Raw genomic sequence first — 57671 nt, 5'->3', positions numbered from 1 at the left:
CAAGGTCTTAATCAACTCAGCCAATGGTTATGCAGAAAGCGCCTGGCTAAACCAGCAATTGCCAGCCCACGCACACATTGCCACCAGCAGCCGCTCACGCGCCTTCCTGCCCAGACCATTTTTCCCGTGGGAGTATCTGGTTTTCACATCGTTGGAAAAACCTTCCGAAGTGCAGGCGCTTCGCAAAAAGTTGGCTGAGTATCAAATAGATCACATCGTTTTGCCAGAAAACGGAACGGCACCATTGCGGGCTGCAGCCCATGCCGCATTCACAACGGCATCAAAAACACTCCCACTAGCCACCAGAAACCCGCTTAACCGAACCAATTATCAGATCTCTATCTTCAAAATCGACACACTCACCATGCCGAAATAACGTACCGGCCGAGCTATCCAAGACATCCATTTTTTAATTAACTAATATTTTAGTTTTTAAACGTATAACTTAGTTCTATATTTGGAAGTTGATATACTTTCAATTTCAAAAGCAGAACGCCATGATAAAGAATTACTTCAAAATCGCCATACGGGTTTTACTGAAACAACGCCTTTACACATTTCTGAACATTGGCGGACTTGCCTTGGGACTGACGACATCCCTCCTCATTCTGCTTTGGGCAAAAGATGAACTTAGTTTTAACACATTTCATCCTCACTATGAACACATTGCCAGGGTTATGCTTAACATATCGTCTGACTCGCAACAAACGCAGACTTACGACTTGGTTGCGCCACCCATCGCAGCGGCGGTGAAGCGGGAAATTCCCGGTGTTGTGGATGCCACTTGTTCCTGGGAAAATAAAGCGTTGTTCACATATGGCGAAAAATCAAATGAGGAAACCGGCCTTATGGCGGATCGCTCTTTTTTAAAAGTATTTCATTTCCCTGTTTTAAAAGGCAATGCTGAAACCGCTTTGAGCAAGCCAAACACGATCTTAGTCACAAAAAAATTCGCCGAAAAATACTTTGGTAAGACAGATCCAGTCGGGAAAGTGATCCGTATTGGCCAGGCAGACAATTGCTATATCGAAGGCGTTCTGGAAAATGTCCCTGCAAATTCATCGCTTCAATTTGATTTTATTAGGTCAATGCCTGATTCGATGAGCACAGCTTCGTGGGTGGAAGTGAAGGCGAATGTTTTTGCGCTCCTGGCTCCGGGCGTTGACATTGAAAAGCTTCGCAACCAGATGGAACCGATCGCTAAAAGGCACATGCCAGATTTTATCAGCGGGTGGAGTTATTTTCCCTATCGCCTGGAAGACTGGCACCTGCGAAGTCACTTTGAAAACGGAAGATATGCAGGCGGCGGACGTATTGGTTATGTTCGTTTGTTTGTTGTAGTTGCCATTTTTGTGCTTATCATTTCCGCGATCAATTTTACAAACCTGTCGGTCGCACGTGCGGCGGGACGGTCGAAGGAGGTGGGCATCCGCAAGGCAATAGGCGCTAAAAAGTCGTCACTGGTTGCACAATTTCTGGGTGAATCCTTTATCCTGACATTTCTTGCCGGATTAATCAGCATAGGCCTGATTTACGTCCTAATGCCGTTTTTTAACAATTTTTTTGACAAAAAAATCAGCATTGACTGGACAAAACCGGTTTATCCATTTGGCTTTCTTGCTGTGCTCGTACTGACAAGTTTACTGGCCGGCTTTTACCCTTCGTTCGTACTGTCTGCATTTAAGCCGGTGTTGGTACTAAAAGGTGCCGGTTTGGGAAATTCAGGGCGGTCGGCCTGGCAACGAAAGGTGCTTATTATCGTTCAATTTACCAGCACCAGCATATTAATGGTGGGCACCGGCGTAGTTTACCAGCAAATTGAATTTATCAAAAACCGCAATCCAGGTTATGACCAAAAGAATCTGGTACGAATCGAGGCAAAGGATTTATCAGATGTAACCCATTACCGCCAAGCCAAAACAACATTATCCGGCGTGCCCGGTGTTGAAGCATTGTCAAGCGCAACCGCAACTTTTCAGGGAACATTCGGGCGTAACTACGTAGAATGGATGAACGGGCAGCAATCGGAAAAAAATATGTTTGCCGTTATCAGCGGCGATCACGAACTCACCTCAACGCTGAAAATAAAAATCCACGCAGGCAGGGAATTTTCACCATTACTTGCCTCCGACAGCGCGGGTGTGATCATTAACCAGGAAGCTGTGCGACGCATGAACCTGGATAAGCCCGTTGGCAGGCGAATCCGCGTGAATGGAATGGAAATGACCATTTTAGGCGTTGTCGAGAATTTCCATATTGCCTCAGTTCACCAGCTGATCGAGCCAACGGTAATCTTGTTCCGGCCCTATAACACGCGGTTTTTCTTTGCAAGAATCAATCAAACAGGCAGGGCGGTAACATTGGAACGACTCAAAGAAAAATACGAATCACTGCTGCCCGGATCTATTTTTAGCTATCAGTTTGTGGATCAGGAATATGAACGTATGTATAAAAGCGAGATTCAGGTTGGAATATTGGCCAATTGGTTTTCTGGAGTCGCCATTCTCATTTCCTGCCTCGGGCTTTTTGGGCTGGCGTCTTTTTCGGCGGAGCGCCGGACCAAGGAAATTGGGATCCGGAAAGTTTCGGGTGCCTCCGTCAGTGAAATTTTTATCCTGATGAATAAAGATTTTGTGCGACTTGTGTTGCTATCATTGCTGCTGGCCGCGTATCCGGCATGGTACATGATGAATCGCTGGCTCGAAAAATTCGCCTATCACACGAGCATTGATAAATGGATTTTCGTCATTAGCGCAATTGCCACGATCAGCATTGCCGTCGTTACCGTGAGTTATCAAAGTATGAAAGCTGCTCTGGCCGATCCTGTGAAAAGTCTGCGACACGAATGATCCGTACTGTTGCTCCCTTCAATGTTGCTCTTTTTAGTTTGCGGGTGCTGGCAAACATTCCTTTTGCATATATTGAAGATTATTTCCTAAATCCTCTATGAACGGCAGTACGCTCCCCAATGTACGTTTTATTGCGATTGACGATAATCCGCTGGATTTACTTTTTATTTCAGAATTCGCAAAGGCATTTCCATTCCTGCAAAACTGCGGCACATTTGCCAATGCGCTGGAAGGTTATGAAGCACAGCAATATATCAAGCCAGACCTTGTTTTTCTGGACATTGAAATGCCGGGTTTCTCAGGTCTGGAGCTTTTGAGAAAAATCAGGAATGAGGTTGATATCGCGGTTTTCATTACTTCACATCACGAGTTTGCGATTGATGGTTACGAGCTTTCTGCATTGGATTATATTCTGAAACCACTAACCGAAGAGCGGTTTCAGGAAACTGCACGGAGAATTCGTGAATATGCGCTTATGAAACATCGTGCAGAAGCCTATGAAGTGTTTTTTGGCAATGATACATTAACCATTAAAGAAGGTTATAATCAAGTAAAGCTGTCGCAAAAGGACATTATTTATCTGGAAGCAATGCAGGATTATACCAAGATCATTACGCCACAGAAGAATTACATGACATTATCCACGCTGACATGTTTTATGGAGCAGCTTCCTCCTGACCGTTTTATGCGTGTACATCGCAGCTACGCAGTTTCGTTGAATCAAATCAAGGAATTACGTCACTCGGAAGTGGTTTGCAGCAATGCAATTATCCCTGTCGGCAAGACCTATCGATCAGCAATAGCAAAGCTCAGACTTTGAACATGAAGCAAATTTTACTCATTATATTTTTTATAAACCTCTCTTTCACAAACCTTTGCGCGCAGGCCATTCCCGATTTATCCAGTTACAAAACCAACAAGGATAAACTGGAAGCGCTGGCAGACCTGTGCGACTCGCTGGCAGCGCAGGAAGATGTGGAGCGCGAAAAAGTGGTGTCGAAATACGCATTGAAAATTGCGCCCGCCAACGATTGGTATTACCGCTCTATCTTTTACTATAACCTTGGATTTACATTCGAGAGCTCTGATCCTGACAGCTCTATCTATTTTCATGAAAAATCCCTTGCCGACGCACGCAAGGGCAAATTATCTGTCCGCATCCTCATCTCATTACAGCGACTTTTATATTCCTATTACAACACTGCCGGACACACGCATAAAAGCGAGAGCGCCCTCAGGGAAATGCTGGCCAGCATTGACACCACCAAAAATGAAAACGCCAAGGCGTCCCTGTATGCGACAATCGGGAATTATTATTCTGTGAAAGGTCAATACAACACGCAGATCAACTATTTACTGAAAGGCATTGCGATCAAAAAGAAACTGATCCAGCAGGGCGTGATCAAAGACAGGGAGGATGTTGCAGTGGACCTGCTGAGCTTATCCGAGCTTTTCATTGATATGGCACAGGGTGAAAAAGGGCTTTATTACGGTAAAGAGGCCAGAAATTACATCGTTGCATATAAGCCTTATCTCAATCATTATTACAAAGATATGGCCGACGTTTACATATTGTTGAAGCAACCTGAGAAAGCAAAGATTTATTACGACAGTCTGGCCGGAATGATTACGCCCGACAACCAGAATGCAGGCCGACGCACTAACAAAATCGCATCGGACCTCACTTTTGCTGATTTCTACTTGTCTGCAAATAAACTTGATAGCGCCGAAATTTTCATCAAACGGGCTAACGACCTAGCCCCGAAATGGGCAAGTGATTTTTTGATGTCGCAGGTCGATTTCATGACCGGAACATTATATATGGCGCAAAAGCAATTTGCAAAAGCGCTTCCCATATTGAAGGCCGCAGAACCGAACAGCGCTGCATTAGGTCTGGAAATTCACGCTGCACTTTTGCAATCACTTGCCAAGTGTTATGCAGCAAACGGTCAGTGGAAACAAGCGTATGCTTATTACGACAAGTATGCTCCTATCCGGGATTCGCTCTATCTGGAATCGTCCCGAAAAAGCATTGCGGACGCCGAAGCGCAATATCAGAATAAAGATAAACAGCAACAGATCGAGGTAAAGAACATTCAGATCGACAAAGCGGAAAAGCAGCTTATCTGGCTTATTTCCGGCTTGTTACTTCTTGCACTATCACTGATTTTGCTGGGTGTAATTTACAGGAACAAGAGAAAAAATGCGGAAATCCTGGATCAGAAAAACAAGGAACTCGCCAAATTGATCACCGAACTGGAAGAAGCAAACAGCACCAAAGCCAAGCTTTTCAGCATTATCAGCCACGATCTCCGATCACCGATCAGCCAGGTTTATCAATTCCTGAAATTGCAGCAGCTTAACCCGAGGCTGCTTTCCGAAGTTCAAAAAGCCGAGCTAAGTGAGAAGATCCAGACCGCCACTGGCTCTCTCCTTGAAACGATGGAAGACTTGCTACTGTGGTCAAAAACCCAAATGAACCAGTTTAAAGCCGACATTCAGCCTGTGGATGTTTCCCTTGTCGCGTCACAAAGCTTGAAATTACTGCAATTGAACATTGACGCGAAAAACCTGCGTATCGAAAACAATGTTCCCGCCGGCACCATTGTAAAGGCCGACCCTTATTATTTGCAGGCAATTTTCCGTAACCTGCTCCAAAATGCGGTTAAGGCTTCTGAGGACAACGGCTTGGTCACAATGGGGATTTTACACGAGGGCAATCATTTTACCCTATGCATAGAAAACGAGGGAAAAGCCTTCGGCCAGGCTGATTACCTGGAAATTCTCTCTCAAAAAGACGCTGAAAAAGGGCTCTCCGGCCTGGGTTTAAGGCTCGTCGACGAGTTATCAGGAAAAACCGGGCTATTGATCAAATTCGAGAATCCGAAGGAAACACTAACCCGGACGCTGGTTGTTTTTCAATAGAATTATTTCAAACGGGACGCCGTTACATCCCTCCGGGATTTACATTTGATGCTGCAAATATCTTGCTATCCATATTGCATCGCTCCGCGATTTGAAGGATATGTCTGCAATAAACCGCAAAATGTAACTTTTTGCATACTTATAGAACGCTTCGGCCGTTGAAAGGCAAAGCCTTACTCCGTGTTCACAAAACTGCTTCTGATCTTTGTACTCAGCGCATCGTTGGTTGCGGCGCAGCCAAATTATACCCGCATACGCGGTGCATTTGGCGTCGAGATTTTCGGGATTGCTCCGAAGGGCGCTTTTACTGCCGAGGCTGCATTCGGTTATGGAAAGAAATCGTTCTGGAATGTACAGGCCGGCGTTGGTGCGGTTAGTGAGCCGGATTTCCGCAGCCCGTCTTTTTCTGCTGCATTAACGCATTGCTTCATTTTAAATCCTTATAGACGCAAAACCTGCATTCCACAGCCCGGTCACCGCAATATTGAAACCTATTTTGAAGCAGGACTGGGATCCTTTTTCATCGACCGCTACGACCGCGGCCTGCATTCAGGAGCGAACGGCCAGCAACTGGTCACGCCCGCTGGAATGGCAGGCTTACGCTTGGACCTGGTGACCGAACGATGGATTTACATCTTGAAACTAAGATATACCCCGCCTTTGATCGCGAATCCGCTGGCTTCCCTGGCAGGGTTTGGAATCGCAATGGGCTGGCGCTAAAAATCTGCCCGGATCTCATGTTAAGTTTTACTTTCTGGCAACAAACGGTTACAAAAAAAATAATAGATTTGGACAACGTTTAGCTAACTCTATTTATGAAATTACTATTACTTGGTTTTACCCTGCTTTTAACTTCACAATGCTTTGCGCAAATTAGTTTTCTGGACTCGGCAACGACCTGGGAACAGCTTTCCAGGCAAGCAAAAAAAGAGAAAAAACTGATTTTCATCCATATCGAAGGCCGCGGCTGTGACCAGTGCAATGATGTTGCCACCCAGGGTTTCAGCTCACCGGTGTTGAAAGAGCGATTTCAAAAAGACTTTATATCCACAAGGGTCCGCATTGAATCTAAAAACGGGACACAACTGGCTGGAAAATTCGGCCTAACTCATCCTTTGGTTTCCCTGTTTGTGAATGCTGATGGCAATGTCCTCAACCGCTTCAATGGCTCGTCGAGCAGCGGCGAAGTTTACCTGCAACAGGCAGACATTGCGATCGGAAGGCTTAAAAGCAAGCCGCTGGAAGCGTTTGAAAAGGAATATAACGCTGGCGAGCGATCATCTCAATTTATGCGGGCTTATATTACCCGGCAGCTGGAACTGGGAAAGCCCGCGGACAAACTGCTTGATGAATACGCGGGCACACTGAACCTCGATTCTTTGCAAAACTTTCAGATTATCAAATTTATATATCAATCCGGCCCTACCCTGGACAGCCGTATCTATAAGGTGATCCAGGCGGCAACGCCCCGAAAGGTAATTGACAGTTTGTATAAAACCGTCCCCTATCCTGAGGCGGTAGCGATCAATAATGCTATTATCGGAAATTCATTTCACAAGGCGGTACAGACTAAAAACCAGGAGCTCGCATACCAGACAGCAGTTTTTACCCAGGGCACATTTAAGCCCAACTATACACTGGGTAACATAGCATTTCAAAGGAGTATGCTGAGATATTCTCTTGCAGTAAGGGACACTATGTCGTATATGCAGCAAGTGTCGCAATTTTTGAACTTTACACATATGCTGATGTCCGTTGATTCGCTGAAACGAATGGATGCGGACCATGTCAGGCGATTCACCATTGCCAATGATTCGGTTCGTAAAAGCATGATGCTTAAAACGATGCAGTTTGCACCTCCATCCCAGTATTTCCATATGGAGATGAATGAGCACGCATGGCATTTTTACGAAATGTCCGACAAGAAGGGCGAACTGGAAAAGGCCCTGATGTGGTCCAAACGTTCATTGGAATGGTTCGATGAGTTAACAAAGGGAACAAACCACCCGATGGCACTGGGAAATCCCGCCTACCTGGACACCTATGCACACCTGCTTTACAAGCTGGGACAAAAGGAAGAAGCGATCAAATGGCAGACAAAAGCCGTTGAAGCGGGCAAAGTTGCCAAACAACGCTCCCCCAATATCGAGGAAGCGCTGGTCAAAATGAAAGCCCGGACATTATAGAAATTGCTGCTAAAAACTCGCAGCCTTTCCTCTGAACTTGGCAGCGGCGGTCCTTGATTGAATATCGCCGCTAAGGAGCGGTGCTAGGAGTTCATTGTCCCTTTCGCCCTCGTAATATTTCACGGTCAGCTGAGTTTGCACGTAAGGCTCAAGTTACCGGCATTTTGTTTTGTTTTTTCAAATTTATGGGCAGATTGCAGCGGCAGGAATGGGCAACCATCACCAATTACGGCATTTATGTAACAAATTGCAGGAAGCAGTTAATGGATTGGAAAAAACATTAGGATGCTGATAAGTAATTATTTAGGGTTCCTTATTTTTGAATTTATCTTGCAAAACCCTTCTTTACATTATCGTGAGGCCGCATTTTTTTACAAAATACGAATGGTGGTATCACCTGGCTATGATGCCGGTGTTTTGTGCTGTCGGTAATTACTATTTCATAGGCACTGCCTATTTTCAGGATCTTTCGGTTTTTGTTACCGCTACGCTGCTTGTTTTAGCGCTTTACTGGTTTTCTATCGTTGCGCTTACCATGGTGATCCGGTGGATCATCGGTCGCTTCCCGAATGTAGACCAGACCTCGCCGAGATTGGTGGCAATGTTGCTGGCCGTCGGGTTGCTTACCATGTTGCTTGCCGCTTTCGATGTCTGGGCTTACAGCATTACCCCGGGATTGGAAGTAGAATTTATTTGGGGAAACATTTGGCCTATCATGATCCTGGGCGGATTCTTCGATGTGTTCCTTTGCGCCATGCTTGGACTTTTTTATTCGTTGGAACAATGGAAAAAGAACCAGGCAGAAAGTGAAAGGCTGGAACGTGAATCACTGCAACATCAGTTTGACGCGCTCAAAGGGCAGGTTAACCCTCACTTTTTGTTCAACAGCCTGAACACCCTTTCCGCACTGATCAGCGACGATCAGGACAAGGCGGAGGAATTTGTTGAAGATCTTGCCAAAATCTACCGCTACATCTTACAGGCTTCCAAAACAGAACTCGTTCCCGTTCAGGCAGAGTTCACCTTCCTGCACACATACGCGCGACTGTTGGGTGCGCGCTACGGCGAAAGCCTGCACATTATTGAGCCTGAACCCTATTCAGGCGAACTGCTTGTTCCCCCATTGGTTTTGCAGGTCTTGATAGATAACGCGATTAAATTCAATACAATGACCAAAGCTAAACCATTGATTGTCAAAATTGAAATTGCTTTCAGTCAGCGGATCATGGTTCAAAACAACATTCAGAGCAAAGTAAGGGCGATGGGGACCGATCAGGGTGGCCTGGGTGGAATAAGGGCTAAATATCATGCGCTGAGCAACCGGGAACTTCGCGTGAAGGAAACGGCGGAACATTTTACGGTCACGGTTCCATTATTGTCTGCCCGGGTAAGGGCTTAATTTGATATGCCGGAATCTGTACAATTCAAACATTTATTCATTCAATTGATACAACTAGCATTCCTGCTTTTCGCCGTGCTGTTATACTTTTGAATTCATCAATAAACTGAGACCGCGGCCAACAGGACGAGCCGACACACCATGACGAAAGGAAAATTGATAGCAGGAATGTCAGGCGCGATAAGCCCGAAAAGCCGCTGGTCGTACGCGCTGACTATGCCGGTTTTCCTGATGTTTTTCAATTACCTGATGGTTGGCCCTGGTTTCATAAGCAACTGGAAAACCTTCACAGGAAGCACATTACTGAATGGATGTTTACTGACCATCACATTTTTAATCCAATCCAGGATCAATAATAACATTGCCCAGCGCTATCCCAAACTAGACCAGACATTAAGGCGCATATTTGTTTCCATAGCCGCACATGCAGCGCTTTCCGGTGTTTTTTTGCTTTTAATTGCCTGGTTTTACATTGGCTTCGGACTGTTCGGTTCAACGCTCACAATCCCGCGCATCCTGACGATTTACCTGGTTAATATGGGCGCGATCATGCTGGTTATGGGTATTCAGGAGACGATCAACGCGATTGGCCGATGGAAACATCACGAAGTAAACCGCGAAAGATTGATGAAAGAAAATGTCAACGGCCAACTGGAAAGTCTGAAAGCGCAGGTAAGCCCCCATTTTTTGTTCAATACATTAAATTCCCTGTCCACATTGATCGCAGAAGATCCGCAGAAAGCAGAGCAATTTGTGGATGAAATGGCGCGGGTTTACCGCTATTTGCTGCAAACCAATCACGCCTCGCTGGGCGACAGCGATTTGAGCCAGCTGACGACTTTGCAAAAGGAACTTTCTTTTATCGAGTCTTACGGACATTTACTAAAAACACGATATGGAGACGGAATGAAGCTTTACGTGCATGTCGAAAAACACTTGATGAACCGCAGGATCCCGCCCTTAACATTGCAGTTATTAGTCGAAAATGCGGTTAAGCACAATGTAATCCGGGCCAGCCGGCCACTCACGATTTTCATATTGAGCACGCAGGAAGGGAATCTCATGGTGCGCAATAATTTGCAGAAGAAAACATTGACCGCCGGCGCCGAAAACCTGGAATCCACAGGCGTGGGGCTGGTTAACATTATCACTAAATACAAGCTCCTCAACGAACAGCAAAAAGACGTTTTGCAGCCTGTTGTCGAGAGTAACCATGAATTTTTTACGGTAATCCTGCCATTAATAGCCTGAAATTTAGAATTATGGACGCACTGATTGTGGAAGACGAAGACCTGTCTGTCAGAAGATTAAGAAAATTATTGAATGAAACGGCGCCCGCCCTGCTCATCAGCGGCGTAACGGACAGCATTGAGGAAACGGTGGAATGGCTCAAAAGCAACCAAAAAGCTGGTAACGCAGACCCTAACCTGATTTTCCTGGACATTGAATTGTCGGATGGGCAGAGTTTTGAAATATTTAACCGTGTGCAGGTGACCAGCACCATCATTTTTACGACTTCCTACGACGAATATGCGTTACAGGCTTTCAAGCTGAATAGCATCGATTATCTGCTGAAACCGGTGCATCGCGACGATTTGCAGCGAAGCCTCCAAAAATATGAAAACATGCGCGCCCTGCCCGCCGAAGATTCACTGGAAGGAATCAAAAAATTGTTAGAGGGATTTCAAAAAACAAGCAAAAAAGAGTACAGACAGCGATTTTTGGTAAAACAAGGACAAAAAATGCTGTCCATAGAAGTCAGCGAAATCGCCTATTTCTTTACAGAGGAACGTTACAGCTTTTTTGTTACGGATACGAATCAAAAACTCCTGGTGGATTACACCCTCGACGAGCTGGCCGATGTTCTTGATCCCGCCAAATTTTTCCGCATTAACCGCGGCATGATGGTCACGCATAAATCCGTAGATAAAATTGATCCTTATTTCGGGAGCCGTCTCGCGTTGAGCCTGCGCCCCCCGCATAGCAAAGAAGCATTGGTAAGCCGCGAAAAAGTGGGTGATTTCAAGCATTGGATGGGAAAATAAGGAATAAGAATTTTTAACGATAATTTGTTATATTTCCAGTAAACTCTTGTTTTCTGCTTATGACAAACCTATCCCTACGTTTACGGCGAATGTCGCGCCTCATTAAAAACACCGCGCAAATTCCCGCTTTTTTGCTGATCGCAGCATTTACAATTCAGGACAATCCGCCCAAACCGGATGAAAGCCGTTTCACACCTATCGTGGTTGCCGAGAATCTGGATGAACCCATGGTTTTTGAAGTGCTTCCTGATGGTTCTGCCTACATTATTGAAAGGAAAGGCGCACTTAAAAAATACAATGCGTCCACCCAGTCCACGGACCTGATCGCAATGATCCCGGTGAACACAAAGTATGTGAGCGCGGAAGGTGTTTCCAGGGAAGCCGAGGAAGGATTAATGGGCTTCACAATGGATCCGAATTTTGAAAAAAATCATTGGATCTATCTTTACTATGCGCATCCGACCGAGAAAAAACACATTCTTTCCCGCTACGAATTGCGCGATGACCAACTGGTTGAAAGCTCCAAAAAGGACGTGATCGAAGTAGTGACACAGCGCGAAGTTTGCTGCCATACAGGTGGCGGAATGACCTGGGACAAGGCCGGTAACCTGTATTTGACGGTCGGGAATAACACCGGAAACCAGAAAGCCGCGCAGACCGACGAACGGGAAGGCCGTGCCAGTTGGGACGATCAGGGACATGCGGGTAACACGAATGATCTGAGGGGAAAAATTTTGAAAATCCACCCTGAACCGGACGGTTCCTACACCATCCCGGAAGGCAACCTTTATCCGAAAGGAACCGCAAAAACACGGCCTGAAATCTATTCCATGGGCCACAGGAACCCGTGGCGCATTTCGGTCGACAGCAAAACCGGTTATTTGTATTGGGGTGAAGTGGGGCCGGATGCGAGTGAGGATTCGGAGATCGGGCCGAGAGGTTATGATGAAATGAACCAGGCGAGAAAGCCGGGTAACTTTGGCTGGCCGTGGTTTGTCGGAGACGACCAGGCTTTTCCGGTTTATGATTATGCTGCTAATAAGCCTTTGGCCAAAAAAGATCCAAAAAATCTGGTCAATAACTCGCCGAATAACACAGGTTTGAAAGAGCTGATGCCAACGGCTCCTAGTTTCATTTACTATCCTTACGGCATTTCGGAAAAATTTCCGGCGGTTGGATCGGGTTCAAGAAGCGCTACGGGCGGGCCGGTTTACCATCGTTCCGATTTCAAAGCGCCGAAAAGGCCCTGGCCAGCCTATTACGAAAACAAATGGATCGCGGCTGACTTCTCTCGTGGCTGGATCATGGCGATTTCCATGAACGAAAATGGGGATTATCAATCGATGGAGCGCGTGCTGCCTGCCTACCATCCGGTGCAACCGATTGACATTAAGTTCGGGCCCTCAGGGGATTTGTATGTGCTCGAATATGGCAGCAACTGGTTTAGGAAGAGCGAAAATTCGAGGTTAGTACGCATTGAGTATAATGGCGGCAACCGCAAACCTATTGTTCAGGTTTCCACGGACAAAAAAGGTGGAACAGTTCCGTTCCAGGCTAAATTATCGTCAGCAGGAACAAAGGATTTTGACGGGGACAAACTCAAATACAGCTGGAAAATCACGGGCAACGGCGGCGCAGCCAAGACATTCGCCACGGCCGATCCAATGGTAACATTTGACAAGCCAGGCGTTTACACCGCAAGCCTGACTGTGACTGATGCCAAAGGCGCTTCCAACTCACAATCACTGAAAATCATCGCAGGTAACGAGCCGCCGAAAGTTTCGGTAAATCTGGAAGGGAATAAAACCTTCTTCTTCCCCGGAAAACCCATTCCCTATTCCATCGACGTAACGGATAAGGAGGATGGAAGTTTGCTGGAAGGGAAGATCAAGCCCGAGGAAATTGCAGTCAGCATTGATTACGCTTCCGAAGGTTTTGATTATGCCGAAGTAATTCAGAGTCAGCGCAGTGTGGATGCCAGCACGCAGTTTGCGGTTGCGCAGGTTTTGATCGGGAAAAGCGATTGTAAAGTGTGCCATCAGGTGGATGCAAAATCCGTAGGACCTTCATTTGCAGACATTTCCAATAAATACAAGGGAAAGCCCGGCGTAACAGAAGCATTGGTGCAGAAGATCCTGAAAGGCGGATCGGGCGTTTGGGGCGAGGTTGCTATGGCTGCTCACCCGGCGTTGCCCGTTGCGGATGCCGAAACCATTGTTAAATACATTCTCAACAGCACGGATAAAACGCTGAGCACATTGCCGGTGAAAGGCGAGTACACGCCCAAGATTCCTGCTCAGGATAATGGAAAAGGCTCTGTTTTGATCAGGGCGGCATTTACCGACAGATCTATGAGTGGAAACAAGGCCATTCCTGCACAGACTACCGAGGAAATGATCGTACTCAGAAGCCCTGAGTTGAATGCTGCCGAAGCTCCGATCGTGCAGGGTGCGGACATGAAAGCATTGGGGACGGCCGGCCTAGGATTCAGCGTAGTGGCTTTTGCAAACAGTTTTCTTGCATTTAAAGAAACGGACCTGACTGACATTAAAGCACTTGAACTCAATGCTGCTGCTCAGAAACGCGAAGGTGCAATGGGCGGCAAAATCGAGATCCGGCTCGATTCACCGACCGGAACGCTGGTAGGAGAGCAAAATGTTGAGATCGCTCCGGAAGTGGACATGGCGAAGCTGATGGCGGAAATGGAAAGCCAGAAAAAACCTGGCGAAACCGTAAAACCACCACGCCGCCCGACGCGTGCCCCCGTTTTAGTGAACATTAAGCCAACCACCGGCAAGCACGACATTTATATATTGTTCAAAAACGAGACCGCAAAGCCCATCGAGCCATTGATGACGCTTTCCAAAGTTACCTTTAAGCAGTAAGATTTTAAGTTTCCAAAATAAAGCGGTCGGCCAGGATAGCATTCATTCCTGGTTCGACCCTTTTTTCATGTGGAAGGGTGTAAAATTCGCTGGTGATACGGATGCCTTTTCCGGCCCTTTCGAGGGAAACCTTCAAAAATCCGTGTTTGTTATCACAGTAATTTTCAAGCGTGACATGATTGAAAGCTGCATTGTTTCCCGTAAAACGACTATCTGAAATAGAGGCCACAGGATGCAATTCATCGTAACCACCACCGCCTGCAACAATAAATGGAACCGTTTTTCCATCAAAATAGCGCTTCGAAAAACGCTGGTAATTATGGACGTGGCCACTGAAAACAATGTCGGGCCGCACGCCGGTCTGTTCGAAAACGCCATCAAAAAACTGGATCATTGGCAGGCTGGATCCGTGATTCACATCGGCAGAATACGGCGCATGGTGAACGCAAAGGATGATTGCTTTGTCGGGACGTTCGGCATCAGCATTCCGTAGCTCCTCTATTAACCACTTCCGCTGGTCTGGCGTGATCACACCAAACTTCGTCACATTGCCGTACATGCCAATAATGCGCGCAACAGGTGTGATAAGCGACCAGAAAACATTGGGTTGTGTCATGCTTTTCCGTTCCGCACCCCCGCTGAAAGCCACTGTCTGCGGCTGCTTATCACAAAACACAGCCCGGAACGGATCCAGACTTTTATAGGAAACCCGGCTATCGGGGTTCACATCGCTGTCATGGTTTCCGGGAATCGCAAATATGGGTCCCGGATATTTTTGGTAAGGTTCAAAAAATTGCCTTTTATACTGACTGGCTTCACCGAAGTTGTAAACAATGTCGCCCAAATGATACAAAAACATAGGTTCCTTCCCTGTTCCATCCGTTTGCTGATATTGTTTGATCATTTCGGCCACCACGAGCTTTTGAAAATCGGGATTGCGAATACTACCGGTGTCTCCCAGCATGTGAAATGCCAGCTTGTCCCGATCATTTAATGTTTGAATTGATTCTAAATCAAGGTGATAGGGATATTTTCCCGTTGGAGAAGGCAGTGGCTGAAATTTATAGGAGTCGTCCGGCTGGTTTTTCTTAATTACCGGTTTGTCGTATTTCTTATTAAGGATTGAATTCATTAAGGTGCGAATAACTGAACGTTCAAAATGTGCATTGCGATGAAGCAAATACACATTTTTACAACGGGCCTCCGCATTTTTTGGTTCTAATTTGTTTCAATCATTTCCATGCGGAAACCTACAATTTCATCGCCTTCAAACGCAGGCTGTTCCCCACAACCGACACAGAACTTAGTGCCATAGCAGCGCCCGCAAGCATGGGATCGAGCAGAAATCCATTCACGGAATACAGCACACCCGCAGCGACCGGAATGCCGATCAGGTTATAGATAAACGCCCAGAAAAGGTTTTGTCTGATCGTTTTAACGGTTTTCGAAGAAAGTTTTAACGCTTTCGGGATCATGTTCAGATCGGAGGTGATCAATGTCATTTTGGCAACATCCATAGCAATGTCCGATCCTTTTCCCATCGCAATGCTCACGTCGGCCTGGGCGAGTGCGTGGCTATCATTAATCCCGTCACCAACCATCGCTACAATTTTGCCTTCTGCTTGCAATTGTTTTACAAAGGCTGCTTTTTCGGACGGCATTACCTCGGCTTTGTAATGATGCAAGCCAATTTGGCCTGCCACCGCTGCGGCTGTCTGCTTGTTGTCGCCCGTTAGCATATAGACTTCGATACCCATATCCTGTAATTTTGCAATGGCCTGCCTGGAAGTTTCTTTAACTTTATCTGCGATGGCAATGATGGCGAGCACATTCCGGTTGTCGGCAAAATAGACAACCGTCTGCGCGTCCTGCTGCCATTTTTCCGCGAGTGCGATGAGTTCTTCACTGATCACCACGGCAGCTGCCGAAATCAGATTCTTGTTCCCCACAAAATAAGTAATCCCATTGCTCACCGCCCGCACACCCTGGCCGGTAATGCTGTCAAATGATTGCAAAGGAGCTTTTTGGATCTGCTCTTTTTTCAAACGGTTGACAACAGCTTCGGCCAGCGGGTGTTCCGAGCGCGATTCCATGGCTAATAAAACTTGCCCGGCAATTGATTGATCCGGAATTCCTTTTTCCCAAATTATCTGCGTAACCGCCGGTTTTCCTTCCGTAATCGTCCCGGTTTTATCGAGGATGATCGCATTCACCTTATGCGCAAGTTCCAGACTTTCAGCATCTTTGATCAAAATATTATTTTCGGCACCCTTCCCTACTCCAACCATTATCGCAGTTGGCGTTGCCAGGCCGAGCGCACATGGACATGCGATTACAAGAACGGTAACGGACGTCAGTAATGCGTGCGTAAATGCGTTCTCACCCCCCAGAAGCATCCAGGCAACGAATGTGAGGATCGCGATAACAATGACCACAGGGACGAAGATGCCGGCAATTTTATCGACCAGCTTTTGCACGGGCGCTTTACTTCCTTGGGCCTGTTGCACCATTTTGATGATTTGCGCCAAAATGGTGTCCCCACCCACTTTTTTGGCTTCAAAAACGAAGCTTCCCTTTTGGTTGATGGTTCCTGCAAACACTTTCTCTCCTTTGGTTTTCTCCACCGCAACCGGCTCGCCGCTGATCATGCTTTCATCCACAAATGAGTTTCCGTTTGTCGTAACGCCGTCGACAGGAATTTTTTCGCCGGGTTTGATGACAATAATGTGGCCTACCTTCACCTCTGCGACAGGAATTTCGGTTTCAATGCCGTCCTGAATAATGGTCACCGTTTTGGGCTGCAACCCCATTAATTTTTTAAGTGCCGACGAAGTGTTTGACTTCGCTTTTTCTTCCATTAGTTTACCCAGCGAAATGAATGCGATCACCACCGCAGCGGCTTCAAAATACACATGCGCATGCAGCCCGCGTGCATGCCAGAACTCTGGGTAAATTGTGTTGAAAGCACTAAAAATGAACGCTATACCCGTACTAAGAGCAACCAGCGTGTCCATATTCGCCCTGCCGTGCCTGGCTTGTTTGAATGCATTCGTAAAGAAACTTCTACCTAAAATAAAAACAACAGGTGCCGCCAGTGCCATCATGATCCAGTTTCCGTAAGGCAGCGCGCGCGCCGAACCTTCCATAAAAAACATTCCGATAATGACGATCGGCAAAGAAAGTACAGAAGCCCAGATCGTCCTGTTTTTCAATTCATTATAATGTGCCAATTGCGCTTCTTGCTGCACTTGCTGCGGATCTTCAACGTCCACAACCAGATCATAACCTATCGCGCGCACTGCATTTTGCAGTTCTGTGGTGGTTACCGAATCATCATAATCGGCCCAGGCGGTCTGGTTTGCATAATTTACGCCCGCATCGTGGACGCCTTTCACAGATTTCAGCATGCTTTCAACGCTCACCGCACAAGCGGCACACGTCATGCCTAGTACGGGAAAGGTCTGTTTTATATGGTTTTCAATTGTCGTTTCCATTGCTCTTTTCATTTTTACAAATGTATTATCGAGCGATCCGGAAAGTTTTACACAATTCGGGCGGTGGTTTGTATAATTATTGGTGTGGAGTTTATTTTGCCGAGATCCTTAGCAATGCTTTGTCAGGATGATTTTTCACAACGCATTCATGATCAAAGAGCATTACCGCGCCGTTTTCGGGATTATAGGCTGGCCAGCTTGGTAATGTCGTGTGATTGGGATTTCCGGTATAGGCAAAATGCACCCAGGCCTGGCTTATTTTTTGAGCGAGAATATGGGCCTGTTCTCCTCCTCCGGTCATTTGTTCACATAGGGCAATGTTGTCAAAAACAAAAGGCAGATCCATACAATGCACCGCCCTGAGCGATTTGTCCAAAACCGGCGATTGCCAAGTGAAAAGATAGGTGTAAACCGGGGCACCGCCATCCGCGAACTTTTTATTAGCCTGGTCAATGACCAAAGGCCGGAAAAGAAAATCTATGTCAATAAGCTCAGAAGGCTCTTTTACTCCCGGATATGCAATTTTCAAAGCATTGATATAGGCATCTGTCTGGTCCGCGTATTTTTCCAGCAATATGGCTTGCGCATCTTTGTTCGCAACCTTTCGCAGATCCATTTCAAAAGGCACGAATTCATTTTTAACCGAGCCCACCAGCAGCGGAATGTCCGCAGAAAGCGCTGCGGCTACGGAGCTGCCTATTTGATAAGGCAAAAATTCATCATCCAGGACCGGGTTCCATTCAAGACCGAGAACCGGAACTTCTTGCGGACTCATCGCTGCCTGCACTTTTGCCAGTGCCGCAGTTCCTGCATGTGCCAACTGTTCGTAAGGCATCGTTTCCAGTGCCTCCACATTTTTGGGATCTATTTTTAATTCTTCGAGTAAGGCAGCAGCGACTTTTCGGGAAACGTTCTTATCCGTAAAATGATTGGGATAACTGCCGCTCTGCACAATTGCTTTTTGAAACAAACCTTTTGCCGATGGCGCATTCATCAGGCACATTACCTTTGAACCGCCGCCAGACTGTCCAAAAATGGTAACATTACCTGGATCTCCGCCAAAATTCGCAATATTTTCATGAACCCACTGCAGCGCTAAAACTATGTCCATCATGCCTGCATTGCATGAATGTTTGTACTTTTCTGCATAAGCAGACAAATCCAAGAATCCGAGAACATTCATCCTGTGATTGAGGCTAACCAGCACAACGTCGCCATTCCGTGCCAGATTTTCGCCATCCTGTGAAGGAAATTCAATCGCCGAACCATTTGCAAAACCGCCGCCATGCAGCCAAACCATCACCGGTTTTTTCGCATTGCTGTCCGTGCTCTTACTCCAAATATTCAATGTAAGACATTGTTCATCAACATGATATCCTCGATTGGGCTGAAAAGCAAATTCAAGCTCTTCTGTAAAATCGGGCGCCTGGGTTGTGGGGCAGGTCGGGCCATAAGCCAGGCAACTGCGTACATTTTCCCAGGATGCGGGCTTAACAGCAGACATGAACCGTTTTGCCTCGCCATATGGAATTCCCTTGAAGGTGAAAATGCCCTTTCTAATGTAACCGCTTACTTTTCCGCAACGGGTTTGTACAACAGCCGAAGCAGCGTCGGCCACAATGACCGGATCATTATGAAGATTCGTAGCAGGATATGCAGGCATAGCAACATCAGGGAAAGCACTGGAATGATTTTTCATGGTCTTTATATGCATCAAAACTAGATATCGCTGACTACAATCGTACTGTGCAAAGAAGACAATCATAAGGGCCGTTCACGCCATAAGTTATTATATATTTCAAAAACAGATGAACCTGATTCAATAGATTTGCCCGATTTGAGCCTTGTGTTAATGCAATTAAACTGGCCATGTCAAATACTTTTGAAACGGATCTCATCAAGGCTTGTCTGAACAAGATAGAAGGAATGCTCGCTTGGGGCGACAGCAAGGATTGGTCTAACTACGATTTTGAAAAACTGAGTGAGGCGATCTTCGAAAAAACAAAAGTCCGGCTTAGTACAACCACATTAAAAAGGGTTTGGGGACGCATAAAATATGATCATGCGCCTAATACAGCCACGCTTAACACACTGGCCCGTTTCGCTGACTACGACGATTGGCGAGATTTTGCAAAACAAAGCACCGCGCCTCCACCGGCAGAAATCGCACCCGAAAAAAACGAACCCAGTGAGCCGCAGCCAGTAATTACGAAAAGACCGAAAGCACTTACCTGGATGGTTGCAGCGGTTTTATTTATCATTATCGGTGGTTATTTTATTTATCAAAATGTCCTGGGATCCGGGGCTGTCGATCCGGCGCATTTTGCATTCAAAGCGGACAAAGTACTAACGAAGGGAGTTCCGAATTCAGTTGTTTTCACTTATGACGCTTCCCGCGCCAAAACCGATTCTGTATACATTGTTCAAACCTGGGACATTAAACGGAAAACGCTGGTCCCGAAGACGCAAACCAAGCATTCGGCCATTTACTATTATCCCGGTTATTTCAATGCAAGGCTTATTGTCGATGGACAAGTCGTCAAAAGGCACGTGGTGCAGATCGGAACCGATGGCTGGCTTGGGCTGGTTGAACTTGAAGACAAACCATTTTATTTTAAACAAAAAGACATCACAAAATCTGACCGGATCGAGATCAATGAAGCTTTGCTGAAAGCGAACAATTTCAATTTAAAACCAAATACTCCTAAAATCCGGCTATTCAACCAGCGGGATATGGGCATGTTAAAAAACGACAACTTTGAATTTGAAACGACATTAAGAAATGATTACAAAGAAGGCAGCAACTCGTGCCAATCCGTAGAAGTACTGATCCAATGCAAAGACGACATTGTTTTCATTTCGCTGGCCAACCCGGCTTGCATCGGAGACCTGAAAATGTACGTCGCAGGAAAAATGTTCGACAGCAAGTTCGCCGACCTCTCGGGCTTTGGAGCAAACCTGAGCGAGTGGACAAAACTGCGTGTCACGTGCAAAGACAAGAATATGCGGATTTTGGTCAATAATAAAGAGGCATTGAAGTTCACCTTTCCTAATAGTCCGACAGGGATCGTAGGCCTGCAATATCGGTTCCATGGCATAGCAGCCGTGAAAGATACCTGGTTTAAGGATGGGGACGGTCGGCGGATTGAGATGGACCCCGGGAAACTTACACCTCCTTGATCATCCGGTCGAAAACAGCGCGCTGCTCCATCATGGACTTCACTTTATCTTCGGGATTGGTGTGGCATTCGAGCAGCACCCAACCTTTGTAATTCATTTTGCCCAGGTTACCAAGCAGTTCTTTGTAGGGATAATCGGTTCGATCCAATTCCCGTACGTGAATAGTGTCACCAAACCACCTTTTGACCAGATCAAAATTGTGCTGGAAACCGTCGCCTATCAAATCTTCTTTGTTACAATTCCAGCAGATCTTCGCGTTCGGATTGTTGGCAAATTCCATAATCTGCTTGATATTAGGCAGTTCCTGCGTTTTTTCTCCATGCACCTCCAACCTGATCTGCTGACCGAAATCTTTTGCATAGGCGGCCAGCTCGCTCAGTGCAGCTCCTATTTGGGCCAATGTCTTTTCAACAGGCACATCCGCATGAAGCGCATTAGGCTTGACCTTCACGCCTGAACCGCCAACGTCAGCGCTTAACCTTATAAATTCTTTCGTACGCTCGATGGAAGCATTCAATTTGGCCTGGTCCGGATAATCGTACTGCTGGTTGGTGCCGAGACCGATCAGTTCTACGGGACTATCTGCAAATTTCTTTTTTACTTCAATGCGTTCTGCTTTCGTCAGTTCCGGCATTACTTTATGGGCGTGCTCCACGCGTAATTCAACACCATTGATTTTCGTATCCGAGCAGTTTTTGATCAATGTTGGCAAGTCCCAGTCTTTTCCCCACAGATAAGTCACAAATCCGAGTTTGAAATTCGCCTTTTTCCAGGAAGGATCAGCTGCGCCCGCCTGTCCGTAAACGATAGAAGCGCCTGCCAGCAGGGATAATTCTTTCAGAAACGTCTTTCTGTCCATATAATTCATGGGATCTGATTTTGGTTTGACAAAAGGATAAAGAAATTCGCAGAGCAGATCTACCTCAAAGTCCGGTTACCGGTAAGCCGCTGGGAACGCTTTCCGGGACGGACTTATCAAAATTGTCATCATTCAATGCATTCAAAAATTCAACGATCCTGGAAATATCCCTAAAATTGACGTCCATGTTTGTGGCTAATGTGTCGATTTGAGCAGGTTTGATATTAGGATTTGGAATTTTCCCTCCTGCAATGTCTTCGTAAAACTGTAACACTTGTTCGAGCGTCGTAAATTTTCCGCTATGCATGTAAGGCCCCGTATAGCGCAGGTTACGCAGCGAAGGCGTCCTGAAAGCGTAATCATTATTGGCACCGGCATCCGTCTCCTCCCGGTTCTGAGAGTCGGGCACGCCGAGTGTATGAAGTTTGTAGTCTGACAACATGGGACCCGAATGACATTTGGCACAGCCTGTTTTCAGGAAGAGGTTCAATCCTTCTTTTTCTCCGGTTGTCAGGGCGCTGCTGTCGCCACGCATATATTGGTCAAAGCGCGAGTTGTTGGCAATGAGCGTACGCTCGTAGGACGCAATGGCTTTGGACAAATTCACAACATTAACCGGGTCCTTATCATCCGTAAAGGCTTCACGGAACAAGCTTTCATAAGCCGGGATTTTCCTGATGCGCGCAACGATTTCGTCGATCACCTTATCTTCCGGATATGTATGTCCGCGCATCTCCTCCAAAGTCCGCACCGGAACGAGCGCCTGCTCTTCCAGGCCTTTGGCGCGCAGATCCCAGAACATGGGCGCCGATTCGGCATGGTAACTTTCACCATTTTTAATGCCATTGAATGCTGTATTGAGAATGCTCTGCGAGTTTCTTTTTACAAAGGGAATGTCATTCTGCTCGGAAAATTGCCGTTTACTGCCAGTTCCACGCCCGTTCACACCAATGGACGTTTCCAGAAATTCTGCATAATTGAATTCGGGCTGATGGCAGGTTGCGCAGGAAACGTCCTTATTCCCCGACAAGATAGGATCAAAAAATAGCAGCTTACCCAGCCTGACTTTCTCAGGGGTCGATTTATTTCCTGGCGGATCTGTTACAAACCTGGGCAGCGCGCCGAGCACTTCGATTGTTTCGACTTCATTTTTCTTCTTGTTTTTCAAAGGTTCACGCTCTCTGCCACAAGAAATGCAAATAACAGCCAGCCCGATGAAGAATAAAAAAGAATGCATGCTTTAAAAACGCAATTTAATTATATAAAATACTTTTGGATTTAAATTTAAGCCAGATCTGCAAAAAGAGCAATTAACCCTATGGAAGCGAAGGAAATTTTAAGAAAACACATTGCCCAGACTGCAAGTCTGACAGACGAGCAGTTTGATTACTTCTTCTCGCATTTCAAACCTCAGTCTTACAAAAAAGGCGAAACGCTTATCCGCCCCGGACGGGCCGTGGAATGCGAATACTTCGTGATTTCCGGCTGCCTGAAAGCTTTTTTTGTCAACGACGAGATCAAAACATACATTCTTCAATTCGCGATGCCAACCTGGTGGACGTCAGATTATGGTGCCATGTATAATCACACAAACGCCACAATCACAGTAGATTGCATTACCAATGCCGAAGTACTTTGCCTTGCCAGTCATGACCGCGAAAAGCTTTGCAGCGAGCTGCATCAGTTGGAACATTTCTTCCGGTGGCGTACGAACAGGGGTTATGTGGCTTCGCAAAAACGGTTGCTTTCCTTCATGAACAATGATACCAAAGCCCGCTACGAGGAACTGCTATCCTTGTACCCACAGCTTTACAACCTCGTCCCCAAACACCTCATTGCCGCTTATCTTGGCGTATCCCGCGAGACGCTCAGCCGCCTCTACAACAATCACAGATAGCACCTGCATTATGTGATCTAGGTCACGTAATGTGCTCATTCCGGCAGGCTTACTTTGTGTCATCAAAAGATTAATAATTGATAACACAAACACTCAAAACCATGCCTTACGTAAAAATTGAGCTGACGCGCGAAGGCGTCACCCGCGAACAAAAACAAGCCCTGATCTCCGGGGTTACCAATCTGCTTTCCGACGTTCTGGACAAAGACCCTAACCTTACTTTCGTGGTGATCCAGGAAATTGAGCTGGACGACTGGGGCCATGCCGGCGAACAAGTTTCTGTCCTTCGTGAAAAGGGGATCACTGCAACAAGAACTAAAACAACTAAAAATTAGAAATCATGAAAAAGCAAACAGTTATAGTAACAGGTGCATCGACCGGCATAGGCAAAGCCATTGCCACATTGTTTTTGGAACGCGGCCATAACGTTGTCATCAACGCGGCCAGCGAGGTAAATTTGAATTCAACATATCAGGAGCTTGGCAATCACGACAGGCTGGCCAGGGTTACGGGAGACATTAGCAAGCCAGAAACGGCTGAATTGCTTATTGAAACCGCATTAGCACGCTTTGGAGCAGTGGATGTACTGATTAACAATGCCGGTATTTTTGAGGCAAAGCCATTTATGGAAGTCGATGCAAATTATCTGGACCGTTTCCTGGACATTAACCTGAAAGGCACTTTCTTTACAAGTCAGGCTGCCATAGCGCAAATGTTGAAACAGGGAGAAGGCTCGATCATCAACATTGGAACGGTGCTGGTAGATCATGCCATCGGCGGATTTCCTGCAACTGCGCCCGTTGTGAGCAAGGCAGGAATTCATGCATTGACCAGACAGCTTGCAACAGAATTTGGTAAATTCAATATCCGTGTGAATGGTATATCACCGGGAATTATCAGAAGTCCGTTGCAAGCCAAAAACGGCATCAGCGACGCAGACAGTCTTGCGGGCCTTCATTTGCTTAATCGCATCGGCGAGACAAAAGATGTGGCTGAATTGGCGCTTTACCTTGCTGGAAGCAATTTTGTAACCGGAGAAATCATTAATCTCGATGGCGGCCACGTGGCAGGACATCATTTGGCTTAGGTAAGCATTGAAAATATAAAGCGGCTGAAAACATGGAAAATCAAACAAAAATAACGGCATTACTGGGAATCAGATATCCGATCCTGCAAGGCCCGATGGGCGGCGGTTTCTCCACTCCTGAGCTGCTGGCGGCTGTTTCCAACGCTGGCGGGCTAGGCAGTTTCGGGGCTTATACACTTACGCCGGACCAGATTCTGGCTGCGGATAAGGCCATTAAGTCGATGACAGACCAGCCCTACAACATTAATCTCTGGGTTTCTGATGTGGACGAAACATTGAAAGATTATCCTGTCGAAAAGCTGGAAACCGTGAAGCAGCTTTTCAAGCCGTATTTTGACTCGCTGGGCATTCCACTTCCGGACCTGGACCGGAACATTCCTTCCAAGTTCCAGAAACAAGTGGAAGCGTTATTTGAAGTGCGCCCAGCCGTTTTCAGCTTCATATTTGGCATACCATCGAAAGACATACTGGACGAAGCGCGCAGACTTGGCATTAAAACCGTTGGTGCTGCCACTACGCTGGACGAGGGCCTGGCCTTGGAAGAAGCAGGAGTCGACGCCATCGTCGCTTCGGGATTTGAGGCTGGCGGGCACAGGCCATCGTTCCTCAAACCTGCGCACCAATCATTAACGGGTACATTCGCGCTCGTCCAGCAATTGAAAGCAAAGATAATGACACCGGTTATTGCAGCGGGAGGCATCAAGGACGGCTCCGGCATCCGGGCAGCGCTAAACCTTGGTGCCGACGCCGCCCAGCTCGGGACTGCATTTCTGGTAACGGAAGAGTCCAATGCCACACCCAGGCACCGGGAAATGCTATTGTCCGACGAAGCCAGATATACGGTGCTCTCCAAATCACTGACAGGCAGAATGGGCCGGATGATCCGGAACAGGATATCGGAAGAAGTGAGTTACGAAACCGAAGTGTTGCCATTTCCTTTGCAATCGCGTTTTATGGGACCTTTACGCGAGGCGGCGCAGGCGCAGGGAAGAACAGATCTCAGTATTTTTTGGTCGGGACAAAATGCAGTTAATTTAAAACCGGGCAAAGCCGCAGATCTGATGCAATCGCTGATCGATGAGGCATTTGCAAAATAGCAGAAATGTAACCGCCGGCGACTCGCTTCCGATCAGTAATATTTAGTTGGAAAATATAACGATGGGTAGAAAGAATCTGGATTGATTTCCTAAATTTGAGCAATGCAGATATAGCTGCATTTAGTCATGTAAAAACAATCTAATCCTGATTCAAATGATGAAAGTGAAGTATTTTTTTCTAGCGATTTTCGCAATTACAATGTTTTCGGTGCAGGCGCATGGGTTCTTAAAAGCTAATGACCTTGTAGGCAACTGGAAGTATACTGTTTCAAACGTTCCGCCTGAATACGAAACCGGCGTGATGACTTTTGAAGAAAAGGAAGGTAAGCTAAGCGGCTCACTTGGCTCGACAGAGAAAATGGAAATGAAGGAACTCGTGGTTGACCAGGGCAAAATAACCTTCAAACTGGATTTTCAGGGCGGCTTACTCAATGTGACATTGGTTCAGGAAGGTGATTCACTAAAAGGCACCATCGTTTCACAGGACGGCGAATTTCCGATCACAGCCGTTAAGGAAGCAAAAAACTGATTTGACCAAAAATATTTCAAATTTAAAACACCGGCCTGAGCATGTCTCAGGCCGGTGTTTTTGTAGTTATTAATAACCGCTTTTATACTTAAATAACATTTGTTGTAGGGGTAGAATTTTCTCATTTCGTCTGGAAATATTGATATAGCGAAGCCGAATGGCCAGCTGATGTGAAACATTCCTAACCCAAACAAATGAGAAAAGGATATACTTTATTCCTTCGACCTATGGTGACGGGAAGTATGCTGCTAACGCTGCTGCTGCCTCCCGCGATGGCCAACAATGTGCCAAAAACCCGTAAAACCGGTTCTCATCTCACCATCGACAAGCCAATTTCCGGCAGGATTTTGTCAAAAGAAGACAACTCGCCCATCCCAGGAGTAACGGTTGTGGTAAAAGGCACAACAAACGGCACAACAACAGACGTGGATGGTAAGTACCAGATCAATGTGCCTGAAAACAACTCCGTCCTTGTGTTTTCTGCGGTCGGTTATCTGACGCAGGAAAAAGAGGTAGGCACCGCCAGCGTGATCGACATTATCTTGACGACCGATCAGAAAACCCTTGAAGAGGTGGTTGTAGTGGGTTACGGAACGCAAAAGAAACGTGACCTTACCGGCGCCGTTTCCCAGATCAGCGCCACAAAGCTTGAAAATGAAAACCCGCAATCTGTCCAGGACGTTTTGAGAGGAAACATTCCCGGTATGAACGTCGGCTTTTCCGCATCTGCGAAAGGCGGTGGTAATGTTGGCGTCCGGGGAACCAACTCGCTTACTGCGGGCAGTTCTCCACTGGTTGTATTGGACGGAGCCATCTATTATGGTGGCCTTGAAGACATTAACCCCAATGATATCGAGACGGTTGACGTTTTGAAGGATGCGAGTTCGGCAGCGGTTTTTGGTGCGAAAGCGGCCAGCGGTGTGATTTTGGTCACCACGAAAAAAGGAAAAGAAGGCAAAACGATCATCAATGTGAACACCAACATTGGTTTCGCAGAAGTGGCTAAAAATCAGGAAGTGCTGAGCCCGGAAGGTTTCCTGACCTGGCGGGGAGAAGTAATGCGGAACATCAATGCAGCAGCCCAACCAAGCCGTTTTACCAATCCCAATAACCTGCCGTCGGATGTTTCACTGGAGCAATGGCTGTCATTTGATGGATCGGCCGGTGACCCAACGACGGTTTGGCTGCAAAGACTTGGCTTACAATCAGTTGAAATCCAAAATTACAAGGAGGGCCGCAGTGTGGACTGGTATAGCAAAATCTATCAAAAAGCATTGCGCCAGGATCACACAGTAAGTCTTTCAGGAAAAAATGATAAGGTATCTTACTATATGTCATTGGGTTACCTGAGCAACGAAGGGATTTTGGTAGGAGATAAATACAGCACAGTCCGGGCCCGTGTCAACCTGGAAGGGAAAGTAAATAAATTCCTGACCGTTGGTATCAACACGCAATTTGCAGACCGGGATGAAAGTCAGGTTCCTGTTGACTACAACCTCGCTCCCAACCTTTCGCCCTGGGGATCGGAATTTAATCCGGACGGGACTTATAAATGGAGGCCTAATGAGGAGGCAAGCGGAGGAAACCACCCCTACTACGCCCCCAGCTTCACCGACCGCGACAAAGGCTCTACGACCATTAACAATGTTATTTTCGCCAAAGTCGGCTTGCCCTTCGGCATCACTTATCAGGCCAATTTTACGCCGCGGTTTGAATTTTATCACCGCTACAATGCCGAATCATCCAAACATGCAGAATGGGCAGCGGAAGGCGGCCGTGCATCACGCCGCAACACGAAAACCATTAACTGGCAGATCGATAATATCTTAAAATGGAACAAAACCATTGCGGAGAAGCACAACATTGATGTGACCCTGCTTGCGAATGCGGAACGTTTCAGAAGATGGGATGACAGCACGTCGAACAAAGGTTTTGCTCCGACAGATATTTTGGGTTACCACAACATTGGTGGCGGTAGTGCTCCGATCATGTGGAGTAATGACGAAACAAGCACGGCTGACGCCTTAATGGCCCGTTTGTTCTATTCGTTCAAAGACCGTTATATGGTGACGCTTTCAACCAGAAGGGACGGTTATTCGGCATTTGGACAAAAAAACCCAAGGGCACTTTTCTCGTCAGCAGCATTGGGCTGGGTGTTTACGGATGAGCCTTTCTTCAAAGTGAGCTGGCTGAACTATGGTAAGCTGAGGGTTTCTTACGGAAGCAACGGTAACCGGGACATCGGGCGATATGATGCATTGTCTAACCTCGCCACCGGTAAATATCTGCATGTTAATGCCGGCGGAACAGTGGTCCAGGTGAGTCAGCTTTATGTGGACAGAATGCAGAATCCAAACCTGAAATGGGAACGCACCAACTCGCTCAACTTCGGTCTCGATTTCTCCCTTTTCAACACGATCATTGACGGTAGCCTTGAACTTTACCAATCCCAGACAAAGGATCTTCTGGTAAAAAGAGCATTGCCCAACGTGCTTGGATTCGATTTCGTGCTGGACAACTTGGGCCAGGTGGACAACAAAGGTTTGGAGCTGAGCCTGAACTCCAACAACATGAAACGCGAGAATTTCTCCTGGCGCTCAACATTGAACATTCAGATGAACCGCAATAAGATCGCGAAACTGTATGGAAATATGGTCCCTGTGAAAGATGCGTCGGGCAATGTGATCGGTGAAAGAGAAGCAGACGACATTACCAACAAATGGTTCATAGGCCACGCCGTGGATGAGCTATGGAACTATAAAGTGCTGGGTGTGTGGCAGTCAGAAGAAGCGGACGCTGCGGCCAGATACGGTGTTAAGCCAGGTGACCACAAAATACTGGATGTTAACAATGATGGAAAATATACCAATGATGATAAGGTTTTCCAGGGTTACAAGACGCCAAGGGCCAGGATCACATTCCGTAATGAGTTCAAGATCTTCAAAAATTTCGATGCGTCGTTTATGATGTATTCGTATCTGGGACAAAAAGGCGAGTTCAACCAAATGAAAAACCGCCAGGGCTTTCCTGACCGTTCGAGCTCCTATGTGTTCCCATACTGGACTGCCGAAAACCGGAACAATGAGTGGGCTCGCTTGTATTCGAGTGAAGGCTCGGCAACCGGTTACGCCGTTTACCGCAGCAAATCATTCCTGCGTTTCGAAAGCATAGCATTGGCTTATACCATTCCAAAAAACATTGTTCAGAAGATCAACATTCAGAACCTGCGCATTTATGGAAACGTGCGTAACCTGGGCTATATATCCGGCTGGGATTTCTGGGACCCTGAGAATGGAACGAATAACGATAATAATACGAACCTGGACATCTCTGTGCCGAGTCCCCGCATTTTCACACTTGGCCTGGATATAACCCTGTAATATTCTCTTCCAAAAATCGACCAAATGAATACGATATATAAAAGATCAAAACAAATATTGGCGCCTGTGGTGATGGCAGGTTGCATAACACTAGCGGGATGTCAGAAAGACTGGCTGGCGCCTGAGCCACTTTCTTTTTACAATCCCGATATAACTTTTAATGATCCGGCTGGACTCCGGGCCACACTGATTGCCTGCGAACGGAACATGCGGATCGAATGGTATGGGGATGCGCCTCCGATGGTAACAGAAGCCATATTTTCCGACATCGCTGTGGAAGGAACAACCGACAAATCGGGTCCGGCCCAAAACCTGAACCTGCTGATCACACCCGATGCGCAATTGAACAGCGGGGATTACAACAAGATCGGCTGGTATTGGATTGAAGGTTTTAAGGGTATAAAGTATGCAAATGTTGCAATATCGCGCATTGACCAGCCTACTTACAAAAATGAGCAGGAGAAAAATGAGATCCTGGGAGCCGCCTACTTTCACCGCGCAGCCCGCTATTACAGGCTTACGCAGCAATTCGGGGACGTTCCCCTGATCCTGGACGAAGTAATCGGCCCTAAGCTCGATTTCCAGTCGACCAAGCGGGAGGTGATTTTGAAGAAAATGAAGGAAGACCTGGAATTTGCTGAGCAATGGGTGCCTGCTGTTACGGACAAAGGATCTGTTAACAAAGGATCTGTAAGCCATTTGCTAACAAAAATAAACCTGGCATTAGGACTGTTCGACGACGCAATTAAATCCGCGAGCAATGTCATTGATGGCGGAACACATAAGCTGATGACGAGCCGTTTTGGTGTAGACGCCAGCAAGGCAAACCGCAATGTCATCTGGGACCTGCACCGACCTGCAAACAAGGCGCTAGGGGCCAATACAGAGGGATTGATGCTGGTAATTGACCGCATCAATGTTGACGGAAACGTGCCGGACGGAATTCAGATCATGCGTAACACCGTTCCGTTCTGGCATAACAACATTAACACGCCAGCTGGTAACCGCGGGACAATTGACACCTACGGCATTGAAATTGACCAGATTACTACACTTGGCCGTGGAATTGGACGCGTTCGCCCGACTTATTATTCGCAGGAGGGTGTTTGGGATGATAAAAAAGATCTCCGCCACGCGCCGGGAAACTGGACACGCATGGAGGACATTGTTTACAACAATCCGGCGATCAAGGCCAATGATCCTTACTACGGCAAAAATCTGCAATTGCGCAACGCTGCGGGTGCATTGCTAACCATTGACACGATCAGATGCTGGTTTGACTGGCCTAATTACAAACTCTTCATCGAAGATCCCCAGCGCATTCAGCCACAAGGTGGAAACACCGACTGGTATGTGTTCCGTCTCGCCGAAACTTATCTGTTGAGAGCCGAAGCTTACGCGTGGAAAGGCGATCTGGTGAAGGCAGCAGCGGACATTAATGCCGTTCGCACCCGCGCCAATTGCAGCCCGATCCTGCCCGCGAAAGTGAACATTGGAACAGTCCTGGACGAGCGTGCAAGGGAGTTGTATTTTGAAGAGCCCCGTAAAACCGAGTTGACCCGTATTGCCTACATCTTCGCCATGACTGGCAAGCCTGCGCCAAACGGCAAGACTTACAACTTAGAAAGCTTCTCAGAAAGCAATTATTTTTACGACCGGGTAATGGAGAAAAGCGATTTCTACAACAAGGGGGTGAAAACGCGCCACGCCGATGAATATACGATGAGCCCATATCACGTGCTCTGGCCCGTTCCTCAGTCCGCGATCGATGGCAATGTGCAGGGAAGGATCAACCAGAACAAAGGTTATAATGGTTTCCAAAACAATGTTCCGGCATTGACTTCTATTCCTGAATAAGGGATTGAAAACGCATTTGGGAAAAATTAAAATATGCATGCAAAATGGCTCCGGAAACCCGGAGCCATTTTGCTTTTCTAATTACTCCAACCAGGAGGATTTTGGAAAACAATTTTTTGAGAGAGAAGAAAAAATTAAATTTATTAACGGTTACATAATATAAATTATCGACTGATTTTCTATTTTCACAACTTCTTGAATCTATTCATGCTATGAGAAAAAATTACACTTCTTTCGCGCTTCTGCTGATGCTTAGCGCTGGCCTGGTACAATGCAAAGTCAAGGATCGCATAGAGCCTGATCCGGCAATTGTTGAGCACATTGACTTTGATAAAGGAGCAGTCCAGATCATGGACACGCTGGTTGATCATTTGTACGGAAGATGGAAAATGCAGGAAGTGGAGTTTGATATCAAGTATTCCAACCCAACCGGCTCGGTAAAAAAGGATACGATTTTCAGGGATTTTGCCGAACTGGAAATCAAAAGTATTTCAAGAGAAGAAGACCGTCGCAATCCGGTTTGCAGCGGTGAGCTTTTGCTGCAAGGAAAAGTTTGGCCGGTTGCTTTCAGGTTAAATGCGGCTGCTGAACGTATCGTTGATAGGACTGGGCCGCAAGCATTCACATTGTTTGAAACGAACTTTCCCAACGGATCCCGCCCATGGCAAGATGATGAATTGTTCTTTCGGGATTTGGGATTAACCGGTGAAAACTACTCCATTGAGATTGACTATAACACGCAAAGCATGATCTGGAAAGGCCTGAACCGCGATATCAAACATATCAAACTTGTAAGGCCTTAGGATGCTGTTAAATGAACCCCCGTCGAATGCGCGAACCAACTATTATATTTGCAGGTTTTTAAGGCAATAAATAATTGGTAAAATTTGAGAAAGCGATTCAGAAAACATGTCCGCATGGCGCGATATGTCATTTATAAGGAAACCCTCATTGATTTCAACGACCATTTCTGGACATTTGTCGGCTCATTTTTAGGCATTGCACTCATTGGTTATATCAATAACAGCCAGTTTACGCAAGCCGATAACGTTTTTCTGATCGGTTCCTTCGGGGCCTCGTCCGTCTTGATTTACGGCATTATCAATAGTCCGCTTGCACAGCCCAGGAATCTGATCGGCGGTCATTTAATATGCGCGATCGTGGGTGTTACGGTGCACAAGATCATTCCGGACCAGATCTGGCTTGCATCCGCGTTTGCCGTTTCGTTATCGATCGTTTTCATGCAGATTACCAAAACACTGCACCCGCCAGGTGGCGCTACGGCATTGATAGCCAACATTGGTTCAGAAAAAATTACAAGCCTGGGTTATAAATATGTGATCAGTCCGGTGCTGACCGGTGTGCTTGTACTGCTTCTGGTGGCACTTTTTGTCAATAACCGTGCGGCGCACCGCCATTATCCCAAAAACAAAAACTGGTATAAGATCTGGCAGCGCAGATATAGATGACGCTGCCATTACATTTGCTGATCAGTTACTCACGAACCGCATGGCCCTTACCCGAAACATCCTTGAATGACAATGCTCCATACTTCGGAGGAAGTAACTTAGGATCGTACGAATAATTTGCTGCTTCAAAATTTAAATGTTTGAAAGCAGGAACAGATAGTCTAAAATCGAAAAAATCAATCCAAGACGCACCATGAAGAAATTGATAATGATAATCGTGAGCTTGCCGCTATTTTTTGTTGCGCCCGCATTTGCGCAGGGAGATGACAGCGACGTAATCAAACAAATGAACACCCAGTGGCTGCAATCTTATCCTAAACGCGACACTACTGCGTTAAGCAGGATTTTGGCTCCGGATTTCGTTATGATCTCGCCAACGGGCAAAAAGCTATCGAAGGGCGATATCCTGCAAAACGTGCTAACCCCGGACCAGCAAATCATCAACGTCACCATCGACAGCACAGACCTGCAAATCGTGAACAATGTAGGACTGCTAACCGCCTACACGAGTTTCGTGTTAAAAGACAAAGAGAAGATCCTGAAAGGAAAAAATTGCTATTCAGATGTCTACATTAAAAGAAAAGGAACTTGGGTCGCGATCAACGCGCATGTGACGTTGCTGGAATTGAAGTAAGATTGAAAAGCACTCGATCCTGATACCGATAACCTTATTTCAAAGCAATTCCTTCATCTCCTTCCATTCATAAATCTTCACCTTCCCGGCGGGCTTTTTTGCGGCGGCTAGCATGGCTTTGGCGATGTCTTTTCCTTCGATCCCTCTGAATTTCTGCATGGGGCCGATGAAAAGTGGATTAATCAGCGAGAAGATTTTTATGAGTGACTTTTCCAATGTCCGGCTTTCCTTACGGTTTCCCATGATCATTGAAGGCCGAAAGATGTGGGTATGCAACAAATCCTGAGCAATGACGTCCCGCTCCGTTTCGCCTTTTGTCCTGATATAAAAAATGCTTGATCCTGCATCCGGCCCCACGGCAGAAACCAGAAAGACCGATTTTGCTCCTCTCTCCTTCCCTATTTGCGCCGCCAAAACCGGATAATCGTGATCCACCTGGTAATATATTTTCTGATCAGGCGTATTCTTTTTCGTAGTGCCAAGCGCGATAAAAACCTCGTCCGCAACGATTTCGTCTTTCAAGCCGGGTAAAGAATGGTAATCCCCGATCAGCGTTTTTAGTTTCGGATGTGATACGTTTAAATTTTTCCGGACTACAATGGTTACTTGTTCGTAATCAGCATCATTCAGCAGCCCTTCGAGTAAATAACTACCGACAAAACCACTCGCACCAAACAGAATGGCCTTTTTCCCTTTTTTATCAGCGCTCATGATTTTTTGTTTTTTTCAATTTAATAAATTATCAAACAAATCATGCCGGAATCTGAGAAGGCATTTGCTTGCGAAATTTGCTGAGGATTTTTAGATTTGCAATCATGAGGATGACTCCAACACTCTAATTTGCTTCACACGTCGGATCAGACGTTTTTCCCCTTTTTACCGGGGATGTTTCATTGTGCATTTATATTTTTAAAAACCTGATCAGATCAAAGCGTGGTGCTTTTTTTGATCAAATTTGAAACAATGTTATGGAAGCAGCATTAGATAATAAACAAATTAACGATTTCATTAATAAAGGCTTTGTACGCATTGATAATGCCTTTTCTCAGGGAATTGCTGAGGCAGCGCGGGACATTCTCTGGGCGGATCTCGGCCTGGACCGTCATGATCCCGCGAGCTGGAAAAAGCCGGTCGTGCGTCTTGGAATGTATACTCAAGAACCATTTGTCCTGTCCGCTAATTCACCCGTGCTGCACCGTGCTTATGATCAGCTGGTTGGCGCAAATAATTGGCTTCCTCCGCGTGCTATGGGCACTTTCCCGATCCGCTTTCCTTCGGACGAAGATCCCGGTGACGCGGGCTGGCACGTGGATGCGGGATTTCCGGGTGCAGACCCCGGTAATTTTTTCAACTGGCGCATTAATGTGCATTCCAAAGGACGTGGTTTACTAATGCTTTTCCTCTATTCGGATGTGGAAACGCACGATGCACCGACCCGGATCCGGGTTGGCTCTCATTTGGATGTGGCGCGCTTGCTGCTTCCCAAGGGCGATGACGGACTCGGCTTTATGGAAGTGGCCGGGGAATTGGACAAACTTCCCGTGCGTGAAGAAGTGCTTGCAACCGGTAAGGCCGGAACGGTTTATTTATGTCACCCATTTCTTGTGCACGCCGCCCAACCGCATCATGGGCAAAACCCAAAATTCATGGCGCAGCCGCCCTTATTGTTACGAAATGAGCTGCACATTCATGGCGAAAGTCCGGTAGAAGAAGCGATTCGACTTGCTATTTCATAATTCCAGGTTACAAGGCGGCTAAGCGTGCCTGACAGTCACTAACTTAGCCGCCTTGACATTGAGATAAAATCATGGAAACTAAAAATGACATCAAGGCCTTTTACGCACCAACCCGCAAGGAATGGCGTGAATGGCTTGCGAAAAACAGCCAGTCTGAGAAATCTGTCTGGCTGATCATTTATCACAAAACCAGTGCAACGCCCAGCGTATATTACCCGGAGTCCATCGAGGAAGCCCTTTGTTTCGGCTGGATCGATTCAAAATCCATCAAGCGCGATGCTGAAAGCAGTTACCTGATGTTCACGCCACGAAAGACGACTGGCAAATGGAGCGCCGTCAATAAGGAACGCGTCGAACGGTTAACCGCCGCGGGCTTAATGACCCCGCAAGGCCAGGCGCTGATCGACCTTGCCAAAGAAACCGGGACCTGGGACGCATTGGTCGACGCAGAGAATGCCGTAATCCCGCCCGATTTACAGGCATTGCTTGACAAAAACGAAGCTGCACTCAAAAATTTTCTTGCCTTTCCACCCTCAGCAAAACGCCTGATACTGACCTGGATTTCGGACGCAAAAAGACCCGAAACCCGGCAGCAACGCGTTATATTGACTGCCGAGAAAGCAGCTGATAACATTCGGGCGAAAATTTAATTATTTGCACATATAACTTTGATAATCAATAAGTTAAATATATACTATGTTAGTAATATCACGTAAACACTGTAATGTTGCAAATTATCATGGAATAGCTATATTTGCGATATCACGTGGCAGATGCCCATGGACACACTATTAAAAACTTGTTTGGACAATGCTTTTCAACTCTCTGAGTTTTGCCCTCTTTTTTCCGGTTGTTCTTTTTCTCTACTGGATTTTTGCTAGAAACAGTTTAAGGTTGCAGAACATAATCTTGCTCATTTCAAGCTTGTATTTTTATGCTTGCTGGGATTATCGGTTTGTATTTCTTCTCATATTTTCCATTGCCCTCGACTACTATACAGGGCTTAAAATGGGAAGCTCAGAAATTCCGCGTGTAAGAAAATTTTGGCTCGTTCTGAGTATCGCCATTAACCTCTCGCTGCTGGGGGTACTTAAATACTATAATTTCTTTGCAGAATCTTTTGCGGAAGGGCTTTCGCTGCTCGGCTTATCCGTTAATCCACATACATTAAACCTGGTGTTGCCAGTCGGCATCTCGTTTTACACTTTTCATGGTTTGTCTTATGTTATTGACATTTATAAGAACAGGATCAAGCCGGAGAGAGACCTGGTGGACTATGCCGTTTTTGTGAGTTTCTTTCCGCTTTTGGTCGCTGGTCCCATAGAGCGCGCAACGCACCTTTTACCGCAAATTCAGAAAAAGAGGGTTTTTAGCTACGCACAAGCCTCTGATGGGCTCAGGCAAATACTCTGGGGACTTTTCAAGAAAATTGTCATTGCCGACAACTGCGCCGAGCTTGCTAATCTGGCTTTTAACAATCATGAAGCTTACGGGGGCAGCACATTGCTTTTAGGCGCTTTTTTCTTCGCCATGCAGATTTACGGGGATTTCTCCGGCTATTCGGATATTGCTTTGGGTGTTGCCAGAATTATGGGGATTGAATTATTACGCAATTTTTCCTATCCCTATTTTTCGAGGGACATTGCCGAATTCTGGCGACGCTGGCACATTTCACTTTCCTCGTGGTTTAGAGATTACGTGTATTTCCCGCTGGGAGGAAGCCGTGGCAGCATTTGGCTGAAAGTGCGAAACACATTCATCATCTTTCTGCTAAGCGGCTTCTGGCATGGGGCTAACTGGACATTTCTTGCCTGGGGTGCGCTCAACGCTATTTACTTCCTTCCGTTGCTGCTTTCAAAAAGCAACCGTGAGAACCTGGACATCGTGGCAAAAGGACGTTTATTACCCACGGTTAGCGATGTGGTTCACATGCTGGTTACATTTACTATGACTGTGTTTGCATGGATATTGTTCAGGGCGGAAAATATAAGGCATGCATTCGAGTATATCAGTGAAATCTTTTCTGCAAGCCTGTTTACAGCACCTGAGCTGGTTCGCAAAGATTTGCTGCTTCTGATTGCCGGTTTTTTTATTTTAGAATGGCTGGGGCGCGAGCACCCTTATGCCATTGCACGATTTGGTTTTAACTGGCCGAAGCCGGTTAAATGGGGATTCTATTATTGTTTGGTGATTGCGATCTTCGTTTTTACCGGTAAACAACAACAGTTCATTTATTTTCAATTCTAGATGGGTAAGTTTTTATTCAAATTTGTCATTTTTCTTTTGGCCGGATTTGTCTTGGGTGAAGCCGTGGTAAGGGTTTGGCATTTGACAAGCGAAGTCCCGAAACGTTATCTGGATGCAGCTAACATTCAGCGGTATAGCCCCAAACAGCAAGGTTACTGGAAAGGTGGTAACCACAGCTGGGCCACAAATGAACTGGGCTGGACAGGCACCTTGCCAAAAAGCTATGACAATCTTGTCACAGTTATCGGTGATTCTTTCATCGAAAATTTCATGAACCCAACGGAATGCCATCAGGATTTGTTACTCAAAGCCCGCGTCCCCGAAATGAATTTCGTGGAAGCTGCCCGCTCGGGAGTCTCGTTTATTGAGGCCATGGAAATCGCGAACAGCATGGATTCACTAAAACCCAAGCTCCATCTGATATATGTAAATCCAACCGACTTTACTGAAAGTGTGAGGGAAATTAAGGTCCACCCGGATATTACCCAGGTGGATCTGACAAACAAAAAAGTTGTTGCAGGAATAATGAAGTCCGCAAGGCTGAAATCAATGCTGTATAATGTCAAATTCGCCTATTATTTGTTCCAGAGATTCCCTTTAACCGAGATCAAGTTTAATATGGCTGCACACGCTCCTGTCAAAACGGTTAAGCAACCAGATCACGCCAATCACATGAAGTCGCTCATGCAGTTTGTGAAGGAAAAATATGATGTGCAAAACAAAATTATCGTCTTCCACCCAAAACTTCCCGACGCGTTGAAACAGGAAGTCCAGGCCGCCGGATTCAAAACGATTTCGCTGAATTCGGAAGGGCAAGGTGAATGGACGTTTATTTACGATCGTCACTGGACTTGTTATGGCCATAAACAGGCAGCAGATCAAGTCTCTCTTCACTTACAGAAATGGCTGCAATCCACTCAGTTGTGAAATTGGCATAAGTGATCTGCCAATCGCATCACATTAAAACAATGCTCCGTAATAAGGTTGTAACTTTTCCGGGGTTGGCTCATTATCCAGCATATCAATGAGGTCGATTTCAATATTACGGACAATGGTGCCGATTGGAATGTCGTTCAGCAGTCCTTCAAAAGGATTTTCGCTAATGTCACCTACATATTCCATGAACATAAAAACCCAGGAAACGATCATATTGAATGGGATGAGCAGAAACATATACCGCTCTCCCAGCTCGACGAACTGCGGCAGCAACCCAAAAGGAAGCAACGTCATGAAAACGAAAATAAACAGGTTAGAAGTGGTGGCATACTGACGGGGAAACGGTGTATTCTTGATCCGTTCACTCTTTCCCTGTTCATCGTAAAGGCTGGAAATCAGGTCTTGCAGGGCAACGTGCTGGTAAGCATCCACCCTGCCCGCTTCTCTGAGTCTCGACAAATGCTGCGATTGTTTATCCAAAATTTGTGTCGGAAGATTTTTCTTGTTTTTAAGGGCAAGGTGTTCACTGGCAAGAAGATACTTTTCTATTTCGATCTCGCAAGGCGTTTGTGATTTGTGCAGTGCGTCACGCTGGCGCTTACTTGCACGGTCCTTATGTTCCCAGGCTGTACGCTGTGCCATCGCATTTTTCAGTGCATATAGCCATGCAATGTGCCTGTAAATCATGATTTTGACATCATCATCCTCGTCCACGAATTTTGTCTGATCCTGGGAAGCAAAAGCCCTTAACGCTGCTCCGAAAGAACGGCTGTGATTCGTAATGCTGCCCCAGATCTTGCGCGCTTCCCAGCTTCGGTCGTAGGATTGATTGTTTTTAAAACCAACAAAAAAAGCAGTTGCCGTACCAATCAGGGACACTGGCAACCAGGGAATTGCAACCCATCCCCATCCCAGATAAGTGTAAACAAAAATGGCCATGGAGCCGGTAAAGAGAGAAAACAGCACCATTCGCCACGAGTAATAGTAGACGATGAGCGGAGACAAGTAGCGATTTACGTACATCTTACAGATTCAATATGGATGGTGAGTGAATGCGATAAAAATACATTTTTTCACCGAAAAACCCGTTCGCACTATTCAATCCCGGACTTTTTGCTGAAATACCGTTACTTTATTACTAACCGGCTGTAATGAGTTGAAGTAATAGTAAAGCGCTTTCAGATCATTGTCAGTGAATGTTTGAAACGATTTCCAGGGCATGGGCGTCCGTGGATATACGGCACCGGTTTTGAATCGCTGGACAAAATCGGCTGCCTTCCATTTTACGATAGCACCGGTTGCCGAATCAGGAGTGAGATTGGGCGTAGTGAATGTTCCATCGGAAACCGAAATCTGATAACCTCCTGCAAATTTACTTCCCGCAAATTCGCCCGTATTCTTGTCTCGCTGCGTATGACATCCAACACAGTTACCAACAGAAGTCGCGAGATAACTGCCATACTCTGACGTTGTATCGGGCTGTATGAATGGCTTAGGTGCGGGCTCGGAGAAAACCGGTTTAAGCACAAAACGGACCACCGCTTTCCCGATTATGTTGATGGTGGTTTCCTTTACTTTGTGCCTTACGGGCCGCGTTGTACGCAAGTAAGAGATAACGGCTTGAATATCGTTATCGCTCATGCCATTGTAGCTCATAAACGGAACGAGTGCCGTTTTGTCATGTCGCACCGAATAGCGGATTGCCTGTGCAAGCATTTCATCACTGAAACCTCCGATTCCTGTTACCGTATCAGCGGTAATATTCGGGGAGTATACCGTGCCAAAAGGCAATTTAAATTCCTTACCACCAATCATCCCTACTTTCGAGCCCGATTGCAAATTGGTTTCCCCGTCCGGGGCGTGGCAATTCCAGCAATGTCCTGGGCCCATTACTAGATATTTCCCCCGCGCGACAACCGCCGAATCCTTGCTTGCCCTGATGCCTGTTGCGGGCACCTTAAATTGCTTTTTATAACTGATTTGAACATAAATTAAAAAAACACTTACAATGATCGCGATCGCCCCCAGGATTTTGGAAACGGTTTTCAATTTTTTTTTCATGGCTTTGATTCTTGTCTTAATGCAAGCACAAAACAACCGCATTGCCGTAACGGAACGGCTAATCTTTTACGCCAATAAAATGACATTTTACGCCAGGTGCGACAAGATTATCGCTTTATCCCAGCGTGCGCTTTTTCTGAACGGGGCTGGTTTGGGTCCAATTTTTAAATGCGCGATGAAAGGCGCTTGGTTCGGTGTAACCAAGCACTTCGGAGATGGCGAGCACTGTTGCATCTGTGTTTTTCAGCAGGTTAAATGCTAATTCCTGCTTGATCGTGGCCCCCAGGGAACGGTAACTTTCGCTTTCTTGCTGTAATCGCCGCTGCAATGAGCGTTCACTGAGGTTCATATGTGCTGCTATGATTTGCAGAGAAGGGATTTTACCATAAAAATCCTGAATAATTACCCTCCTTACCTGTTCCGCAAAGCTACTCTGAGTGCTTGTTACCGCGCATTTGTTTTTAAGTATTTCTGCAAAGGACATATACAAAGATTCATCGTAACTGACGAGCGGCATACCGGCAACCTCTTTGGCAAAAATCAGCTTGGTTTGCTCCGCTCCAAAGCTGACAGCACAGTGCAGAATTTTTTCATACTCCGCCCTGGACACCGGACTTTTATACGCCAGCTCTGCCCGCAATGGAAAAACCCTTTGCCCCGTGAAAATATTTATGTAACTAAGCGAGCCGCTTATCGCCGTTTCCAATGCCTGCCTTGCCGTTTCCGGCGATGCCTGCTGCCAGATCGGGTTGACTGAAAAGATCAGCTCGAATTCTTTTCCCATCAAATAATTATATGAGATCCATCCCGAAACTGTCTGCTGATAAGTCAGTATTTTGCTGAATGCTTCATCAACAGTGCGGCAACTCTGCATCAGATAACCCAACAAACCAAGGACGGATGGCTTGTTTTCGAGGCCCATATGCAGCCCAAAGGCCTGATCGCCTGTGGCTGCGATCACTTCGTCCCAAAGATCCATTACAGGCTTCACGCCGGCGATCTTCCTGTCACCATCATGCAGATCTGACGGATGTATACCCAACGCGGCACATAATTTACCGAGGTTACCGCCTTTTGCCGTAGCCGCATAAATAATGTTTCTCAGAACGCGAATTGTTCCGTACATAGGTATAAACGAAATGGCGTTTAACGGCTTGCAATATGATAGCCCGGAATTAACAACAAGTTTGCATTAAAAAACGAAAAAGCCTTAATGAGCTATTCAATGGTAATATTACGGCCAACTTTTACGCCATTTACCTCCGAACATCCCTCGGTAACACACCGAATTTACGTTTGAATGCAGCCGTGAAATGCTGTGGATTTTTATAACCTGACATGGCAGCAACTTCCGAAATGGAAATATTCACGCTATCAACGATGAGCTTACGCGCATCTTCCAGGCGCTGATCGGACAGGTAACCGAAAATGGTATTTCCAAATAATTCCTTGAACCCTTCCTGCAATTTGGTCCGGTTAATCCCCGCTATTTTGGAGAGTTCTTCTATCGAAAACGGGGTTTGTTGGTTGGCAAGCAGCAAATTTCTGACCTCGTGTAATTTTTCAATGTCCGCCTGCCTCAATGACGTTTTCCTGGGATGTTGCGGTTTCGCCTGATCAATTTGTTGCGCAAGCGATTCGATCGCTTCGATCATTTCCCGGGGAAGTTCAATTTCAATGCTGAATGTCTCTGACTTTAATACAACTTTCATCAAATTCCTGTTTTTCGCGGCATTAAAACTGCATATTGCGTTAACGCATGGCTCGGCCGAAAGCTACCTTTGCAACTATTTTTAAACAGTCTAATTAAGCAAAACTAAATAGAATTGGGACGTTTTTACATTCATTTCTCTTTTTTTATTTTCCTACTCATCTGTACGACTATAACTGTTTGTGCACAAGAAACTTATAGCTTCAAAGGAATTATCAGCGATAAGAACGGGCCGCTCTTCGGCGCATCGGTTCAGCTTGTCGAACTAAATAAAAGCACGATTACGGATAGCGAAGGAAAGTTTGAAATAACCGGCGTCCCGAGGGGAAAATACACGCTGGCCGTGCAACACATCGGTTACAAGCAGATGAAAAAAGCGGTAACCGTTTCCGGGCAGTCCAAAGAAACCACTTTCATACTGGAAGAAGATCATACACAACTTTCGGAAGTGCAGGTGACGGGCAAAACAGAAACACAACAAGCAAAGCTGCAACCCATTAAAGTTGAGGTGATTAGTACAAAAGCGGTTCAGGAACAACCTTCAACACTCGTGGAATTGATGAACCGCTCCGCCGGGATCAGGATCCGGCAAACGGGTGGATTGGGCTCCAATGCAGGACTAATGATGAACGGGTTTCAGGACCGTGCTATCAAAAACTTCAAGGACGGCATTCCAATGGACTATCTGGGAGCAGGTTACAACATTTCACTCGTGCCCGTCAATATGCTCGAACGCGTGGAGGTTTATAAGGGCGTTCTGCCAACTGGCCTGGGAGCCGATGCATTAGGTGGCGCGGTGAACATGGTTACCAAAAAATCACTTTACCGCTACGCAGAAGCTTCGTACGAATTCGCTTCGTTCAACACCCACCGTGCATCTGTAAACGCATTGTATAGCGACACCACCCGCCACTTCTTTTTCGGCGCCGACGCATTCCTCAACCGATCGGACAATGATTACAAGGTTGACGTCATTGTAACGGATCAGGAAACCGCGGCGAGAAGTCCGGCCACCGTGCGACTGTTTCACAATAAATTTGCCAATTATTATGCAGAAGCTTATGGGGGCTTAACAAATCTTAAATGGGTCGACGAATTGCGTGTGGGGATAACCTGGTTCCACATTAACCGGCAAAACCAATATGGATCAACCATGTCGCAACCTTTCGGGGCGTCGGTGAGCAGGCAATATTCGGTGATCCCGACACTTCGTTACCGCAAGCAATTTGGCAAGCTGGGCATTGATCAGTTTCTTACAACCAGCAACATTCATACAGCCCAGGTAGACACATTAAAAGGCACTTACGATTGGTACGGCAATTTCATTCCCAGTCCTTCGCGGAGAGGTGAAATTACCATGCGGGGCAGTTTGTCAGATATCAAATTCTCTTATTTCACTTCACGGACGCACCTGGGTTACCAGATCGGAGAGCAACATTTAGCGGAGGTTAACGTGGTTTCAACCAACATTGGCCGCACTGGAAGCGACCCGTTGGGACTTACATTACCGGAAACAGGCCAGGATATCCTTTCGCTTCCGGCTAAATACTACAAGATTATCGGCGCGGCTGGGATCCAATCGGTTTTTCTCAATGAAAAATTGACCAACAATCTCATTGCTAAATTTTTTCATTACAACACGTCGACAATCAATGTTGACATTTACGGAACGGCTCTGGGCGAGCACCGGACAACTTCCGAAAACAGCTTCGGGATCGCCGAAGCATTGAAATTTGCTTTGACAGGCAGCACATTTTTCAGGGTTTCGGCGGAGGCTGCGACGAGGTTGCCGGAGCAGGATGAAATGTTTGGCGACGGAAATTTTCACCGGTCTAACTTCCTGTTAAAACCCGAAAAAAGCACCAACATCAATCTGGGTTTCCGGACCGAAAGAAGCGGCGCATATGCTCTCGAAGTAAATTCATTTTACCGGATTACGCGTGACCTGATATTAAAAGTCCCCATTGATTTTTTGTTTACCCAAAATCAGAATGTGGAGAATGTCAAAGGCATCGGTTTCGAAACCGACCTGAGCGTAACGCTTAACCGGTGGCTGCGCGCTAACGGCAATTTCACCTATCAGGATTTCCGCATTTTCGATACAGGTAATCGCCTTAAAGAAAAGGCAAGGTTACGGAATACACCGTATTTTTTCGCAAATCTGGGGCTTAACGGCACCTTGAATAATATTGGCGGCCGCGGAAAGCTCAACCTGTATTATTACTTCACTTTTGTAAGAGAATATTACCTGGATTATGTGCCCAAATCGCTGGAACCGGACGGTTTTCTTGGACTTTGGGGCAAAGCTAAATTTGACGCACCCAACATTATCCCTAACCAGGCGCTACATGCAGCAGGCCTCACTTACAACCCGGCCGGAGAGCGCTTCTCTATCGGTTTTCAAGCCAAGAATATCCTGAATGCCCATGTTTACGACAACTTCCGCATTCAGAATGCAGGCCGCAGCTTCCACCTTAAATTCAATTACACCCTCAAATAATTTTCCATTTTTTAAAACCAATTTTATGAAAACCAGTTTATTCAAATTCATTTTTTTCTTCTTCGCCGCCTCTATTTTCGTTGGCTGCTCGTCCAGCGACGATCCGGATACGCCGGCTCCGGGAGAAAAGGAAAAGTTTGTGCTAATGACCACCACATCGCGCTTCGACGCTGGCTTTCTGACGCCTGTGGACGGCCTTCCTTCCGGCAGTATCCAGAATAATAACCCCAAAACTTTGCAAGTTGCCAATGCTTTCGGCTTCCGCACTTTTGGAAAATGGCTGTTCAACCGCTCCAATGCAGCCGGGGATGAAGGCTTGCAGAAATATTCAATGAATGCGGACGGCAGCCTCAAAGACGAAGGGTTTATCGCAGGTTCCACGCAGTATCTGGTTGTGAACGAGACATCCGGCTATTACCTTGATCCGACGCGCGGCACGCTTAAATTGCAAAAGTTCAACCCGTCCACAATGCTCCGTACCGGCGAAATCGACCTTTCGAGCCTGAAAAAAGCGGGTGTCGAATACCAGTCAATAGGCCAGCACACGATGGCTGCCAAGGAAGGCAAATTATATGTTGGGATCACATATGGAACCACAGCATTAGGTGGTTATGGCGACGATCTTTACAACACGGTTGAATTTGCAGTGCTCGATATAGCGACTGATAAATACGAAAAAACGATCAAATACGACGGTTTGCGCAGCATTGGCTGGGGTTCTTCCGGAAACAAAATGTGGTCGATCGGTGATGATGGTGCATTGTATCTATATGCTACCGGTTTGGGAAAAATGCAGTTCGTAAACCCAACCATTATTCGTATCAAAAAAGGAGAAACTGATTTTGACACAACCTGGAAATTCACAACTCAGAATATCCGTGCCGGCAATTCCATTGCAACTGCATTGATCAAGGGCGGCAAACTTTACTTTGAATTGGCGTCAACTCCATTAAAACCCGACTATTCAAATCTGACTGCAAGCATTTTTGAATACTATACTTATGACATGACAACGCAGCAAGTGACCAAAATTGAAGGCATGCCGCTGCATGATTATGCATATGCCAATGAGCAGGCGATCACAGAAATTGATGGCAAAGTTTACCTGTGGGTGAGGAACGGGACTGTGACCAACTCGGGAAACACAACTGTAACTACTGTAAACGAGGACGGTTATTATGTTGTGGACGGCAACAAAGCAACTTCTGCATTCAAAGTTGCGCACGACGGCTCGATCCAGGGCTTCGCAAAACTGGCTGACTAATAAGAACATTAAACGGGTAAACCTACAAAATCATGAGCTCCGTAAAATCTGTAAAAACCTGGTTTCAAATCCATAAATGGACGAGCCTCATCTGTACACTTTTCTTGCTGATGCTGTGCCTGACAGGGCTTCCGCTGATCTTTCATGAGGAGATTGAAGAGCTCGAAGGAAAACCCAAACTTGCCAAAGAACTTCCCCTGGGCACTGCGGCCGTGGGCCTGGACAAGTTGCAGGAAGCGGCATTGGTTGCGTTTCCAAAAAAGGTGGTCCGCTACATTTATTGGGATGAGCATGAACCTAACACAACCACTTTCAGCTTGTCGGATTCCATAAATGCGGCGCCGGACAATTTCACGACCGTCATCGTGGACGACCGTACTGCCGAGGTTTTGGAAGCGCCCAATTTGCAGGAAGGTTTCATGTACATCATGCTACAAATGCACATTGATATGTTTATGGGAATAGGTGGAAAATTATTTCTCGGATTAATGGGGCTGCTTTTCGTGGCCGCCATCATTTCGGGAATGATGCTTTACAGCCCCATTATGAAGCGTTTCAACTTCGGAATGGTGCGCACGGAAAAATCCACAAGACTAAAATGGCTGGATCTTCACAACCTGCTCGGCATCGTCACCATCGTGTGGGGAACCGTTGTAGGACTTACCGGGGTGATCAACACCATGTCGGAGGTTGTGCTGGGATTGTGGCAAATGGGGCAGCTTTCGGAGATGACAGCGCCGTATAAAAATGCGCAGCCCCTAACCGGGAAACTAAGTTCGCTGGATGGCGCCATGGCTGTCGCAGAAAAGGCGGCGCCGGAAATGGAGCCTTCCATTGTCGCCTATCCCGGCACACCTTTCACCAGTAAGCATCATTACGCCATATTTATGAAGGGCAACACGCCGTTGACCAAACGCATCATTAAGCCCGCGCTGGTAGATGCCAAAACCGGCGCACTCACCGACATGCGCGACATGCCCTGGTATGTGAACACGGTTTTTGTATCGCAGCCTCTTCACTTTGGAGACTATGGTGGATTGCCGTTAAAGATCATCTGGGCCATTTTTGATATTGCCACGATTGTGATTCTCGGCAGCGGGTTGTACTTGTGGTTTGCCAGAAACAAAGCAACCAAGGCACATCTTAACCGTCTCAACAAACAGGATTTCGAGAGCCTCACCGTCCTGGCTGAAAAAGAGAACGACTAAATCAACGAAACCATTCAATATCAGACATTTATGGAAAGCACTTTTTGGAAAGTTTGGGGGACGCCGCTTATTATAGCTGTATTCTCAATGATTGGATTATTGTCGGCATTAACCGGCGACGATTTATGGGATGTTCTTTCGTGGTTGGCACTGGGTATTCCTGTTGCGGTCATGATCAGGTTCGTTCCCTGGCGGAAAAGACAGGTTAAGCAAAGAGTAAGGTGATTGCTTGGGTATGATCGGCAGGGTCTGTCGCTTTTGGTGTTATGAAAAAGATCCTAGCCTGCTTTGTTCTCCTTATCACTTTTCCCGGACTTGCTCAGCAAAGCGCGCCGGGCGCCCAGCCGCATTCGAATGCTATCCAGTCGATTCGGAAGGCGCATCCGCGTTTGCTTTTGTTGAAAGGGGAAGAGCAGATTTTGGTAGACCAAATAAAGAAACATCCTGAGTGGGGCAATGTGCATACCCAAATTCTGGGTGAATGTGATAAAATCATTGCGCTTCCACCCGTGGAACGGATCAAAATCGGACGCCGATTGCTGGACAAATCCAGGGAATGCCTGAGGCGCGTTTTCATGCTTTCCTATGCATACCGAACCACCAAAGAGGACAAATATCTGAAACGGGCAGAAAAGGAACTGCTGACCGTTGCCGCTTTTGAAGACTGGAATCCAACACATTTCCTGGATGTCGCCGAAATGACCATGGCCGTGGCAATCGGTTATGACTGGCTTTTCGATCAGTTATCAGCCGAAAGCAGGGGGATTATTAAAGAAGCGATCTTAAAAAAAGGCATCGAACCTTCTCTGGATAGCAAATACAATTATTTCGTTACGGCTGAGCATAACTGGAACCAGGTTTGTAACGCGGGGATTTCTTTTGGTGCACTCGCTATTGCCGAGGATCAGCCGGCCTTGGCCAACCAGATCATTCAGAGATCCGTGCAATCCATACCGCGCGCCATGATCAAATCATATAAACCGGACGGCGCTTATCCTGAGGGTTTTAGTTATTGGGGTTACGGAACTAGTTTCAATGTGCTGCTAATCAGCGCCATGCAAAAAGCGCTGGGAACGGATTTTGGTTTATCCCAAAGTCCGGGATTTTTGAAAACGGCGGGGTTTCTTGAAAACCTGGTCGGTCCAACCGGAATGGCGCATAACTGGGGTGACAGCGGTTTGCGGGAAGGACTTAACCCCACATTATTCTGGTTTGCCGAAAAAAACAAAAATCCTTCCCTATTATGGAGCCAGAAAAAACTGCTGGAAGGCACTTCTGATGAATTTCTGCGAAACCGCATCATTCCCGCATTGCTTGTATGGGGCGTGAACACGGATCTGGACGCAATTAAGCCGCCGACGGAAAAGGTTTGGGTTGGTCAGGGCCCGTCGCCGGTTGCTATGATGCGCACGTCATGGACAGATCCGAACGCGATTTTCGTTGGTCTCAAAGCCGGCTCGCCTGCTGTTAATCACGCACATATGGATGTTGGGTCTTTTGTGCTTGATGCGCAGGGCGAGCGGTGGGCCATGGATTTCGGAATGCAGGATTACAATTCGCTCGAAACAAAAGGAATAGATCTCTGGAATGCAGCCCAAAATTCACAGCGCTGGCAGGTTTTCAGGCTTAATAACTTTGCACACAGCACATTAACCTTCAATAATGAGCTTCAAAATGCTAAGGGTTATGCCAAAATAGACGCCTGGTCGGATCAGGCCAGACAGCTGGCTGCGATTTCTGATCTCTCCCAGATTTATGAGAATCAGGTTAAATCGGTCAAGCGCGGGATTTTGATTGAACAGGAGAAATTTGTGATCGTGCGTGATGAGATCTCCACATTGGATAAACCGGTTACTATGCGCTGGAATTTGCTCACACCAGCAACGGTTCGCATCATTGATGAAAAAACGGTCGAACTTTTGCAAAATGGCAAAAAGATGTTCCTGATTTTTGAGACAGAGGCTAAAATTGACATTAAAACCTGGTCAACCGAACCTCCGCACGACTATGATGCTCCCAATCCAAACACGCAATTTGTAGGCTTTGAAACGACCATTTCCGCCAACTCCGAAGCCACTTTCAGCGCATATTTTTCTACTTCAAAAGACGTCCCATCCGCCAGGCCACTGTCAGACTGGCCCGTAAAAATGAAGTAAGTGGTTGTAATTCTATGCCCGTTTGCATAAGTTAGAGTCCGATTTTCCTTTCTGCCTATCTCGTCATTTTCCGCATTAAACATTTGAACGATTTATCAGACATAGCTTTAATGAATCTTTTGAAGGATGGGGATGACAGAAACGCCTTCAATGAGCTGTATGTCCGTTACTGGAAGGTGATTTACGACATTGGTTTCAAAAAGCTGCATAATGCTTCGCTGGCCGAAGACCTCGTTCATGACCTGTTCGTAGACATCTGGAACAAACGGCAGGAAATAACCATACACAGCACATTTATCGGATATCTGCACACCATGCTGATCAACCGGCTCATTGATCAAAACCGGAAAGAAGCATTTCGTTTGCGTGTTCAGCAAGACATCCTGGAGCGAACATCAGCGAATGAAAACCAGTTTTTCGATGCGGTCGCGTCGGATGACATTGAAAAGCAGTTGATGGCCGAAGTGGAAAACCTGCCCGCTGGTATGCGGAAGATCTTTCTACTAAGCCGGCAAGAGCATTTATCAACGGTAGAAATCGCCCAAAAGCTTTCCCTATCTCCCCAAACCGTCAAAAACCAGATCAGCAACGCCATCCGGCGGCTCCGGCTGAAAGAACTGCATCTGTAAAAATGTGAAAAAATTTCGGCGGGCATAGTACCACCGCCCCGGCCATCCGTCATGTCATTATCAGCACCATTTATGATCCCGCGTTTTAAGGGATCAATAAAAAATCGCACTCAATGGACATTGACGACCTCTATAAAAGCCTGGGACTTGAACCTCCTTCAGACGGTGAAAACAAGCATGAACCGAAAGGAGAAGAAATAAAAGCCCGGATCGACAAAACATTAAATTTTAACAAAAACCGAAATATATTTTTCCGGAAGTGGTATGCCGTCGCCGCGTCGCTGACATTCATAATACTTTCAGCAGCAGGGATTTATATATATAATTTAAATAATTCCGGCTCTGAGGACATGATTACCATAACTGCTCCAACAGGTGCAACGCGGGAAATTATCCTGCCCGATGGCTCGCACGTCTGGCTCAATGCAGCCAGTGTCTTGCGCTATCCGGCCAGCTTCGGGAAGACCCGTGAAGTATTTCTGGAAGAAGGCGAAGGATTTTTTCAGGTCAAAAGGGACACAACGGCACCATTCACAGTTCACAGCTCCCACCTTGACACACGGGTGCTTGGAACCTCATTCAGAGTGAAGGCCTATACGAAATTAGCCCATGAAATTGTGACCGTTGTGAGTGGAAAAGTGGCTGTTTCACGCGGTGCTGAACCGCTTGCGCTTTTGGAAAAAGACCAGGAAGTGATTTTTGATAAAAACAGTGGAAACGAAAAAGAAATGCTGGTGGAAGCGACCGAATCGGTCGACTGGAAATCGGGAAATGTGATATTAAAGTCAGTGCGCTTTGAAGATTTGATATTAGCTGTGGAAAATGCCTATCAGGTGAGCATTCACTTTGATAGGCAAAAATTTAAAGAATGCGAGAACAGCATTCGGTTTAGTACGCATCAGAGCCTGGAAAGTGTGATGGACCTTGTCAGTGACATTCAGGGGATCCGCTACGAAATAAACGGAAAGGAGGTGAACGTAAGCGGAGAGGGCTGCCAGTAAAAAAAAATGCTGGACCTGCGCGAACAGGCCCAGCACGAATAAATACAAACCCGGGGGCTGATTTTGACGGATCCACACCCCGGCTTTTGCCGTGTTTAATAAGTGTTTACTAAACCTAGCTAATTTATGAAAAGAAGAACTACTAAACTAATCAGAGTCATGAGGGCCGGATTGATCGCGTTTGGGGTGTTGGTTACTACGGCGGGGACTTTGCTGGCGGAAAATGGTTACAGTCAGCGTCTCATGAGCAAAAAAGTCACGATCAGTTTCAGTGATGTTTCGCTCGAAAAAGCCATTGAAAAAATTAGTAAAGCAAGTCGCATAGACTTTTCCTACAATAACAAAGAGGTCAGAAAAATAAAGATCCATAGCAGTAATTTCCAGGAAACGAGCGTCAAGGAAGTGCTGGAATCGGTTTTAGCCGACACCCCCTACTCTTTCAGGGAAACGGAGGAAAGTATTGTGGTTTTCAAAACCCGCGATCAGCCGGGAGCACTGGAAAGCCTCACGAACCGCCCGCTGACCTCGGGCCAAGCGCCTTCGGTTCAGATAACGAGGGATATTCTCATTAAAGGTCAGGTTACGGATTCAGAAAATAGCCCGTTGCCTGGCGTAAGTGTGCTTGTGAAAGGCACTTCGGACGGCTCTCTGACGGATGAAAACGGGAATTTTAAAATCAGGGTAGACTCAGAATCAGCCGTTTTGATCTTTTCCTTCATTGGTTTTCAAACCCGGGAAGTTCCGGTCGGAAATAATACCGAGCTAGCAATTGCATTAAAGGAAGACACGAAAAGCCTGAGCGAGGTCGTAGTAGTGGGTTATGGAACGCAGAAAAAGGCCAATTTAACTGGTGCGGTCAGTACGGTTGATGTAGACAAAACCATGCAGTCGCGGCCTGTGACGGATGTAGGCCGGGCCTTGCAAGGCGCCGTTCCGGGATTAACCATTACAACAACAACCGGCGACCTGGGCAGCAGCCCGCAGATCCGCCTTCGCGGAATGGTCGGTTCGCTCAATGCCGGCAATGGAGCCCAGCCGCTTATACTATTGGATAATGTTGAAATTCAGAGCCTGCTACTCGTTAATCCGGACGACATTCAATCCATATCGGTGCTGAAAGATGCAGCTTCCACTTCCATTTACGGAAGTCGTGCCGCGTGGGGCGTTGTTTTAATTACTTCAAAATCAGGAAAGAAAAATACGCGAAATCAAATCTCTTACTCTACCAATTTTTCACAAAGCACGCCAACAAACACGCCAAAGCTCGCTCCGGCGGCTGACGGACCGGAATATGCATTGCTGGCAGCAAAACGCAATAACCCATCGGCAACCACATTCGGAACGGTGGGCATGTATTTTACAGACGAAAGCATTCAAAAAATCCGGGATTGGGAAGCGCAATATGGCGGCCAGGATTTGGGCAACGAAATGGTGCTTGGCCGCGATTTCGAGATTAAGGACGGACGGCTTTATTTTTACCGCCCCTGGGATGCCGGAGACATGTATATGCGCAAGTGGGCACCGCAAAGCAATCATAATCTGGGCTTTACCGGAGGAAACGACAAAACCAGCTACAATGTTAGCCTGGGTTATATGGGCCAGGAAGGGGTTTTGAAAGAAAAAACAGACCTTTTCAAACGGTATAGCGGCACATTCAGCATAAACTCTGATCTGAACAAATGGTTTAGCCTGAATGCCAAACTGTTACTGTCCAAAAACGTAGCGGAAAGTCCATTCTCATTTGGCGGAACAACTTATGACCCGCTTTATTATTTGTATCGCTGGCATTCGGTTTACCCGTATGGCACTTACGAAGGCAAGCCGTTCCGGAATGTGGTTACGGAAGTTCAGCAGGCCAATATGATCAATTACTCTTCCAATTTCATCCGGGCAACAGTTGGCGGTCAGTTTAAGCTGGCGAAAGACCTTACTATTGATGCCAATTACACCTATTCCAACACCAACGACCACATTCGCGAAGTCGGCGGAACGGTTACGGCCTGGAACCAGTGGAACGGCGTGCCATTGAAATACGAAGCTTACACTAGCGCCACTTACGACCGGGTCAAATACAACTCCAACTGGAATGAAATGCACACTTTCAAAGCGTTTGCCACTTATTCCAAAGATGTGGAAAAGCATTCGCTGAAATTCCTGGCGGGTATGGACCTGGATTTATTCAAAAGATGGGGCCAATCCTCCGAAAGGCGCGGCTTGCTGGATCAAACGCATGGAGAGTTGCCGCTCGCAACGGGCGATCAATATGTGGATGGTTTCAGGGGCCATTGGGCTACGCAGGGTTATTTCGGAAGGATCAATTACACATTCAATGACAAGTTTTTATTCGAAGTGAATGGTCGTTACGATGGCTCATCATTCTTTCCCGACAATAGCCAATGGGCGTTTTTCCCTTCTGTTTCAGCGGGATATGTGCTTACTGCCGAGCCGTTTATGTCATTCAGCAAGCCGGTTCTCGACAATCTGAAAATTCGCGGATCTTGGGGATCACTGGGAAATACGGACGTAGGCAGCACAACATTCCGTCCTACTATGGCATCTTCTGCTTCCAACTGGTGGATTGGGACGAGCAACATGGTTACCGTAGCCACGCCCTCACTCGTGCCGCCTTCGCTCACCTGGGAGAAGATCAACACGCTGGATTTTGGTCTGGACGCAAGCCTTTTCAATAACCGCCTGGCCGTCACATACGACTGGTATCAACGCACCACAAGCGATATGATCACGGGCGGAATTGTGCTTCCGAGCAGCTTCGGAGCAACGCCTCCGAGAAGAAATTATGGTGAAATGCAGACAACCGGCTGGGAAATCGCACTCGATTGGCGGCAAAGTCTGGCAAGCGGCTTCAATTTCAGCGTAGGTTTATCATTGTCTGATTTCAAAGAGAAGATCACCAGGTTCGACGGAAATTTGGTCAACGGAAATTATAAAGGCAAAATCTTAGGCGAGATCTGGGGTTACGAAACAGACCGTTTTTTCAGGAACGATGACTTCCAGCAAAACACGGATGGCACATTGATCACAGACGCGGCCGGTCATTACATTCTCAAAGATGGCATTCCTAATCAGACCAAGCACGAATCGGGCACATTCTTCTATGGCCCGGGTGACATTAAATACAAAGATCTGAATGGCGATGGAACAGTTTTCACCGGCAGCAGCAGCCTGGACGATCACGGCGATTTGAAAGTGATCGGAAATACGACGCCGCGCTATCAATACGGAATCCGCTTAGGCGCCGATTGGAAAGGTTTTGATCTGAATATATTCATGCAGGGTGTTGGCAAGCGTGATCTCTGGGCTTCCGGCTCCATTTTTATTCCCGGAAATAATCCTAATGATGCCATGTATGCGCATCAGATGGATTACTGGACACCTGAACGGCAAGACGCATTTTACCCGCGACCTACAAATACAGGACAATCCAACAACACGCAGAACTTCCTGATCCAGGACAAATATCTGCTCGATATGTCCTACCTGAGAATGAAAAGTGTGAATTTCGGTTACCGTTTGCCAGCGCGGCTGACCCAGAAAATCAGGATGCAGAACCTGCGGATTTATGTGAACGGGGAGAATTTATTTGAGTTTGACAATCTCGACGTTCCTATCGATCCAGAAGTTGATTTCCGTAACTCGACGATTGATCGCGCGACTTTTGGAAGGGTTTATCCTTATCGCCGAAGTGTTTCTATGGGTCTTCAACTTACATTCTAATCTAAAAACACAGTCATTATGAAAAAGATATTTCTCATCCTTTCCATTTCGCTGCTTGCTATTACGGGATGTAAGGAACATTTCCTCACCCGCGAACCGCTGGATGCGCTCACGGACGACAGTTATTGGACCAATGAAAAGAATGTAAGAACCTTTGCCTGGGGATTTTATCCTAATTATTTTTCAGCGTACGGCTCAGGTTTTACATTCGGCAGATATTTTACGGGACAAACATTAAATGATGATTTTGCCCCGCTAAGCCCAACGCAGTTTACCAAAAACATCCCTGCAACCTCCACCACCTGGACTTTCACCTGGGTCAGAAAGGCGAATCTTTTCCTGGACCGCATCCAGACCGTTCCTATGGAGCAGGAAGCCATTGCGCATTGGTCAGGGATCGCGCGGTTTTTCAGGGCCATGGAATATCATGACCTGGTGCGGACTTACGGCGATGTGCCTTTTTATGATAAAGCATTGAAGGAAACCGACGTAGCCGGATTATACAAACCACGCCAGCCTCGCACAGAAGTGATGGACAAGGTTTTGGAAGATTTCCAGTTTGCTGCCGAAAATGTGCGAGCCGATGATGGGGAAAAAGGTTTGACTGTAAATAAATCCGTCGTGCTGGCTTTTATGTCACGCGTGTTTCTGTTTGAAGGGACTTATCTCAAATATCACAACATTGATCAGGCAAGAGCGAAAACATACTTGGAAGCCGCAAAATGGGCTGCTAATGAAGTGATTAAGTCGGGTCGCTATTCGATTGCGGAAAACTATCGTTCGTTGTTTTCGTCTATTACACTAGCCGGTTCTAAGGAAATGATTTTGTATCGAAAATATGAAACCGGCCAGCTTACGCACAGTTTAAACAGCTATAACAACAAAGAACCGCAATCCGGAGCGTCCAAAAATGCTATTGAAAGTTATTTGTCAAAAGATGGGCTTCCTATCACTGTTTCGCCACTGTATTTGGGTGACAAAACAATCAAAAATGTGATGACTAACCGCGATCCGCGCATTACGTCCACATTTGTGGATGCCTTGCGCGTGAGCAAATATGCGCCGAACGCAGCTTCGAGCGGCTATGCAACATTGAAATTCCTGAATGAGGAAACCAAAGAATTGCCGGAAGGAAGCGGTTCGTTAAACCAGACAGACGGCCCGGTTATCCGCTATGGTGAAGTTTTGATCAATTATGCCGAAGCTGCTGCGGAATTGGGTGCCATTGTTCAGGCAGATCTGGATGCGTCGGTTAATATGTTGCGCGCACGTCCGGGCATCGCTTTGCCGCCTTTGGAGGTTTTGGGCGGCTTACCGGCAGTGAACGGAAAAGTGTATGACGATCCCAAACGCGACAAAACAGTGCCTGCATTAATCTGGGAAATACGCCGTGAGCGGCGTGTGGAGTTAATGATGGAAGGTTTTAGATTAAATGACCTTACCCGCTGGAAAAAGCTGGAATATTCTGATACAAAGGCGAACGCAGACATTAACAGGGGCGCGTGGATCAAGAAAGCAGATTATCCCAACACCGATGCGATCATTGAAGGCGGTGCTGCCGAAGGTTACATTATTCCCGCATCCAAGCCTGAATCGCAACGTTTATTTGAAAGCCCGAAAGTTTACCTGACCCCTATTCCACTGGACCAGATCAAGCTTTATCAGGATGCCGGATCACAACTTACACAAAATCCGGGCTGGGAATAATTAACAGATTATGAGATACTTCGCGTTTTGCCTGTTGCTATGCAGTGCTCCGTTTTGTTTTGGTCAAAATGAAAATTTCAAGTTCGCTTTTGTCAGCGATACGCACGTTGGCGGCTCCACAGGCGCGGAGGATCTCATGCGGACAGTGAAGGATATTAATGCCAATCCGGCGCTGGATTTCGTCGTCGTGACTGGAGACATTACGGAATTTGGTTCGGATGACGAAATTAAATTGGCCAAGGCGATTCTCGACAGTTTGCAAAAACCCTGGCACGTTGTCCCCGGCAATCACGACTCCAATTGGTCGGAAAGCGGGAGCAATAGCTTCAAAACGATTTTTGGTGCCGAATCTTTTTATTTTCAGCACAAAGGTTATGCATTTCTTGGAACAGCTTCGGGGCCCAATATGCGCATGGGCCCCGGTCAGGTTCCGAGGGAACATCTGGTATGGCTAGACAGCACATTAAGCAAGCTCCCCGATCAAAAAATGCCCGTCATTTACCTCAACCATTATCCTCAGGATTCAGCGCTCAACAACTGGTACGATGCATTGGACAGATTGAAAAAGAACAATGTGCAGCTGATCCTGTGCGGCCACGGGCATAGCAACAAAGCATTCGATTTTGAAAAAATCCCGGGCGTGATGGGACGCTCCAATCTGAGAGCAAAAGAAGAAATCGGCGGTTACAACATTGTCACCATCAGCGAAGGAAAAGCCTCGTTTGAGATAAAAAGACCATTCTCCGACAGTCTTAAACAATGGAAGGAAGTAACATTAACAGACCACCAGTTTTCAAAAAGCACTGAAAAGTTTTACCGGCCGTCCTATGCTGTTAACGACCAGTTCAGGAATGTCAAAATGCTGTGGAACTATCAGGATAACAGCGATATAGGCTCAGGCGTAATCATGCATAACAAAGTCATTTTATGTTCTGATACAAAAGGCGCGCTGTTTGCTTTGAATAAAAAGGGAAGGAAACTTTGGGAATACAAAACCAACGGAAAGAT

General features: G+C 46.5%; 45 protein-coding genes (2 of these 45 only partly in view). 35 read left to right on the top strand and 10 right to left on the bottom strand.

The genetic code is table 11. From position 1 onward, the window contains the following. The 10 genes from B5X68_RS11475 to B5X68_RS11430 form a co-directional block, all read left to right on the top strand. Positions 1-376, top strand: the final stretch of a protein-coding gene (locus tag B5X68_RS11475) for a DUF1420 family protein (RefSeq protein ID WP_082214806.1). Its footprint begins 1430 nt before the window's first position; 376 of the gene's 1806 nt are visible here — the last part of the coding sequence; the start codon falls outside the window, past its left edge; it ends in the stop codon at positions 374-376. A gap of 121 nt (positions 377-497) precedes the next feature. After that, on the top strand, positions 498-2849 hold the full coding sequence (locus tag B5X68_RS11470) for an ABC transporter permease (protein WP_082214805.1): 2352 nt from the start codon (positions 498-500) through the stop codon (positions 2847-2849). 97 nt (positions 2850-2946) lie between these two features. Further along, positions 2947-3669 carry a LytR/AlgR family response regulator transcription factor gene (locus B5X68_RS11465; protein WP_082214804.1) on the top strand — a complete coding sequence of 241 codons (723 nt, stop codon included), beginning with the start codon at positions 2947-2949 and terminating at the stop codon, positions 3667-3669. 2 nt (positions 3670-3671) lie between these two features. Beyond that, positions 3672-5774, top strand: coding sequence for a tetratricopeptide repeat-containing sensor histidine kinase (locus B5X68_RS11460; protein ID WP_082214803.1), 2103 nt, complete (start codon positions 3672-3674; stop codon positions 5772-5774). A gap of 180 nt (positions 5775-5954) precedes the next feature. Beyond that, entirely contained in the window at positions 5955-6494 is a 540-nt protein-coding gene (locus B5X68_RS11455; protein ID WP_082214802.1) for a hypothetical protein, read from the top strand. Positions 6495-6589: 95 nt separating this feature from the next. Continuing rightward, complete coding sequence (locus B5X68_RS11450) at positions 6590-7960, top strand: thioredoxin family protein (RefSeq protein ID WP_082214801.1); 1371 nt, start codon at positions 6590-6592, stop codon at positions 7958-7960. A gap of 319 nt (positions 7961-8279) precedes the next feature. Continuing rightward, entirely contained in the window at positions 8280-9359 is a 1080-nt protein-coding gene (locus B5X68_RS11445) for a sensor histidine kinase (RefSeq protein ID WP_229208372.1), read from the top strand. Positions 9360-9500: 141 nt separating this feature from the next. Beyond that, positions 9501-10610 carry a sensor histidine kinase gene (locus B5X68_RS11440; RefSeq protein ID WP_082214799.1) on the top strand — a complete coding sequence of 370 codons (1110 nt, stop codon included), beginning with the start codon at positions 9501-9503 and terminating at the stop codon, positions 10608-10610. A gap of 11 nt (positions 10611-10621) precedes the next feature. Next, positions 10622-11404 (top strand): LytR/AlgR family response regulator transcription factor, encoded by a 783-nt coding sequence (locus B5X68_RS11435; RefSeq protein WP_082214798.1) that lies wholly within the window; start codon positions 10622-10624, stop codon positions 11402-11404. An 89-nt stretch (positions 11405-11493) separates the two neighbouring features. After that, on the top strand, positions 11494-14289 hold the full coding sequence (locus B5X68_RS11430) for a PQQ-dependent sugar dehydrogenase (protein WP_229208371.1): 2796 nt from the start codon (positions 11494-11496) through the stop codon (positions 14287-14289). Positions 14290-14293: 4 nt separating this feature from the next. Here B5X68_RS11430 and B5X68_RS11425 read toward each other — a convergent pair whose 3' ends face one another. The 3 genes from B5X68_RS11425 to B5X68_RS11415 form a co-directional block, all read right to left on the bottom strand. Continuing rightward, entirely contained in the window at positions 14294-15421 is a 1128-nt protein-coding gene (locus B5X68_RS11425) for a metallophosphoesterase family protein (RefSeq protein WP_082214796.1), read from the bottom strand. A gap of 118 nt (positions 15422-15539) precedes the next feature. Beyond that, complete coding sequence (locus B5X68_RS11420) at positions 15540-17783, bottom strand: heavy metal translocating P-type ATPase (RefSeq protein WP_082215327.1); 2244 nt, start codon at positions 17781-17783, stop codon at positions 15540-15542. 91 nt (positions 17784-17874) lie between these two features. Beyond that, positions 17875-19482, bottom strand: coding sequence for a carboxylesterase/lipase family protein (locus tag B5X68_RS11415; RefSeq protein WP_082215328.1), 1608 nt, complete (start codon positions 19480-19482; stop codon positions 17875-17877). Between the two features lie 170 nt (positions 19483-19652). Here B5X68_RS11415 and B5X68_RS11410 point away from each other — a divergent pair, with 170 nt between their 5' ends. Continuing rightward, positions 19653-20963 (top strand): hypothetical protein, encoded by a 1311-nt coding sequence (locus tag B5X68_RS11410; RefSeq protein ID WP_082214795.1) that lies wholly within the window; start codon positions 19653-19655, stop codon positions 20961-20963. On the opposite strand, the gene B5X68_RS11405 is transcribed toward B5X68_RS11410, so the two are convergent. Together B5X68_RS11405 and B5X68_RS11400 are read right to left on the bottom strand one after the other, a co-directional pair. Next, positions 20950-21831: a sugar phosphate isomerase/epimerase family protein gene (locus B5X68_RS11405; protein ID WP_082214794.1), complete on the bottom strand. Its 882-nt coding sequence runs from the start codon at positions 21829-21831 to the stop codon at positions 20950-20952. The genes B5X68_RS11410 and B5X68_RS11405 overlap by 14 nt on opposite strands. Before the next feature lie 55 nt (positions 21832-21886). Next, complete coding sequence (locus B5X68_RS11400; protein ID WP_082214793.1) at positions 21887-23059, bottom strand: cytochrome-c peroxidase; 1173 nt, start codon at positions 23057-23059, stop codon at positions 21887-21889. A gap of 81 nt (positions 23060-23140) precedes the next feature. Between B5X68_RS11400 and B5X68_RS11395 the strand changes: the two genes are divergently transcribed. The 10 genes from B5X68_RS11395 (at position 23141) to B5X68_RS11350 (ending at position 33772) form a co-directional block, all read left to right on the top strand. After that, the gene (locus tag B5X68_RS11395) at positions 23141-23719 is read left to right on the top strand and encodes a Crp/Fnr family transcriptional regulator (RefSeq protein WP_082214792.1); all 579 of its coding nucleotides are present in this window, start codon (positions 23141-23143) and stop codon (positions 23717-23719) included. A gap of 101 nt (positions 23720-23820) precedes the next feature. Beyond that, positions 23821-24054 (top strand): tautomerase family protein, encoded by a 234-nt coding sequence (locus B5X68_RS11390; protein WP_082214791.1) that lies wholly within the window; start codon positions 23821-23823, stop codon positions 24052-24054. A gap of 5 nt (positions 24055-24059) precedes the next feature. Continuing rightward, complete coding sequence (locus tag B5X68_RS11385) at positions 24060-24806, top strand: SDR family NAD(P)-dependent oxidoreductase (protein WP_082214790.1); 747 nt, start codon at positions 24060-24062, stop codon at positions 24804-24806. Positions 24807-24838: 32 nt separating this feature from the next. Next, positions 24839-25903: an NAD(P)H-dependent flavin oxidoreductase gene (locus tag B5X68_RS11380; RefSeq protein ID WP_082214789.1), complete on the top strand. Its 1065-nt coding sequence runs from the start codon at positions 24839-24841 to the stop codon at positions 25901-25903. Positions 25904-26057: 154 nt separating this feature from the next. Beyond that, positions 26058-26432 (top strand): hypothetical protein, encoded by a 375-nt coding sequence (locus tag B5X68_RS11375; RefSeq protein WP_229208370.1) that lies wholly within the window; start codon positions 26058-26060, stop codon positions 26430-26432. A 194-nt stretch (positions 26433-26626) separates the two neighbouring features. Next, a complete protein-coding gene (locus B5X68_RS11370) occupies positions 26627-29812 on the top strand; it encodes a SusC/RagA family TonB-linked outer membrane protein (protein WP_229208369.1) in 3186 nt (1061 codons plus the stop codon). A gap of 24 nt (positions 29813-29836) precedes the next feature. Next, entirely contained in the window at positions 29837-31669 is a 1833-nt protein-coding gene (locus B5X68_RS11365; RefSeq protein ID WP_082214788.1) for a RagB/SusD family nutrient uptake outer membrane protein, read from the top strand. Between the two features lie 212 nt (positions 31670-31881). Further along, entirely contained in the window at positions 31882-32472 is a 591-nt protein-coding gene (locus B5X68_RS11360; protein WP_082214787.1) for a hypothetical protein, read from the top strand. 114 nt (positions 32473-32586) lie between these two features. After that, a complete protein-coding gene (locus B5X68_RS11355; protein WP_082214786.1) occupies positions 32587-33138 on the top strand; it encodes an HPP family protein in 552 nt (183 codons plus the stop codon). Positions 33139-33331: 193 nt separating this feature from the next. After that, a complete protein-coding gene (locus tag B5X68_RS11350; RefSeq protein WP_082214785.1) occupies positions 33332-33772 on the top strand; it encodes a nuclear transport factor 2 family protein in 441 nt (146 codons plus the stop codon). 39 nt (positions 33773-33811) lie between these two features. On the opposite strand, the gene B5X68_RS11345 is transcribed toward B5X68_RS11350, so the two are convergent. Next, positions 33812-34483 (bottom strand): NAD-dependent epimerase/dehydratase family protein, encoded by a 672-nt coding sequence (locus B5X68_RS11345; RefSeq protein WP_082214784.1) that lies wholly within the window; start codon positions 34481-34483, stop codon positions 33812-33814. 257 nt (positions 34484-34740) lie between these two features. On the opposite strand from B5X68_RS11345, the gene B5X68_RS11340 reads away from it, so the two are divergent. From B5X68_RS11340 to B5X68_RS11325, 4 genes are all read left to right on the top strand, one after another. Then, on the top strand, positions 34741-35508 hold the full coding sequence (locus tag B5X68_RS11340) for a phytanoyl-CoA dioxygenase family protein (protein WP_082214783.1): 768 nt from the start codon (positions 34741-34743) through the stop codon (positions 35506-35508). Between the two features lie 71 nt (positions 35509-35579). After that, a complete protein-coding gene (locus B5X68_RS11335) occupies positions 35580-36158 on the top strand; it encodes a YdeI/OmpD-associated family protein (RefSeq protein ID WP_082214782.1) in 579 nt (192 codons plus the stop codon). 358 nt (positions 36159-36516) lie between these two features. Further along, positions 36517-37755 (top strand): MBOAT family O-acyltransferase, encoded by a 1239-nt coding sequence (locus B5X68_RS11330; protein WP_310588650.1) that lies wholly within the window; start codon positions 36517-36519, stop codon positions 37753-37755. After that, positions 37756-38682, top strand: a complete 927-nt coding sequence (locus tag B5X68_RS11325) for a hypothetical protein (RefSeq protein WP_082214780.1) — start codon at positions 37756-37758, stop codon at positions 38680-38682. A gap of 33 nt (positions 38683-38715) precedes the next feature. On the opposite strand, the gene B5X68_RS11320 is transcribed toward B5X68_RS11325, so the two are convergent. From B5X68_RS11320 to B5X68_RS11305, 4 genes are all read right to left on the bottom strand, one after another. Then, the gene (locus B5X68_RS11320; RefSeq protein ID WP_082214779.1) at positions 38716-39714 is read right to left on the bottom strand and encodes a bestrophin family protein; all 999 of its coding nucleotides are present in this window, start codon (positions 39712-39714) and stop codon (positions 38716-38718) included. Positions 39715-39789: 75 nt separating this feature from the next. Further along, positions 39790-40752 carry a c-type cytochrome gene (locus B5X68_RS11315; protein ID WP_170916631.1) on the bottom strand — a complete coding sequence of 321 codons (963 nt, stop codon included), beginning with the start codon at positions 40750-40752 and terminating at the stop codon, positions 39790-39792. A gap of 115 nt (positions 40753-40867) precedes the next feature. After that, positions 40868-41878 carry an AraC family transcriptional regulator gene (locus B5X68_RS11310; RefSeq protein ID WP_082214777.1) on the bottom strand — a complete coding sequence of 337 codons (1011 nt, stop codon included), beginning with the start codon at positions 41876-41878 and terminating at the stop codon, positions 40868-40870. Between the two features lie 130 nt (positions 41879-42008). Continuing rightward, positions 42009-42464 carry a helix-turn-helix domain-containing protein gene (locus tag B5X68_RS11305; protein ID WP_082214776.1) on the bottom strand — a complete coding sequence of 152 codons (456 nt, stop codon included), beginning with the start codon at positions 42462-42464 and terminating at the stop codon, positions 42009-42011. A gap of 114 nt (positions 42465-42578) precedes the next feature. Here B5X68_RS11305 and B5X68_RS11300 point away from each other — a divergent pair, with 114 nt between their 5' ends. From B5X68_RS11300 to B5X68_RS11255, 10 genes are all read left to right on the top strand, one after another. Further along, positions 42579-44963 (top strand): TonB-dependent receptor, encoded by a 2385-nt coding sequence (locus tag B5X68_RS11300; protein WP_082214775.1) that lies wholly within the window; start codon positions 42579-42581, stop codon positions 44961-44963. A 25-nt stretch (positions 44964-44988) separates the two neighbouring features. Continuing rightward, positions 44989-46227, top strand: coding sequence for a DUF4374 domain-containing protein (locus tag B5X68_RS11295; protein WP_141110269.1), 1239 nt, complete (start codon positions 44989-44991; stop codon positions 46225-46227). A gap of 32 nt (positions 46228-46259) precedes the next feature. Then, a complete protein-coding gene (locus B5X68_RS11290; protein WP_082214773.1) occupies positions 46260-47435 on the top strand; it encodes a PepSY-associated TM helix domain-containing protein in 1176 nt (391 codons plus the stop codon). A 30-nt stretch (positions 47436-47465) separates the two neighbouring features. After that, a complete protein-coding gene (locus tag B5X68_RS11285; RefSeq protein ID WP_082214772.1) occupies positions 47466-47660 on the top strand; it encodes a hypothetical protein in 195 nt (64 codons plus the stop codon). A 41-nt stretch (positions 47661-47701) separates the two neighbouring features. After that, entirely contained in the window at positions 47702-49591 is a 1890-nt protein-coding gene (locus B5X68_RS11280) for a heparinase II/III domain-containing protein (RefSeq protein ID WP_082214771.1), read from the top strand. Positions 49592-49701: 110 nt separating this feature from the next. Continuing rightward, positions 49702-50220 (top strand): sigma-70 family RNA polymerase sigma factor, encoded by a 519-nt coding sequence (locus B5X68_RS11275; RefSeq protein WP_082214770.1) that lies wholly within the window; start codon positions 49702-49704, stop codon positions 50218-50220. Between the two features lie 113 nt (positions 50221-50333). Continuing rightward, the gene (locus tag B5X68_RS11270) at positions 50334-51221 is read left to right on the top strand and encodes a FecR family protein (protein ID WP_082214769.1); all 888 of its coding nucleotides are present in this window, start codon (positions 50334-50336) and stop codon (positions 51219-51221) included. A 126-nt stretch (positions 51222-51347) separates the two neighbouring features. Next, complete coding sequence (locus B5X68_RS11265; protein WP_229208368.1) at positions 51348-54956, top strand: TonB-dependent receptor; 3609 nt, start codon at positions 51348-51350, stop codon at positions 54954-54956. Positions 54957-54974: 18 nt separating this feature from the next. After that, complete coding sequence (locus B5X68_RS11260; RefSeq protein ID WP_082214768.1) at positions 54975-56663, top strand: RagB/SusD family nutrient uptake outer membrane protein; 1689 nt, start codon at positions 54975-54977, stop codon at positions 56661-56663. 10 nt (positions 56664-56673) lie between these two features. Then, positions 56674-57671, top strand: partial view of an outer membrane protein assembly factor BamB family protein gene (locus B5X68_RS11255; RefSeq protein WP_082214767.1) — the 5' portion only. The gene runs 850 nt beyond the window's last position; 998 of the gene's 1848 nt are visible here — the first part of the coding sequence; its start codon is at positions 56674-56676; its stop codon lies off the right edge, out of view.

It is taken from the genome of Dyadobacter psychrophilus, from assembly GCF_900167945.1.
Taxonomy (GTDB): domain Bacteria; phylum Bacteroidota; class Bacteroidia; order Cytophagales; family Spirosomataceae; genus Dyadobacter; species Dyadobacter psychrophilus.
Note: the sequence above shows the minus strand (reverse complement) of the source record. Positions and strands in the feature narration are given on the sequence as shown.

What these genes read in the sequence shown, in the direction of transcription:
- B5X68_RS11470 (WP_082214805.1), top strand. Translation starts at nt 498, where the DNA reads ATGATAAAGAATTACTTCAAAATCGCCATACGGGTTTTACTGAAACAA.
- B5X68_RS11465 (WP_082214804.1), top strand. Translation starts at nt 2,947, where the DNA reads ATGAACGGCAGTACGCTCCCCAATGTACGTTTTATTGCGATTGACGAT.
- B5X68_RS11460 (WP_082214803.1), top strand. Translation starts at nt 3,672, where the DNA reads ATGAAGCAAATTTTACTCATTATATTTTTTATAAACCTCTCTTTCACA.
- B5X68_RS11450 (WP_082214801.1), top strand. Translation starts at nt 6,590, where the DNA reads ATGAAATTACTATTACTTGGTTTTACCCTGCTTTTAACTTCACAATGC.
- B5X68_RS11440 (WP_082214799.1), top strand. Translation starts at nt 9,501, where the DNA reads ATGACGAAAGGAAAATTGATAGCAGGAATGTCAGGCGCGATAAGCCCG.
- B5X68_RS11435 (WP_082214798.1), top strand. Translation starts at nt 10,622, where the DNA reads ATGGACGCACTGATTGTGGAAGACGAAGACCTGTCTGTCAGAAGATTA.
- B5X68_RS11430 (WP_229208371.1), top strand. Translation starts at nt 11,494, where the DNA reads ATGTCGCGCCTCATTAAAAACACCGCGCAAATTCCCGCTTTTTTGCTG.
- B5X68_RS11425 (WP_082214796.1), bottom strand. Translation starts at nt 15,421, where the DNA reads ATGAATTCAATCCTTAATAAGAAATACGACAAACCGGTAATTAAGAAA.
- B5X68_RS11420 (WP_082215327.1), bottom strand. Translation starts at nt 17,783, where the DNA reads ATGGAAACGACAATTGAAAACCATATAAAACAGACCTTTCCCGTACTA.
- B5X68_RS11415 (WP_082215328.1), bottom strand. Translation starts at nt 19,482, where the DNA reads ATGAAAAATCATTCCAGTGCTTTCCCTGATGTTGCTATGCCTGCATAT.
- B5X68_RS11410 (WP_082214795.1), top strand. Translation starts at nt 19,653, where the DNA reads ATGTCAAATACTTTTGAAACGGATCTCATCAAGGCTTGTCTGAACAAG.
- B5X68_RS11405 (WP_082214794.1), bottom strand. Translation starts at nt 21,831, where the DNA reads ATGAATTATATGGACAGAAAGACGTTTCTGAAAGAATTATCCCTGCTG.
- B5X68_RS11400 (WP_082214793.1), bottom strand. Translation starts at nt 23,059, where the DNA reads ATGCATTCTTTTTTATTCTTCATCGGGCTGGCTGTTATTTGCATTTCT.
- B5X68_RS11395 (WP_082214792.1), top strand. Translation starts at nt 23,141, where the DNA reads ATGGAAGCGAAGGAAATTTTAAGAAAACACATTGCCCAGACTGCAAGT.
- B5X68_RS11390 (WP_082214791.1), top strand. Translation starts at nt 23,821, where the DNA reads ATGCCTTACGTAAAAATTGAGCTGACGCGCGAAGGCGTCACCCGCGAA.
- B5X68_RS11385 (WP_082214790.1), top strand. Translation starts at nt 24,060, where the DNA reads ATGAAAAAGCAAACAGTTATAGTAACAGGTGCATCGACCGGCATAGGC.
- B5X68_RS11380 (WP_082214789.1), top strand. Translation starts at nt 24,839, where the DNA reads ATGGAAAATCAAACAAAAATAACGGCATTACTGGGAATCAGATATCCG.
- B5X68_RS11375 (WP_229208370.1), top strand. Translation starts at nt 26,058, where the DNA reads ATGATGAAAGTGAAGTATTTTTTTCTAGCGATTTTCGCAATTACAATG.
- B5X68_RS11370 (WP_229208369.1), top strand. Translation starts at nt 26,627, where the DNA reads ATGAGAAAAGGATATACTTTATTCCTTCGACCTATGGTGACGGGAAGT.
- B5X68_RS11365 (WP_082214788.1), top strand. Translation starts at nt 29,837, where the DNA reads ATGAATACGATATATAAAAGATCAAAACAAATATTGGCGCCTGTGGTG.
- B5X68_RS11360 (WP_082214787.1), top strand. Translation starts at nt 31,882, where the DNA reads ATGAGAAAAAATTACACTTCTTTCGCGCTTCTGCTGATGCTTAGCGCT.
- B5X68_RS11355 (WP_082214786.1), top strand. Translation starts at nt 32,587, where the DNA reads ATGGCGCGATATGTCATTTATAAGGAAACCCTCATTGATTTCAACGAC.
- B5X68_RS11350 (WP_082214785.1), top strand. Translation starts at nt 33,332, where the DNA reads ATGAAGAAATTGATAATGATAATCGTGAGCTTGCCGCTATTTTTTGTT.
- B5X68_RS11345 (WP_082214784.1), bottom strand. Translation starts at nt 34,483, where the DNA reads ATGAGCGCTGATAAAAAAGGGAAAAAGGCCATTCTGTTTGGTGCGAGT.
- B5X68_RS11340 (WP_082214783.1), top strand. Translation starts at nt 34,741, where the DNA reads ATGGAAGCAGCATTAGATAATAAACAAATTAACGATTTCATTAATAAA.
- B5X68_RS11335 (WP_082214782.1), top strand. Translation starts at nt 35,580, where the DNA reads ATGGAAACTAAAAATGACATCAAGGCCTTTTACGCACCAACCCGCAAG.
- B5X68_RS11330 (WP_310588650.1), top strand. Translation starts at nt 36,517, where the DNA reads ATGGGAAGCTCAGAAATTCCGCGTGTAAGAAAATTTTGGCTCGTTCTG.
- B5X68_RS11325 (WP_082214780.1), top strand. Translation starts at nt 37,756, where the DNA reads ATGGGTAAGTTTTTATTCAAATTTGTCATTTTTCTTTTGGCCGGATTT.
- B5X68_RS11320 (WP_082214779.1), bottom strand. Translation starts at nt 39,714, where the DNA reads ATGTACGTAAATCGCTACTTGTCTCCGCTCATCGTCTACTATTACTCG.
- B5X68_RS11315 (WP_170916631.1), bottom strand. Translation starts at nt 40,752, where the DNA reads ATGAAAAAAAAATTGAAAACCGTTTCCAAAATCCTGGGGGCGATCGCG.
- B5X68_RS11310 (WP_082214777.1), bottom strand. Translation starts at nt 41,878, where the DNA reads ATGTACGGAACAATTCGCGTTCTGAGAAACATTATTTATGCGGCTACG.
- B5X68_RS11305 (WP_082214776.1), bottom strand. Translation starts at nt 42,464, where the DNA reads ATGAAAGTTGTATTAAAGTCAGAGACATTCAGCATTGAAATTGAACTT.
- B5X68_RS11295 (WP_141110269.1), top strand. Translation starts at nt 44,989, where the DNA reads ATGAAAACCAGTTTATTCAAATTCATTTTTTTCTTCTTCGCCGCCTCT.
- B5X68_RS11290 (WP_082214773.1), top strand. Translation starts at nt 46,260, where the DNA reads ATGAGCTCCGTAAAATCTGTAAAAACCTGGTTTCAAATCCATAAATGG.
- B5X68_RS11285 (WP_082214772.1), top strand. Translation starts at nt 47,466, where the DNA reads ATGGAAAGCACTTTTTGGAAAGTTTGGGGGACGCCGCTTATTATAGCT.
- B5X68_RS11280 (WP_082214771.1), top strand. Translation starts at nt 47,702, where the DNA reads ATGAAAAAGATCCTAGCCTGCTTTGTTCTCCTTATCACTTTTCCCGGA.
- B5X68_RS11275 (WP_082214770.1), top strand. Translation starts at nt 49,702, where the DNA reads ATGAATCTTTTGAAGGATGGGGATGACAGAAACGCCTTCAATGAGCTG.
- B5X68_RS11270 (WP_082214769.1), top strand. Translation starts at nt 50,334, where the DNA reads ATGGACATTGACGACCTCTATAAAAGCCTGGGACTTGAACCTCCTTCA.
- B5X68_RS11265 (WP_229208368.1), top strand. Translation starts at nt 51,348, where the DNA reads ATGAAAAGAAGAACTACTAAACTAATCAGAGTCATGAGGGCCGGATTG.
- B5X68_RS11260 (WP_082214768.1), top strand. Translation starts at nt 54,975, where the DNA reads ATGAAAAAGATATTTCTCATCCTTTCCATTTCGCTGCTTGCTATTACG.